Source organism: Peribacillus sp. NPDC097295 (assembly GCF_044761665.1).
Lineage (GTDB): Bacteria > Bacillota > Bacilli > Bacillales > DSM-1321 > Peribacillus.
This window is the reverse complement of record NZ_JBIWCW010000010.1, coordinates 1-57671: the sequence shown is the minus strand read 5'-3', so window position 1 is coordinate 57671 and position 57671 is coordinate 1. Positions and strand designations below refer to the sequence as shown.

Sequence of the window (57671 nt, the reverse complement as noted above, 5' to 3'; positions counted from 1 at the left end):
GGAACTTGCTTTCGTCGCAGCTGGTCGGCTGGATGCTTATATTACGATGCGTCTTATGCCATGGGACTTTGCAGGAGGCGTGTTGCTTATTGAAGAGGTTGGCGGGGAAGTGAGCGATATAAAAGGAGAGGAATTGGACTATTTATTAGGGGGTTCTCTTTTTGTATCCAAGCCGGGTCTTCATAAAGAGGTTTTTAAAAGGTATTTATCAGGAAATACAAAAAAATAACCTACTTGGAGAAAAATCGATGTACGATAAAACTATTTATTGGAAATGAAGTTTTTGAATATAATGTTATAAAAAAACTCGCTGCAGGCAGCGAGTTTTTTATTTATAACTTTCCTGCTTCACGCAGTTTTTTCTTTTGTGAGAAGCCAAACCCCATTATACCGCACAGTACCACGATTGCTGCAATAATTCCGAGTATACTCTTTTCAGCAATAAAGATGCCAATGGAGCCAATACAAATTGTCGCTAGTATCGCTAAAATTAAGAAATTCCATTTAATATTCATTAAAAATCACCCCTAATAATCCTATTGTACATAATTTCGTTATTTGTTTCTACCATGTTTGTGATATAATATGTAAGTTAATACTAGTGATACGTTAAACACCAAATTTTTTTAGGAGTGAATTTTTTGAAATTAAGAGAAAATATTCGTAATATAGCCATCATTGCCCACGTCGATCATGGTAAAACAACTTTAGTGGATCAGTTGCTTAAGCAATCTGGTACATTCCGTGAAAACGAACACGTTGAAGAACGTGCGATGGATTCTAATGCTATTGAAAAAGAACGCGGAATTACGATTCTTGCGAAAAATACAGCAGTACAATACCAAGACACAAGAATCAATATCTTGGATACACCTGGTCACGCCGATTTCGGTGGTGAAGTAGAACGGATCATGAAAATGGTTGACGGTGTTTTACTTGTTGTTGATGCTTATGAAGGTTGTATGCCACAAACACGTTTCGTGTTGAAAAAAGCGTTGGAACAAAAAATCACGCCTATCGTTGTCGTGAATAAAATTGACAAAGATTCTGCCCGTCCAGATGAAGTTGTTGACGAAGTAATCGACTTATTCATCGAGCTTGGTGCAGAAGAAGAGCAATTAGATTTCCCAGTTGTCTTTACTTCAGGTATTGCTGGAACAGCAAGCTTGGATTCAGATCCAACTAAACAAGAAAAAGACATGACTCCTTTATTCGAAACAATTGTCGAAACGATTCCTGCTCCAGTTGATAACTCAGAAGAACCACTTCAATTCCAAGTGGCTTTACTTGATTACAACGATTATGTAGGCCGTATCGGTGTTGGTCGCGTATTCCGTGGAAAAATGCACGTAGGTCAACAAGTTTCATTAATGAAGCTTGATGGATCTGTTAAGCAATTCCGTGTAACGAAAATCTTTGGTTATATCGGCTTGAAAAAAGTTGAAATCCAAGAAGCCGTTGCTGGTGACTTAATCGCTGTTTCAGGTATGGAAGATATCAACGTCGGGGAAACGGTTTGTCCTGTAGAACATCCTGATGCTCTTCCAATCTTACGTATCGATGAGCCAACATTACAAATGACTTTCCTTGTAAACAACAGCCCATTCGCAGGCCGTGAAGGTAAATTCGTAACAGCTCGTAAAATCGAAGAGCGTTTGAAAAGCCAATTACAAACAGATGTTAGCTTAAGAGTTGAAAACACTGATTCACCGGACGTATGGATCGTTTCAGGTCGTGGAGAGCTTCATCTTTCTATCCTGATTGAAAACATGAGACGTGAAGGATATGAACTTCAGGTATCTAAACCAGAAGTAATCGTTCGTTTAATTGATGGCGTACGTTGTGAACCAGTTGAACGTGTTCAAATTGATGTTCCAGAAGAACATACTGGTTCTATCATGGAATCCATGGGAGCACGTAAAGGTGAATTGCTAGATATGGTCAATAGCGGAAGCGGTCAAGTTCGTTTACTATTCACGATCCCTGCACGCGGACTTATCGGTTACTCTACTGAGTTCTTAACAATCACTCGTGGTTACGGAATCATGAACCATTCGTTCGACAGCTACCAACCAATGGCACAAGGTCAAGTCGGCGGAAGACGTCAAGGTGTATTGGTATCTATGGAATCAGGAAAAACAACACAATACGGTACAATGCAAGTAGAAGACCGTGGTGTCATCTTTGTTGAACCAGGTACTGATATTTATGAAGGTATGATTGTCGGTGAACATAACCGTGATTCAGATTTAACGGTTAACATCGTAAAAGCAAAACAAATGACAAACATGCGTTCAGCTAATAAAGACCAAACTTCTTCCATGAAGAAACCAAGAATCATGTCCCTTGAAGAAGCGCTTGAGTATTTGAATGATGATGAGTATTGTGAAGTAACTCCTGACTCAATCCGTCTTCGTAAGAAGATTCTTGATAAAAATGAACGTGAAAGAGCAGCGAAAAGGAAAAAAGTAGCTGTCGAAGAAAAATAATAAGCAATAGGAGGAGAAAAGAGTGGATATCCAAGAGCGATTATCATTTTTTGCAGCGTTGTACAGAGTGGATGAAAACCCTGAAGCGGGAATGTGGTATCTGTATTTAACAATCTTTGGATTATGCATCCTTGTCTATCAGCTAGGTTTCGCCAAAAAGCTACCTTTGCTCAAAAATGTGATTATTTATGTGGTAATGGCACTTGGATGTACCCTTCTTTCTTTCTTTGCTGTGTTTCTCCCAATGGGGGAAGCGTTAGTCATTGCGTCTCTCGTTCTTGGAATTTATAAGTTTCGGCTTCATAATTCAAAAAAAGAAGAACAGGCCTGAGTGGCGTCATGAAATCATTACAAGATGCTTTATACAATTGGCTGTCGATAAAAGTTGTATGTGTTGAAAGGCCTGATGATACAGCTGCACGGGATACAGAAATGTTTTTCATGCAAATGTTGCAAGATGACCACCAAGTGAGCATTAATTCCGTAACAAAAACAGAACCTTTTTATTTCGTTGAATATAAAGTAGGAGACGAAATGAAAAAGCAACGTTTCCCGATTGAATTAATTGACATCATGTTGGATCAAATACAACTTGAGCCTGATAAGTATAAAAATATCGAGTAATACAAAAATGACCGTGCGGTTTTCCGCACGGTCATTTTTGTATGGAAAGAGGAAGAAAAAGGGCGTAAACAAAATGAGAAAATGCCCATAACGAAAAAGCGAATAAATCGAAAGGGAGGGGTACCCCTGTTTTTGAAAGAAACGATAATGGAAAATAAAGCAGGACGGCTGGAATGATGAATAATAAAGCGAAGGATAATCGCCGGACAATCTTTCTTTTTCGTACCATGTAGACATAACTCCATGTAATGAAGAGAGATATAAATAAATGAAAAGAAAATAACCATGCCTCGTTCCAAGGTACTCCGCCTACCAGGGGAATGAAATCCACATTCAATAAAAGATGATACACTCCAATTCCTGAAAGCTCTTCGAACCATTTCGTTATAAAACCGAGCGACACCCCATTAAAGAGACCGAGCAGGAATATCCGTAACCGATTACCAGTCATCTTCTTTTTTTATGGTGCGATAGAGGTGGAAATTACCTGTAGCAATCCGTTCGTTCGTACGTTCTTCAATGCGTTGCTTACATGCATCGCACATATAAGTATGTATAGGACGGTTACGTAGTTTTTTAGCTTCAGGACTATCATCGGGTATATCTTCAATTTGGTCGCATATTACGCATTTTACCTTCATGTTTTTGAACCTCACTTCAATTTCAGTATGTTTATGTTTAAGTATACCAATAATTTCATGCTAAAACGAGGATAAAGTACAAGTCTCCCCTGATGAATTCCTTGTGGTCGTCAAAGCTGAAACTAAGAAAAACCCGTAGAAGTTCGACGGGTTCTATGGTTAGTCTTTATAATGGTTGGATTGTTCATTTTGTTTCTTGTCCAACTGTTTTCTTTCGTCTGATTCATCGAGTGAGTTCTTTTTATCTTCCATAACTTTGGTTGGAGTGGGTTTTAGAGTATCACTTGGGATTTCGGGGATGACTCTGCTTGTAATATCTGCCAACTCATTTAAAACCCCTCTTACTGGTTCTCCATTCCTAATGTCTGCTGCCACTTCTTTGATACGGGCATACAAGTCTGGATCGGCAACGACTATTGCATAAGCCCCGTAGGGATCGTTTTTTAATGTTTCGCCAACTGAGTATTTAACCGTTCCGACCTGAGAGCGTTCGATATCCGCATCGATATCGATTCCTACCAGTGCGTATTTTCCAAGTACAACAGCAGTGGCATCATTCACTTCTGGTACAGATTGAGCGAGTGCCGTAAGCCTTTTAGATGTATGTTGTCCAGTCCTGCGATCGCTTTCCTGAATGGTTGTGTTATGGACTTGAGTTAAGCTGTTTTTAGTTGAATCTGTTGATCCTTTGCTGTTATTGGCCATTGAACAGCCTGACATCAGTACAATCGCAGTAAATGAAAAAAATAGTTTGCGCAAGTGTCCAGCCTCCTTTTCATTGAATAGTAACTCTAAGTACATTTCATTTCTTTTATGGAAGTTTTCTTTATAGTCTTTAAATGTTCTTCTATCTTTATGCAAAGGGACATATATTTTATCAACAGTCTCGTCCGCTACATAACTGCTTTGTGCAGTCATTGGTAGGCTATATCCGATAAAGAGCAGGCAGGAGGCGTCAAATTGGACAAAATCTACGTTTTAGATACGAATGTCCTGTTGCAGGATCCGTATTCAATCTATTCATTTGGAGATAATGAAATCATCATTCCAGCAGTAGTACTAGAAGAATTGGATTCGAAAAAAAGGTATATGGACGAAATCGGAAGAAATGCAAGGCAGGTATCGAAATTAATTGATCAATTTCGTGAAAAAGGGAAACTTCACCAGAGTATCGCGCTTCATAATGGGGGCAGTTTACGAATAGAACTTAATCATCGGTCTTTTCATGAGTTACAGGAGATTTTTGTCGAGAAAACAAATGATAACCGAATATTAGCGGTTGCAAAGAATTTATCATTAGAGGAAGAGACGAAAGAGGATGGGAAGACGGTCATCCTAGTTAGCAAAGATACCTTAGTGCGAGTTAAGGCGGACGCAATCGGTCTTGAAGCGGAAGACTTTTTAAATGATCGGGTCGTTGAACTTGACCATGTGTATGGAGGGTACAAAGAGAAATTTATCTCGATTGACAATTTAAATAACTTTTATGAAAAAAGTTATTTAGATCTTAAAGAGTTAACGGACGATCAATACTATCCTAATCAATTTCTACTAATGAAGGACACTTTGGGAAGCTCAGCTTCAGCGATTGGAATTATTGATGAAAACTGTAAGAGAGTGAAGAAATTGATGTATGAAGGAGAACATATATGGGGAATTAAGCCAAGGAACGTTCAACAGACGATGGCTTTAGACTTATTGCTTCGTTCGGATGTTCAGCTTGTTACCCTTATCGGTAAGGCAGGTACGGGAAAGACGTTGCTCGCTTTAGCAACAGGTTTGCTACAGACAGAAGATCTGGCACATTATAAGAAACTTCTTGTCGCAAGGCCCATTGTACCAGTCGGTAAAGATATCGGGTATTTGCCGGGAGAAAAGGAGGAGAAATTGAAACCATGGATGCAGCCTATATTCGATAACCTGGAATATTTGTTCAATACGAAGAAACCAGGGGAATTGGATGCCATATTAGCGGGAATGAGTTCGATTGAGGTAGAAGCTTTAACGTATATTAGGGGGAGGAGTATACCCGATCAATTCATCATCATAGATGAAGCGCAGAATCTTACCAAACATGAAGTGAAGACGATCTTAACCAGGGTCGGGGAACGAAGTAAGATCGTTCTGATGGGAGATCCGGAGCAAATTGATCATCCGTATTTGGATGAATATAATAATGGCTTGACCTACGTTGTAGAAAAATTCAAGACAGAGAGGATTGCCGGGCATGTAAAGTTGATAAAAGGAGAAAGGTCTGTATTGGCACAGCTGGCTGCAACACTTTTATAACAAAAAAATGGCGCGGGAAAAATTTCCTTTGCCATTTTTGTCAGATATCGCAGGAGCCTTGCATCAAAAAAAAGGTTCCTATTATTTAACAGTGAAAGATGTGACATGCCTAATTGGATTATCGATATTCGATCCATCACCAAAATAAATTTCCATGGGGCCGCCTTCCGATACTTTAAGAGGTTGACCATCCTTGGAAAATCCGATGAAAAATTTCAGGGCATCTTCTAAAGGAAACGCTACTTCTTTTCCATCGGTTGAGACGATAACTTCGGTTGCATCGTCATCGGGTTCGGCATTTTTTATAAAAGGTTCAAATGGAATACCGAAAGAACCTTCAAGTAATCTTTGTTTCTCGAATTTTCGTTCAGTTTTTATGGTAGGAGGCAAAATGGCTCCTTCTTGAATTTCTTTTTGCCAATGTCTAGAAGCTTTTTTCGTATAATCTTCTAGTTCATTGATCTGTACTCTTTCAGCACTGAAATATGTATCAATCTCCACTTTACGATCATCAAAGATCCATACTCCAGGGTCTATTGTAATAGGATATTTCACTTTGCCGTTAATAAACACGATGGATTCCAAATATCTCATTCCTTCCTTTACTCACATACAGGTACAATTATAATCAATTACAAGTAAATTGTCACATTATCTAGTAGCATTGAAGACAATTGTTTCCTTAATTTCGTTATTCTTTTTGTTTGTCAATATCCTTGCTTTTTCAGACAACTAAAGGTAGAATTTAAAGATAAGATTTAATCGCTCTGAGCGGGGGGATTTAACATGGCATCTGATATGCTTGTCAATCATCGAGAAAAAGCTTATGCTTTATTAAAAGCAGATGCTGACAAGATTCTAAAATTGATAAAAGTTCAAATGGAGAATCTCACAATGCCTCAATGTCCTTTATATGAAGAGGTACTGGATACACAAATGTTTGGTTTATCACGGGAGATTGATTTTGCCGTACGTTTAGACCTAATAGAGGAACTGGAAGGCAAATCTCTTTTAGAGACACTTGAAAGAGAATTGTCAGTATTACATGAAGCATCATTAAAAAAATAATATACAAAACATACTAACTCAAACAAATCTCGATGATTGTTTGAGTTTTTTATTTATATACATCACCAAACAAAAGAGCTATACTATATATCGATAGTGTTATACTAATTGGACATAACAGTCGTTGTTAGTCCTTTTTTTATATGTAATGTGATTCACATTGTATTAGCAGGTTTATAAAGTATCCTTAAAAACTAGAGTAATCTTCTTTTCGAGACATTTGAATTATATATTAACAACTGAATCATTGGTACTACGACAAAGAGCGGGTTTTAAAATTCCTAGGATTTGAAATAAAAGAATTTTTTATTTTTTTATTGTATTCAGTTTATTTTAGTATTATGGTTATATTAATTGAATATTAAAGTGAAAAATGTGAAAAGTTGATATATCATAATAATAGTAATTATTTAAAAATTTAGTTTTATGTTGCTTTGAATTGTTATTTAAGGGAAATGAATTAATGTACAATAATGATTTGGGAATCATTTGGATAATTCCCGAGTGAATCGGAGATTTAAAAGTCGTGATATCACTCACGCTTTTATTCTATATATCTATTTAATAAAAAATACATATTGATTAGGGTGGTAGCAATGGGTAAACGTATAGAAAAGGTACTTGCGGCAAATCGTGGAGAGATTGCGATTCGGATTTTTCGGGCATGTACGGAATTAGACATTTGTACAGTTGCAATCTATTCCAAGGAAGATTACGGATCCTATCACCGTTATAAGGCAGATGAAGCATACCTAGTTGGTGAAGGTAAAAAACCAATTGACGCATATCTGGATATTGAAGGAATTATTGCAATCGCTAAGATGAGTGGAGTCGACGCCATTCATCCGGGTTATGGTTTCCTATCAGAAAACATAGATTTCGCTAAACGTTGTGAAGAAGAGGGAATTATCTTCATTGGACCTGAATCAAGGCACCTAGATATGTTTGGGGACAAAGTAAAGGCTAGAACCCAGGCTGAATTGGCAGGCATTCCGGTCATTCCAGGCAGTGATGGACCTGTCACAAGCGTGGAAGAAGTGAAAGAATTCGGTAAGAAGTACGGCTTCCCCATTATTATCAAAGCCTCACTTGGTGGAGGCGGACGCGGCATGCGTATTGTCGAAAAGATGGAAGAAACCGAAGAAGCATACAATCGCTGTAAATCGGAAGCGAAAGCAGCCTTTGGGAATGATGAAGTATACGTAGAGAGATACATTAAAAATCCAAAGCATATAGAAGTCCAAATATTGGCAGATTCTCATGGTAATACCGTTCACTTATATGAACGTGATTGCTCGGTGCAAAGACGTCATCAAAAAGTCGTGGAAGTTGCTCCTTCCGTATCGCTTACAGAGAACCTTAGAGAAGAGATTTGCGAAGCTGCAGTCAAATTGGCCCAAAATATTGACTATGTTAACGCGGGTACAGTTGAGTTCCTTGTAGCGGATGGAGAGTTTTACTTCATTGAAGTCAATCCAAGAGTACAGGTTGAGCACACGATTACAGAGATGATTACAGGGATCGATATTGTTCAATCACAAATCATGATTGCTGAAGGGCATGAACTACATGGCGAAAAGATTGGCATTCCCGAGCAAGCTGGGATCAGTACACATGGGTTTGCCATTCAGTCCCGGGTAACGACGGAAGATCCTTTGAATAACTTTATGCCTGATACGGGTAAAATGAATGTTTATCGTTCGGGAGGAGGGTTTGGCGTACGTTTGGATGCGGGTAACGGTTTTCAAGGGGCGGTGATTACTCCTTATTATGATTCCTTGCTGGTTAAGCTTTCAACACATGCACTGACGTTTGAGCAAGCTGCTTCCAAAATGGTGCGTAATCTGAAAGAATTCAGGATCCGTGGAATTAAAACAAACATCCCGTTCCTTGAAAATGTCGTCAAGCATAAAAATTTCCTGACGGGAGAGTATGATACTTCGTTTATCGACTCAACGCCCGAACTGTTCAATTTCCCAGTCAGAAAAGACCGTGGAACGAAAATGCTTTCCTATATCGGGAATGTCACGGTGAATGGTTTTCCTGGAGTGGAAACGAAGAAAAAACCAGTCTTTGATCCTGCACCAATTCCGAAGGTGAGTGATCTACCACTCATCCCAGGAACAAAGAATATTTTAGATGAACGGGGAGCGGAAGGGCTGGTAAACTGGATCAAGGAACAGAAAGAAGTGTTGGTGACCGACACGACCTTCCGTGATGCACATCAATCCTTGTTGGCTACAAGAATTAGATCTAAGGATATTTTAGACATTGCAGAGCCTACAGCAAAATTACTTCCAAACCTATTTTCCATGGAAATGTGGGGAGGGGCAACATTTGATGTGGCCTATCGTTTCTTGAAAGAAGATCCATGGGAGCGTTTGTTAAGTTTTAGGAGAAAGACACCTAATGTCCTTCTACAAATGCTTTTAAGAGCTTCCAATGCAGTGGGTTATAAAAATTATCCGGATAATGTCATTAAGGAATTCGTCGAGAAATCAGCACATGCTGGCATAGATGTCTTCCGTATCTTCGACAGCCTCAACTGGGTAAAAGGCATGGAAGTAGCTATTGATGCAGTTCGTCAATCCGGCAAAATTGCTGAAGCGGCCATTTGCTATACTGGTGATTTGAATGACCCTTCACGCAGTAAGTACAATATCGATTACTATAAAAATATGGCGAAGGAACTGGAACATGCAGGCGCTCATATTCTAGCTATCAAGGATATGGCAGGACTTTTGAAACCGGAAGCTGCTTACCGCCTTGTATCTGAATTGAAAGAAACGACGTCTCTTCCTATCCATTTGCATACTCATGATACGAGCGGAAATGGAATCTTTATGTACTCAAAAGCCATTGAAGCTGGAGTGGATATTGTTGATACGGCCATTGGTTCTCTTGCAGGTTTAACGTCCCAGCCAAGCATTCAAACCCTTCATTATGCATTAGAGGGCTCGGGAAGACAACCTAAATTGGAACTGGAGTCACTTGAACGTTTAGGGGAATATTGGGGAGAGGTACGGAAGTTCTATAAAGACTTCGAAAGCGGAATGAACGCTCCTCATACGGAAGTTTATAAGCATGAAATGCCAGGCGGACAGTATAGTAATTTACAACAACAGGCTAAAGCTGTAGGACTTGGAGATCGGTGGCATGAAGTGAAGGAAATGTATCAACGCGTCAATGTAATGTTCGGGGATATCGTTAAAGTTACGCCGTCTTCAAAAGTGGTGGGTGACATGGCCTTATTCATGGTGCAAAACAGCCTGTCGGAAGAAGATGTACTTACAAAAGGCCAAACTATCGATTTCCCTGATTCCGTAATTGAACTTTTCGAAGGATACTTGGGACAACCAGCGGGAGGATTCCCTCAGAAACTGCAGGAAGTTATTCTTAAAGGGAAAAAACCAATTACAGTAAGACCGGGTGAACTATTAGAAGAAGTAGATTTTGAAGCACTAAGAGAAGAATTGTTCAAAGAATTGGGTCGTCCAGTCACCGACTTTGATTTATTGGCATACGCTCTATATCCTAAAGTATTCTTGGATTATAATAAAACGATAGAGTTATTTGGTGATGTATCCAACTTAGACACTGCCACTTTCTTATATGGTATGAGATTAGGGGAAGAAATCGAAGTCGAGATAGAAAAAGGTAAAACCCTTATCGTAAAATTGGTATCAATCGGACAGCCTCTGGCTGATGGAACACGAGTGGTTTATTTTGAATTGAATGGTCAATCTCGTGAAGTAATCATCAAAGACGAAAACATTAAATCGTCCGTGCAAACCAAAATGAAGGCTGATACGAAAAATAAAGAACATATCGCAGCTACCATGCCTGGTACAGTCATCCGTGTAGTCGTAGAAAAAGGCGATCAAGTTAAGCAAGGGGATCACTTGATCATTACAGAAGCGATGAAAATGGAAACGACTGTTCAAGCGCCATTCTCTGGGACGATTAAAGATATCCATGTTAAAGATGGAGAACCGATAAGTACGGGAGATCTATTGATTGAAATCTCGAAGTAATAATAGTAAGAGAGCAAGAGAATAAGAGAATGACGAGGAGGTCTACAGGATTAGTAAGTCCCTGTAGGCCTATTCTCTGTCCAATGTTTAAAAGCCATGCAAAAGCCATCATTCAAATGAATGATGGCTTTTGCATTTGTTTGAAAAATCAGACCTTATCGAGCAGGTATGGTTGGGGATGACACGTTCACGTCTTGGTCATTAATCGTGGAAACTTTATTATCCTTTTCAATAAGTAAAGCGTTTTTCCTGCTTCTTGTAGTGAGGAGTAACAGATAACTCATGACCCCGAAAAAACAGGCAATAAATAAGGCGTGTGCCAAGGCGATATACAAATTCTGACGCGAGAAAATGATGAAAGCTCCGGCGGTCACTTGTAAAAAAACTAGGATGAATGCAACATTCCAACCACCGTATATGACTTTTTGATGCTTATAGTGTTTATGGGCCAAGAATGTGGCGTATGAAACCCAAAAGAAAATGATCCCGGCTATCGACCTATGCCCCATTTGAATCCATTCATAAATATTGGTTGGTAGAAACAAATTCCCGTTCCCACACAAAGGCCAATCTTTACAGATAAGGCTAGATTCGGTATGCCTAACAAGGGCGCCAGTATAAACGACTAGTAAACTAAAAATCAAAATGCCTGTAATGTGGAATCTCATTCTTTTGTCGACGATAAGTTTTTCAGCTTCGAATTTCTTGTCCACTTCGAAAATCAATAGTGTTAATAATAAGACAGATGCAAAGGATATCAGGGAAATACCGAAATGAAGAGCCAAGACAAAATCAGATTGTGACCAAATTACGGCTGCAGCTCCTATTAATCCTTGAAGAACGAGGAAGCCGAAAGAAATGATGGATAGAAAGCGGGCTTCCCGAATGTGGCCTATCTTTCGCCAAGACATAACAGATAATAGCAGGACCATAAGTCCGCCTGCACCTGATACAAGTCTATGCGAGAGTTCTATCACCAGTTCGAACGAAATTTCTTCGGGTATCAATTGGCCGTTACATAAAGGCCATGATCTTCCACACCCCATGCCGGAATTTGTCTTTGTGACTAAAGCTCCCCCTATTAGGATAAAGAGCATGACGATCGTTGTTAAAACACCCAACCATTTAAGAGACGATTTCACAAGTAGTCCCACCTTTTTCTTTGAGTCAAATCAGTTAGTTTTATAAAATTACTTACTATCATCATATCATAAAGCATTTGATAAATATTTGTAGAATCTCCTCGATATTACACAAATTAGAATGATTTTACAAGTTAGAAAAAAGTGTGTTTTTTATATGAGGGCAACAGTAACGGTTGAAAAATATGACGAAATTTGCTAAAAGTATAAGAAGGAGGAAATGTAAAAAAGAGTAAAGATGTGTAAAATGTAGGATACTGATATAATGAATGTTGAAAGTGTCTTCATATGAATTTCTTAATGCACTTGCACTTTTCGTTTAAAAGGCTCTCGACACAATTTGGTCAAGAATAATACGAAAAAATTTCACAAAAGCTTCCAAAAATGTGTTTTAATATATTGAAGAAATATTTTACTGATTTTTACTATTATCTAAGTATACCTATAAAGTATTTGGAATTGATGAACTTCCGAGGGCTCCCAATGATAAAGGGTATATGTAATTTTTTTACTTTTTGTTTGCGCTTCCTTGGTTACAAATATAGAAAAGTATGAAATAATGTTCTATAGGATGTACTAAGTTTAACCTTTTACTTTTGCATGTTTGTGAATGATTCAAAGGAGGAGAACAAATGTCAGAAACAAGGGGTATGTCCGAAGCTGTCTTGAAGGACAGTAAAGCCACCCTTCAATCGGATATACCAGAAACCACAGCCTGGAAGGACTTTCTGGCACTTATTAAAGTGGGGATTGTCAATTCAAACATAATCACAGCTTTTACTGGTGTGTGGTTAGCCATTCACTTTTCGGGACTTAGCTTTTTCGGTAACCTTAATGTAGTGTTTTATACTCTTGCAGGCTCGGCTCTAATCATGGCTGGATCTTGCAGTTTCAATAATTACTATGATCGAGATATCGATCATTTGATGGAAAGAACAAAAAACCGTCCAACTGTTACAGGAAAAGCACAACCTTCCAAGGTATTGTTTCTAAGTTTTGGATTGATTGCTGCAGGCCTTATTTTTCTTGCATTGACTAATATGACCACGCTATTGATCGGAACATTTGGCGTTTTTGCCTATGTAGTCCTCTACACAATGGTCTTTAAAAGAAGGTTTGTATCGAATACGATAATAGGTAGTATATCGGGTGCAGTACCACCTCTGATTGGATGGGCAGCCATTGACCCGAATCTTAATGTTATTGCGTGGGTATTATTCGCAATCATGTTCTTATGGCAGCCACCTCACTTTTATGCTCTTGCAATGAGGCGGGTCGAGGAATACCGTGCAGCGGGGATCCCAATGCTCCCTGTTGTAAAAGGTTTTAAAAGGACAAAAAAATCAATTATATTGTGGATTATTACTTTAATGTTCATTCCATTCTTTTTAACTCCATTAGGTATCCCATTAGTCGTTTTGGCAACATTATTAAGTAGCGGCTGGCTTATTTTGGGATTGAAGGGGTATAAAAAGAAAGATGACATTAAATGGGCCACTTCCATGTTTGTATATTCGCTTAATTATATGACTATATTATTTGTAGCGATGGTTATAGTTACACTTATTTAAAGTAGGTAAAACATATATGGTCGCAGCTTGTTATAGAATGAGCTGCACCTAACTCGATAATTAATTGTTCATTAATTTCATACATATTATCCAGAGAAAAACATCATGAGATTCCTTCATTAATAGAGCGGTTGGTTATTCAATAAAAAATCCTTAGTCTAGGGATTCTTTCTTTTATAGAAATTGACATAGAGAGAATATTCGCAATTGCGCCCATTTTTGTTTTTGTGAGAAAATTTTGATGAAAGAGGGGTTTCTAAAGCTATGAAAAAAAGGTTGCACAAATGGCGCCTGATTGCTTTGCTGGGTATAGTAGGACTTGTCCTTTCGGGCTGCGGTGAACCATTTCTATCCACGCTGAAGCCAGCTGGCGATGTTGCGCAAACACAGTTTGACTTACTGATGTTGAGTACATTAATCATGGTACTGGTAATTATTGTAGTAGTTATTTTGTTCGTTGTAGTTTTGCTGCGCTTCCGCCGAAAAAAGGGCGACGAGACAATACCGAAACAAATTGAAGGAAGTCACAAACTTGAAATTATCTGGACTGTTATTCCTATCCTTCTTTTAATTGTTCTAGCTGTTCCGACTGTTGTCACCACTTTTGACTTGGATGACACAAGCGCAATGGATAAAAAAGATAAGGATGGAAAAACGAAGGACGCTTTGGTAGTCAATGTTAGGGCGAACCTTTATTGGTGGGAGTTCGAGTATCCAGACCTTGGCGTGATAACAAGCCAGGATTTAGTCGTCCCAACTGATCAGAAAGTTTATTTCAACTTGACCGCTTCAGATGTCAAACATTCATTTTGGATTCCGGCTGCCGGAGGAAAGATGGATACAAACACTGAAGGAGTCAACTCGTTTTTCTTAGAATTCGATGGAAAAAAAGCTGAAAATTCAAAAGACTTGTTCTATGGGAAATGTGCTGAGCTTTGCGGACCTTCCCATGCATTAATGGATTTTAAAGTCGTTACGAAATCAAAGGCTGACTTTGAAACATGGACTAAAGACATGAAGACTGCAAAAGCACCTGTGGTAAGTGGGGATGTTGCTAAGCAGGGGGAAGAAGTCTTTAATAAAAGCTGTATCGGTTGTCATGCGGTTACACCTAATGACAGTAGACCCGAAGCGGCTCGTCAAGCTCCCAACTTGTCTACTTTTGGTGAACGTGAACGGGTAGCGGGAGTATTGGACCACACTGAAGAAAATGTGAAGAAATGGATCAAAGATCCTGAGAAGTATAAGCCGGGTAACACGATGACCGGTACTTACGGTGAGCTTTCTGATTCAGAAATTAATGCACTGACAGCTTATCTTTTAGAGCTTAAGGTGGAAGAAAAATAGAACATTGATTAAGGAGGTTAAATCGTGAGTACGCACGCTAATAAAAAAGGATTTGGCGCTACGATCTGGGATTACTTAACAACGGTAGACCATAAGAAAATCGCCATTTTATATCTAATTGCTGGCGGATTATTCTTTGTGATCGGCGGTTTGGAAGCGATGTTCATCCGTATCCAGCTGGCGATTCCGAATAATGATTTTGTAAGTGCCGGATTTTATAACGAAATATTGACCATGCACGGCACGACGATGATTTTCCTGGCGGCCATGCCGTTGGTATTTGCTGTAATGAATGCCGTTGTGCCTCTGCAAATAGGCGCACGCGACGTTGCTTTCCCATTTTTAAATTCATTAGGTTTTTGGTTATTTTTCTTTGGGGGTATCTTCCTGAACCTTTCATGGTTTTTAGGTGGAGCTCCTGATGCTGGATGGACTTCATATGCGTCATTATCCCTTCACTCTGAGGGGCATGGTATTGATTTTTATGTACTGGGATTACAGATATCAGGTTTGGGAACCTTAATTGCAGGGATTAACTTCCTTGTGACCATTATCAATATGCGTACGCCAGGAATGACATACATGCGTATGCCGCTATTTACATGGTCAACCTTCGTTGTTTCTGCTTTAATATTATTTGCGTTCCCTCCTCTTACTGTAGGGCTTGTATTAATGATGTTCGACCGGATGTTCGGAGCTAATTTCTTCGATGTAGCAGCCGGGGGTAATACGATTATTTGGGAGCATTTATTCTGGATATTCGGTCACCCGGAAGTATATATTTTAATTCTACCGGCTTTCGGTATTTTCTCGGAAGTTTTTGCAACATTTTCGAGAAAAAGATTATTCGGTTACTCTTCGATGGTATTTGCAACCGTGTTAATCGGATTCTTGGGCTTCATGGTATGGGCCCATCATATGTTTACAACTGGGTTAGGACCAATTGCCAATGCAATCTTTGCAGTTGCAACAATGGCGATTGCCGTTCCAACAGGTATTAAGATTTTTAACTGGATCTTCACGATGTGGGGCGGAAGTGTGAAATTCACGGTGCCGATGCTATATGCCGTTGCCTTCATTCCATCCTTCACGATGGGTGGCGTGACGGGTATCATGAATGCCGTCGCTCCTGCTGATTATCAGTTTCATGACAGCTATTTCGTTGTTGCCCATTTTCACTATGTAATTGTGGGTGGAGTGGTATTAGGTTTATTGGCCGGGATCACGTTCTATTGGCCGAAGATGTTTGGAACGATGTTAAATGAAGGATTAGGAAAAATCACTTTCTGGACTTTCTTGATTGGTTTCCATTTAACTTTCTTCATTCAACATTTCTTAGGATTGATGGGTATGCCGCGTCGGGTATTCACCTTCTTAGATAATCAAGGTCTCAATACAGGAAATATGATAAGTACAGTGGGGGCTTTCTTAATGGCGTTTGCTGTCATTATACTAGTCATCAACGTTATCATAACGTCTGTTAAAAATGTAAAAGTCGGCAATGATCCTTGGGGAGATGGCCGTACTCTTGAATGGTCCATTCCATCACCACCACCATTCTACAATTTCAAGCAACTTCCGCTTGTTCGCGGTTTGGACCCTTATTGGGTTGAGAAAATGGAAGGTAAAAAGGAAATGACGCCAGCAGAGCCACTTGGTGATATTCATATGCCTAATAATTCAATCCTTCCTGTAATTATTTCATTCGGTTTATTCGTAGCCGCATTCGGTGCTTTATATAATATGGATGATAAAAATTGGACACTTCCTGTAATTATTGTTGGCCTTTTGATTACATTTGGTTCCATGTTCATACGTTCTGTCAAAGACGACCATGGATATCATATTCATAAAGAAGACCTTATGGACGATGATGATAAGGAGGTTAAGGCATAATGCAAGCAGATGAAAAATTCACGGATGCTACTTGGCCTGCTTCTCCTGAGAAAGCGACTTTAGAAGGTAAAAATAAATATTTAGGATTCTGGTTGTTTCTTGGCGGAGAGACAGTATTATTCGCTTCACTATTTGCTACGTACCTAGCATTAAAGGATAAAGTTCCTAATGAAAATGCAGCCTTAGCAAAAGACTTATTCGAATTGCCTCTTACTTTTGTTGCTACCATGTTGTTACTGACCAGTTCATTAACAAGCGTGTATGCAATGTATCACATGAAAAATAACCATTTTAAACAAATGCAGGCATGGATTCTTATTACTGTATTCCTTGGTTTGGGTTTCCTAGGTCTGGAGATTTATGAATTTAACCATTATGTTCATGAATATAAGCACACATTTACTAGTAGTGCTTTCGGTTCGGCGTTCTATACGTTAGTCGGATTCCATGGAGGTCATGTTGCCTTCGGTTTGATGTGGTTCATATCACTGATGCTACGAAATGCGAAAAGGGGTTTGACTTTATATAACGCCCCTAAATTTTATGTAGCCAGTCTTTACTGGCATTTCATTGACGTAGTTTGGGTATTTATCTTTACAGTCGTATATTTAATGGGAATGGTGGGATAACTGATGGCGAATGAACAGTCAAATTCAGCAAACCCGAATGTCGATTTAAAATATCGTCGAAAGAAAAATGCTGAAGAGATGAAGCATCAAGTAATTACTTTTACACTTATGATTTTTCTAACCTTAGTAGCATTTGCCGCTGTAGGCATCGAAGGATTTTCACATTGGTTCATTAAACCAGTCATTTTGCTGCTAGCGGTCGTACAAGTCATTTTTCAACTTTATTATTTTATGCATATGAAGCATAAAGGCCATGGCACTGTCACATTGTTTCTCTTTTCTGGGCTTGCTGTCGGTTTGATCACAGTACTAGCTTTTATAACAATTGTCTGGATATGACCTGAAAGGAACCGGCTATTTTCATTAATAGCCGGTTTTTCTCTATGTAGCATTAGTATTTACTAATAAAAACCAACTTTATCTATATTTGTTACTATGTCTGATTTTAGGTATAATAGAAGGATAGGAATGGAATAAAAGTATGCGAACGAGGTGATTGTATGTCTATAGATATTTTTGGCTTTCGTGCTTTATGGAGTCCATTTTATTTTACTGCCCTTGTGCTTATAACCGTTGGATATTTCATGATGGTGACGAAGCTTAGGTATAAATTCAAGGATAGTTCACCAGTTTCCCTGAAACAGGTAATCTATTTTTTACTAGCGATGGCCCTTCTTTATGTCATTAAAGGTTCGCCAATTGATTTGTTAAGTCACATCATGTTCAGTGCACATATGTTTCAAATGGCTTTGCTTTACTTGGTGATACCCCCTTTATTTATCATTGCGATACCTAAATGGGTCTGGAGATTAGTATTGGATGTAAGGGGAGTGAAGTCACTGTTTCAATTCTTCACGAAGCCGCTCTTTGCGCTTATGCTATTTAATGTCCTTTTCTCGTTGTATCATATTCCCTTAGTTTTTGACTTTATTAAAACTGGCATGCTGGTCCACGCAGGCTATACGGTGATTTTATTCACGACAGCAGTTTTAATGTGGTTTCCTTTAGTTAATCAGCTTCCAGAACATGAAAGCCTTTCTGGTGTTAAAAAAGTAGCCTATATTTTCGGAAGTGGCATTTTAATGACTCCTGCATGTGCGTTGATCATTTTTGCGGATTCGCCAATGTATGATACATTTACCAATGCCGAATCTTGGGCTAGTGCTATGCAGCTTTGTGTACCTGCCACAGCTTTATCAGGATTGACGCTAAGTGGTCCGGAAATGTTTAATGGATTGCCTTTACTGGAAGACCAACAACTTGGCGGAGTACTTATGAAAGTCATTCAAGAAATTGTTTTAGGCTATGTTTTAGGCGTCATATTCTTTGCATGGTTCAAAAAGGAGAATGGCGGTGGAAGTGATATCGACCCTATTCCATCGGAATTACAGACCGTAAAATAGTCTTGCGTGAAAGGGTAAAAAGCTTGTCTAACAGTGGGCAAGTTTTTCCTAAGATTTGTTGAGTTCTTACCAATCCTTAAAAAATTCATGTACAAAACATGAATCGGCAGGAAAGGCTAGACATATGACTTGGCTTTTCGTTAAAAGTGAGCATTCTGTTACGTTTGCTTGCTTGTATTGTATTTTACGATTACCTCTTATAGAATAATAGTTGATTAATAAATATAGAGAGGACTACATCTTATGTCTTTACCAATTCTTCCAACAATAAGTACTGCATTCATTGTATTAAGTTCAATCACTGTTGCAATAGGCTGGTATCAAATTAAACAGCGCAGAACAGAGACCCATAAGAAGACCATGATAGTGGCAGCAATCTTTGCAATCATTTTCTTCACTATCTATCTTTCACGTACGGTTTTTGTAGGCAACACGTCTTTCGGAGGACCGAAGGATATTGAAATTTATTACACAATCTTTTTGATTTTCCATATCACGCTTGCCACTGTAGGAGCAGTAATGGGGATCATTATGTTGACGACTGGTTTAAAAGGTAAATATGCCATTCATAGAAAAATTGGCCCTACGACTAGTGTAATCTGGTTTTTCACAGGAATCACCGGTTTGGCTGTATATCTTCTACTTTATGTCATTTATCATGGTGGAGAGACGACATCGTTGATAAAAGCAATTCTTGGAACGTAATACTATAAAATAAAGCCTGATGTGAAAAGCATCAGGCTTTATTTTATACAAGAAAGAGGGGGGAGTATAGATAATTCCCCTTTTCTTATGCTCATTTTCAGTTTTACAGTCCGTTAAATTGCGTAAGTTCTTCTTTGACCTGGGAAAGGATTTTTTCACACTGTTTCACTAATGAAGGGGGGAAGAATTCTCCTTCTCCATATTCTATACCATGTGGGTAGTAGTGTTTTCCTAAAAGTGGGACCATCAGTTTCATAGTTGCCCTATGAGCACCAACATCCCCTTCAATTGCATATCCAAGTATACGCAGGTAATACGTGCCTTCTCTCAATTCGAATTTACGATCGTAACTAACTCTTTCGTAATCCCATTGTTCGGCACGTATTAAACCGTATTCTGGCATTAGGTCATCTAATCGGTTCAAGTCGGCTGTGATGTTCTCGATTCCAAAGCTTTCAAATTTCACGAGTAGTACCTCCTATTTTTGCATTTGAGAATGAAATGACATACAAGGAAAATAATATGTAGTATAGCTAAAGAAAATTCCCCAAGCATATTTATAATATACCATTTTATCCTATATTTTATAATAGTATGAAATGGTGGAAGTTGCAATGAGCTCACCATGGTATTTTCATGATTCGCAAAATTTCCATTTTTTAAAAATAAAACATGTTGTATTCACTTGTAAAAATAGAAAATTTTATTTGAACAATGATATAATCAGGAAAGAAAGCTAAAATGATACGATACATAAGCATAGAGAGAGGGTGTGTTCCTCTGCGCAGGTTAGGCAAGGTACTGCTGTTAATTGTTGTTTTTTTCATAATCGGCATTTATACGAATATCGGTCTGGAAGAAAAGTGGAACCCTCTCATAGATGGGAACAAGGAAGTTAATCCAAACGATACTATAAATGAAAGGAGTTCATCCTCAGCGAAAGATGAAATGATTGCAAAAGAAGGATTAGCGAATACGATTGGGAAGAATATGAAAGAGATCAAAAAGGAGTTTGGCGAGCCCAATCGAATCGATATGTCTGCCTACGGGTATGACTGGTGGATATATAATAAAGATTATAATGATTATTTTCAATTGGCGATGGAAAATGGTAAAGTCGTATCGGCATATGGCATTGGGGATAAAGTTAACGTAGCCCCATTTAAAATTGGACAATCTATTGATGCCATCTATTCTAGCCTGTATGTGGAGCCAACTGTTGATATAGAGGCTGGTGATAGTACCTATCGTTTCGAATTATCGGAAGAAGATATGAATATGAGACCATTAATAGAACTTGGGGACATTCATGTTCAATTATATTTAGATAAGTTTACAGGAACCGTTTCAAGTGTCCGGTTTTTGAATAATTCTACTCTTTTAAAACAGCAACCTTATGAGCTGACCTATCATGGTACACTGGTACCTGTTAAGAATCTTTCAGAAGAGGAATGGAACAAAGTGAGAGAAGGCAATGAGCAACAAATCTTCGATATCACGAATATCGTACGTAGCAGATTTGATTTGAAGCCATTAGGTTGGGATGATTCTACAGCTGAGGTTGCTTTTCTTAATAGCCAAAAGATGAAAGGCACACAGGAAGAAACTCAATTCTCTGAGACAAAAGGGGATTTAGATGACCGCTTAAAAGCCGGGAAAGTTCAGTATAGTGTTGCTGGTGAAAATATTGCAGCGAATTATGTAGATGCCGTAGCGGTGATGGAAGGCTGGCTGAACAGCGAAGGCCACCGGGAAACGATTTTAAGTGAAGAGTTTTCTGATTTAGGTGTAGGGGTGTATAAAAAGTTTTATACTCAGAACTTCATTCAGAAAAAATAAAACGGATCCTTTTGGGACTCCGTTTAATTTATATTCAGTTCATTTTTACTATGAAAAAGCTACCGGTGGACACAGCACAAAGTAATCCGTCATCTCGGTATACCTTTCCTTCAAGAATTATGGTCTTACTGCCTTTATGTATAAGGTTACATGTACATGTCAATTGTTCACCTATAGCAGGTTTAACATATCGCACCTGAATGTCAGTTGTCACTGTAGCATAGCCCTCTGGGACCGATGAACTGGCAAGGGTCCCCATAGCCGTGTCTATTAAAGTGGCAATTACTCCTCCATGGGTAATATTCAATTCATTATGCACTAAAGGCGTGATAGGCATCAACATCGAAAGGGTGGTGCCATCGGAGATAACTTGTTTATTTAGCTGCAGTAAATTTGAGATATAGGAATATCTTTTTTTCTTTCTTTTGGTCTGTAAGCTGGAAATAATTCCTGATAATACACGTAACTCTGATTCGTCTGCAGTAATAGCTAATTCTTGAAATTCACCGATAAGTTCTTCACTTTTCATTCAAAAACACCCCTTTTTCCAATATTATACTATAACAAACCATAATCGAATGATGAAAATTGAGCCATGCACTTTTTATTCCGTTGTGGCATATCGTAAAATAGGCGATGTCTTAGTGTGAGGTGAAGAGTAATGGCAAAAAAAAAACGCCCCTCCGTTGATAGATTTCGGGAGTTTGTCAAGATTCATCCTTATTTAGTAAATGAAGTGAGAAATAAGCAAGCAACATGGCAGGAACTTTTTGAAGAATGGTACCTACTCGGTGAAGATCATCCACGCTGGCAGGCTGATGACAGTGTGCAGGCTTCTGTTGGAAAGACTGAACCCGTGGTCGCTGTAACAGATAAAGGGGAACAAAACTCGGAGTTGCTTGGCACGGTGATGAGTGCCGTTAAAAATATGGATATCGGACAAATACAGCAGTATATTTCAAGTGCCAATCAGGCGATTGGAGCGATACAAGGGGTATTAGCTGCTTTCCAGGGAAATAAAACGGGTGGTGATTCCACTCCAGCTCCAAAAGTACAAGAGCAGAGAAGCAATCCATTTTTATTTAATAAGGATTAAATAGCACAGGGAGGAATCTTTATGCGTCATAATGTGTATGAATTCATACAAACTAATGAGGATATGAGAAAATATTTAAGGATACAACCTGCATGGTATAAAAGGTTGATGCGTAATCCTCATGAATTAGATAAATTCGAAACGGAAGCAAAGTACTTTTTTGAGAAATCGATTCCACATCGAGTCTCTAAATTTTCAGATAGCGTCCAGGTTGCCTCGATGATGCTTCATATGTTCCAAGCGATGAATGTACCAAGCGAATGAAGAAAAAAAGAGTAAATTACTCCTTTTGGCAGATAATATCGACAAAAGGGGGACGATGTCATGAAGAGAATGATGATAGTTCTGACAGTATTGTTGGCAGCTACAGGTTGTGGAAAGAAAATCCCTGAACCCGAAAACGTAACGGTCACTTCCACACAAAATGTCACTGACCTAAAGGCTGCCACCACTGTACAAAACGTCCACGATGAGGACTTCCGGGTAAAGACCTTTGTCAAAGGAAACTCAGTATTTGTGGAATGCTACCTGAACGGGTATAGTTTTTCAGGAGATGATTCAAAACGGCTGGCGACCGTTTCCGTACTCATAGATAATCAAAAGAAAATCGATATGCATACGGCCGCCTTTATCTTAAAAGATATTCCTCGTGGTTTGCATAAGATCAAGCTGGAGGTGTTGAAGGACTCCGGTCAAAAGACTGGGTTGAAAAAGGAGATTGAAGTACATATAACTACTTCTATGTAATCATAGAAATAGCATTTTGACAGGGAAAATGGTAAAATGGTGGAGGAGGTGAGCTTTTATGCTTGCTACTATGGAAATTGTCGATATTCTACAACAGGCAGATGGATTGGCAGAAACGATTCTTCATTCTGATATAGGAGAAAATTATCTTCTTAGTTTATATAAAGTAAAAAGCGATAAAGAGGCGCAAAGAAAAATTTCTAAGTTTACCTCTCTTAAGGATCTTTTTGAAGATGTACAAAGGTTCGGTAAGTATCATCCGGATTATAAGCGCATCAATTTGGAGACCAGAGAGGCAAAGCGAGATATGGATATGCACCCTACTGTTGCTGAGTTCAAGATGGCAGAGACGGAATTACAGAGTACTCTTGATGAAATTAGCGGCCTAATCGGTCATGCTGTTTCAGAACAGGTTAAAACACCTGCAGGGAATCCCTTTTTCGTGTCTTCAGGTGGCTGTTCTTCGGGAAGTTGCGGAACCGGGGGAAGCTGTGGTTGCTCTGCTTAAGATGGATGAAAGCCTGGTCACTTAACCAGGCTTTTTTTGTATCACCGTTTTAACTTCTTCACCCAAGCTCGGTTAGGACATATGTTCCTGCAACGGTTCGTCAGAAGAGGTGACAGCAGCCTATATATCCAAGTCTACTGCCATGCCAAAAATGTTTCAATGTAAGGTTGCGTTTTAAACGAAGAGTTATCAGTAAGGTCAGTACCTGGTTTCTTATCATATTCAAAATAGTGAGAGAATTTTGTGTATAATCATTTTTCTTGGTTGAAAGGAAGGATTCTGCTATGCTAAAATTAGTTAAAGCCTTTATAAAAGGGAGTTATTGATATGCTTGGAGCAAGACAAGGAATTATCGTCTATTTACATACATTAAAACAAGCTAAAATGCTTAGGAAATTCGGAAACATCCATTATGTATCGAAAAAATTGAAATATGTCGTCCTTTATACGAACATGGATGAAGTCGAACCATTGGTTGAAAAGCTGAATAATTATTCCTTTGTAAAAAAAGTGGATCTTTCTTATAAACCTTTCCTGAAAATGGAATTCGAAAATTCCAAACCAGATAAGGCGAAGGAATATGATTATAAAATGGGAATTTAAAAAATGCTGACTCACAGAGTCAGCATTTTTTCGTTGCACTTCAGCCCAATGGAGGCAGATACCTATTCATACGCAAGATACCTATCAAGTGTTGGTAGTACAATTCTATTTCCGCGAAAAGCTTGGAAGATTTCACATCTATTTCTATGATTGGTTTGTCCAATTCCTGAGCTAAATTTTCAAATAGTTCATATCGTTTGTTTGCGGTAAAATGAGGATTGGGTATTCCTTCGCGACAAATATAAAGTGGCTGGAATTTCCCTGGGTCTGTTGGGTTCATCACGATAACCAACGAGGTTACCTGTTTATCATTAAGCGTAGTATGCATCGCTAAAAGCCTAGCTACACGGTGTTTCTGATTACGCCCTACCTCGATCAGTTCATATATATCAGAATAGCCTTGTCCAAGTTCAATAAACCGTTGAATCAATTAAACCTCTCCTAACTAACTTATCTTTCATTACTTTATCATTTTATCCGATAAAAGAGAAGGGCCATTTCATGTCTGTGGGGATCCGTAAAGTTCTCCGATAAAGCTGCACAAAAAAATCCCTGCATATTACATGCAGGGTCCTTCTATGTCTAGTTATGGACCAGAAGGCAAAGGGAGAGGAGAAACCGGAGGAAGACTTATGGGGAAACGTAAGCCTTCTCCGCGGTTGGCAACAACACTTAATAAGTCATGTTGTTATTTTCATTATGACCAAAATCAGGTTATATATTCATTTTGTAAGAGATTTTAATGACGAGGACAATCATTTAATTTTAACGGAACTTTCATAAGCTTGAAAGTTCCGTTAGTTCAATTAGAACAGAGACGTTTATTCAACAATGGCCGTCGTCTATCCCATTTTTAAATCATTCAGCATGGTTATTTTTATCATATAAATCCTTTATAGGTATTACATCGGTTTTATCTTTATATTGTATAGTTACCTTATCTTCATCCGTTAGTTTTTTTTCCTTGCCATTGTACAGTAATAATGTGTTTTCATCTACAAATGTGAAGGTAATGCCACTTCCATTTTTTAAGAGTTTCGATGGGGAAGAGAAATCGTTTCTTTTTTCATATACAAATATATTATCTGTATATCCCTCATCTGTTTTTGCATCTGTTAAAATTATATAATGATTGTCCTTTTTTGCTTTGAATAAAAGTGTAGACATCGTTCCTTGAGTCTGAATGTTTGTTTCAACATCACTGGAATTTGCTTGCCACATATTTACGAACACAAAGTAATAAGCCGTTATCAGAACAAGAAACATTGCTAGTAGTGATGAGACGATAACTGTTATCTTTTTTCTATTTTTGGAGCGTACCTTTTTGAAATAATCAATGTTCCTTTTATCCTTTCTTCTCTCATTTTCATCTTCTGAAAATAAATCTCCCTTCATTTTGTTTAAATAATTTCGGCATTCTTCACATTGATCCATATGTTTTTCTATCTGTTCGTTTGTTTCTTCACTTGTTAATTTATCAATATAAGCAGGAGCCAAATCCTTAAATACATTATGTTTCATAACCTTACTCACCCTTTCTTAGTTCAAGTTTTGCCCTATAAAAAGTTACCCTTGCCCAGTTTTCCGACCTCTCAAATATCGAACCAATTTCTTTGAACGATAATTCACCCAACAATCTTAAGTAAAGTATTTCTCGTTTATCCTCACTGAGTTGATGAGTCTTTTTGAAAAACATGATTTTATCTTCGTTTTTTATATACTCATTTTCCAGGTCATAAAATATTGTATTTTCATTTTTTAATGAATCCTTCAATTGTTGGTTTTTATTTTTATGGTTTAATTCTTGTAACCAAACGTTTTTAGCAATTGCACAAAGCCACGTGGAAAACTTGGCTTTACCATTATCGTGAAAATTATTAATGGATTTAATCGCTTGATAAAATGTTTCTTGAGTTAGCTCCTCTGCTAAATCAAGGTTGTTTGTCAAAGTTAATAAATATTTAAAAATAAAATCCCCATAATCTTGATATATATTGTCCTTATCCACTGCCACCCTCCTTCTTCCATCTGGCCATTTATCTATGTATCACAAAATTATTGATTTCGTTACAACACTTTTAAAAAAACTGCATCATTATAACAGATATTGATATTCACTTATCCAATTAAACTGCCCCGTTAGTTGATTAAAGAGATAACCTTAAACAGTAAACTTAGACAATCTAAGTGTATCATACGTTTCTATATTTGGAATTAGTTACCTTTTGTTATCATATCGTTCACCGTAACTTCATTTCTCTGATGATGGATGCTTTCTAATACTTGAAACCACGCAAGGTAATTGTTCAGATATTTGGTCGCCACTCCGTTAAAACGTTGTATCCAACCTTACAGTCTTCGGTGATAGTTATTGACGTTCTGAATATGATACAGGCCCTTGGTGCGAGTTTTACCGTCAGACTTAAACTGGTAAATAGATATATCCTTTTCGGTAGCATAGGTTTTAAAAGCACGCCAAGCGTCGGTGCATAACACATTCTCGCTGGAAAGTTTATGACCGATGGCTTTGTCTAATTGCTCTTTGGTTAAACGTCCCATACCTAACGTCTGTGAGAAGGTCAACTTGTCACGGTCTCTTGTGACCAGGACGCATACATGTTCGTTACTTATGCCACGTTTCTTTGCGGAACCGCCTCGTTTGCGTGGCTTTCTATCCTTAATCTTTCTTTGCCCTTTTTCTGAGTAAAGGAAATAAGTCTCGTCCATTTCAACGATACCTTGGAAATTGGAAACCTCCATTTGTTTTAACGCTGTTAGGAACTTGTGCCTCCAATAAAATAATGTGACGTGAGTGATGTTACCAATCAACTCTGCTGATTTACGAAGCGAATAACCTTCTATCAAACATTCTATAAACTTTACCCAACGATTGAGATGACGGGTTCGATATAATGCCGTATTGGTGAGGTCAGTGAATGTTTTTTACAAGCCTTACAGCGATAACGTTGTTTCTTAATTTCTTCACCATCTACGATAGTAGAATATTTTCCAAATCGTACAATGTGTTCTGACTCACAATCGGGACACCGGTAGCCATTCCTATTTTTACGTTCTGAAATCTCTTCCAGTACAGTTCCTGTGGATGATGAGGCAGTAAGAGCATCAATTAAATATTCCCGTAATCGATGTTTTTCCGCTGGATTCAGTTTTTGAATGGCTTTAAGTATATCCCTTGCTTTCACAGTCATCACCAACTTATATTTGATGACTTCGTTATAGAACGTTTGTTCGTTATAAGTAAATATCAACAATGAACTTTAACAGAGCCAATTTTAAAATGGGATGTTTGATAATTGTCTTTCCTTAAACAAACGGATTTGGCTTTTGTTATTGGCTAGCAATTTCTAATATGTTAGGATAGGAAAGTAACAGAAATTTGTCATAAAATGTGGTGAGAAATATGAGGGTCGTTTCCGGCATATGCAAAGGAAGACCACTTAAGGCTGTACCGGGTACAGGAACCCGGCCGACTACGGATAAAGTCAAGGAATCCATTTTTAACATGATCGGTCCTTATTTTGAAGGCGGACTTGTATTGGACCTGTTTGCTGGAAGCGGTGGATTGGGAATTGAAGCTTTAAGCAGGGGAATGGATCGGGGCATCTTTGTAGACCGCGACTTCAAAGCTAACCAAACAGTCAAGGCAAACTTGGAGCTGTGTAAGTTTACGGATTGTGCAGAGGTTTACAAAAATGATTCAGAGCGTGCATTAAAGGCCTTGGTGAAAAGGGAAATAACGTTTGAATTGATCTTTCTTGATCCTCCTTATAAAAAGCAAAAACTAGTGGATTTATTAGAAGAGATACATAAAAACCGGCTGCTCAGCGATATGGGGTATATTGTTTGTGAGCATGGCGATGATGTTTCGTTGCCAGAACAAGTTGGCGACTTTACCATCAAAAGAAAAGAAGTGTATGGAAGTATTGCTGTTACGATTTACCAGTGGGGGAACGTACACGAATAGGGGGAACGAAGAATGTCGAAAATAGCGATTTGTCCGGGAAGTTTTGATCCGATTACATTTGGCCATCTTGATATCATTCAAAGGGGAGCGAACGTGTTTGATGAGGTCTATGTAGTCGTCGTGAACAATTCTGCAAAGCATTCTCTGTTTACTGTAGAGGAGAGACTGAAATTAATCACTGAAGCGACGGCCCATATGCCGAATGTGAAGGTGGATTCCTACCAGGGATTGACGGTCGACTATGCTGAAAGCGTTTCCGCCAATGCGATTATCAGGGGTTTGAGGGCAACATCGGATTTTGAATATGAGATGCAAGGAACATCGATGAATAGATTTTTAAACAGTAAAATCGAGTCATTCTTCATCATGACGAAAAATCAATATTCGTTCTTAAGTTCCAGTATCGTAAAGGAAGTCGCGAAATATGGCGGAGATATTTCAGAATTAGTGCCGCCTGTTGTGCAGAAGGCTTTGACACAGAAGTACGAGGAACATAAAGCATAAGAAAGAGAGCATGGTCCACATTATGGACTGTGCTCTTTTTTATGAAATGTCACTCACCAAACGTTTTGCGAATATGATGATGTAAATCATTAGACAAGCTAGAGTGACAAGTGGGCCGAAATCCAGCATGTTCTGATATAGCGAATGTGCATGATCACCTGTGAATCCATTGACCGGGAAATCATTAATTGCCTTTCCGTTGTCATCGGTACCCCTATAGAAAGGCTTCCATAGTAAAACGGTGAAAATGGCGGCAAGGAAACCATGTGCAATTCTGGCGAAGAAAAATGGCATAAATCGAATATCGGTTGTTGCTATGATACTTGCCACTTGAGCTTGGATGCTAAATCCATTGAAAGCAAGGATGAAACTTGTCATGATGGTTTGTTGTAGAAGCGTCGCATTTTCTATCGAGCTGGTTAATTTGGATCCAAGGGTCATTTCAAACATTCCTGAAATAAACGGAAGGCTCAATGAATTAGGGAAATGGATGATATGTAAAACCCCTCCGATTCCAGTGGCAAGCAAGCTGGTAATATTCATATGAAACAAAAGTCGATTCACCACTGAAAATAGAATGATGAATCCACCTATCATAAGAAGAGTTTGGATGGATGATAGCACGGCATCCCCTAGCAACGTCCCAAATGGCCTAGTTTCCTTTAATCGGTTGTGGTGCATTTGACTAAATGCTTGTCTGATGGAAGGCAGTCTTGAGGTTCTCTTTGTCTGGACTTTTCCCTTTTCCTCTTTTGTTCCGTAAAAGCGCATCAAGATTCCTACACAAAGGTTTCCTAAATAATGGGCAAGCGCAAGGATAATGCCTAAGTGAGGATCATGGAAAAATCCTACGGCAACGGCGACAAATAGGAACAAAGGATTGGACGAATTAGTAAAGCAAACGAGTCTTTCCGCTTCAATTTGGCTAACCTGTTTTTCTTGACGGAGCCTTACTGTGAATTTTGCACCGGCTGGAAATCCGGAAGCGAGTCCCATAGCCCAGACAAAGCCACCAACACCAGGTACTCGAAATAAAGGACGCATGAAAGGTTCGAGTATGACCCCAATGAACTTGACCACACCAAAGCTAATTAATAACTCCGAAAAAATCAAGAATGGGAGGAGGGAAGGGAAAACGATTGTCCACCACATGTTCAAGCCACCTTTTGAAGCATCAAAGGACTCCTGGGGAAAGATGATCAAGCCAACTGCCATCATGGTAACCGTGATGGCTAATGCTATTGTTTTGGATTTTGATTTAAGCAAAGTTAAGCCTCCTCCTAAAAGGGTTACAGATGCGCAGTAGGGTCCACTGGTTAAAACATGATAAAATGTAGATATTAGGTACAAGGAATGACTATATGTTTTGCACATGGCACTTAAGGAGTCTGAATTTTCGGCTACCCATGCTTGTTTTACTGTCAATATAAACAATATGCTTCTATAAAACTGTTTAAGACCATAACTTTGTATGAGTATGATTTTGATTAAAAATGAACTTTTTATAGTGAGGGGAGATTTCTATGCCGCATCCAAAGATCGGACTAGCGCTCGGGTCGGGAGGAGCGAGGGGATTTGCACATATAGGGGTAATCAAGGTGTTGCAACAAGAAGGCATTCCGATAGACATGATTGCGGGAAGCAGCATGGGAGCGATGGTCGCTACCTTTTATGGAGCTGGTTCCGATATTGAACGGCTATATACACTTTCGCGGGCATTTAAAAGGAAATATTACCTGGATTTTACGATACCTAAAATGGGCTTTATTTCAGGAAAACGAACAAAGGATTTAATCCGGGTTTTCACGTACGGTAAGAATCTTGAGGATTTGGATATACCAATAGCGGTGGTCGCTACTGATATTAGAACAGGGGAAAAAGTTATCTTTCGTGAAGGACCGCTAGCCCCTGCAGTCAGGGCAAGCATTTCGATACCAGGGATATTCGTTCCTGAGAAAATTGGAAATCGACTCCTTGTAGATGGAGGGGTCATTGACAGGGTTCCGGTTTCGGTCGTAAAGGATATGGGAGCGGATATCGTCATTGCTGTGGATGTCGCCCATGTAAAGCAGGACGTGGAGATAAATTCAATATACGACGTTATTATGCAAAGCCTAGATATCTTGCAAATGGAACTGGTTGAAAGTAGAGAGGTAGCCTCGGATGTCATGATCCGGCCAAGGGTGGAGAAATACAGTTCGAAAGCATTTACAAATATACAGGAAATAATTAGTATTGGAGAAGATGCTGCAAAAGATAAGGTAGACCAGATTAAGCAAAGTATCGTTGCTTGGAAGGAGTCAAATGAAGATGAATCGTAAAATGTTTATACGCACTGTCCTGGTGGCCGCTATACTCCTTATAGCATCAGCGCTATATACCCTCCCATATTATGTAACAAAACCAGGAATGGCTAAAGAATTAGAGCCGATCATTCAAGTTACAGGTGCGGACGAAGAGCAAGGGAGCTTTATGTTGACCACGGTGAGGATGGGAAAGGCGAATGTTTATTCCTACTTGTTGGCGAAATGGAGTAAGTACCAGGAAATATACCCGGAGACCTCTATCCGGAGTCAAGATGAAACAGATGAAGAATATAATGTAAGGCAGTTGCATTTAATGGACGGGTCTAAAAACAATGCAATCAAGATCGCTTATGATAAAGCCGGGAAAGAAGTGGCGTATCAATACTTAGGGGTTTATGTTTTGGATGTCCTCGAAGAAATGCCAGCAGCGAAGGATTTAAAGGCGGGCGACCAGATTGTTCAAGTCGATGATTTGAGATTCAAGTCGGCCCAGGAATTCATGGATTATATCAATGGAAAGAAAGCTGGCGACGTGATTGATTTGGTGTTCAAAAGGGAAGGGAAAGAGAACAAAGTTTCTATCCCCCTAAAGACATTTAAAGATGATTCCAGTAGGGTAGGAATTGGGATATCACTTGATGATTATCGAAAGGTAACTACGAACCCTAAAATTTCCATAGATACGGACCAGATTGGTGGACCTTCGGCAGGATTGATGTTCTCGTTGGAAATATATAACCAATTGACAGAAGGGGACATCACGAAAGGGTACGATATAGCGGGAACGGGAACCATAGCAGATGACGGGACGGTCGGTCCCATTGGCGGAATCCAACAGAAAATAGTCGCAGCGGATAATTCAGGTGCAGAAATTTTCTTTGCGCCCAATGAAAATGGAGCAGCGGGATCGAACTATGAAGAAGCGATGATTGCCGCAAAGGACATCAAAACGAAGATGAAAATCATCCCAGTGGATAGCTTTAATGATGCATTACAGTACTTATCCAAGATCAAAGGAACAAAAAAATGAAAAAAAGCGCAAGCAGTCTACCTGTTTTGCGCTTTTTAATATGATTTCATAAGGCGACAGGCTGTACCTTACGCCAATCCAATGCAATTATTTATCTTTTTATGATTGGAGCTTCAAATTCCCTCTTCATTAAGGCAGTTTGATAAGGTTCACGTAAACCCATTGCATACACCTGTGCAGCTCTTATGTCTGAATCGATGTGATGATCTTGATACGACGAAAGCTTGGAAACGAGTGGGACCGGCAATGTTTTTTTTACAGTCCGAAGGTAAGCCTGGCCTCGTTCGTTCATGCCCAGCAACCTGATATAAGATGGCAAATTGACATGAATCATATCTTCTTTTGATGTATGGGTCAAAATATGAACGCACATTCGTTGAATCCGCGTCCAGGTATAGCGTTTTGTTTTCATGGCGGTCATGAATCCATGAAAGTTCATTGATTGTTTCGCCATCTCCTTCATACGATATTCGATGCCTTCTTCGATATCATAGATTGTTGCCAATTCGGTCAGTGAGGCTGCGAGAATCCGATATTTCAGTAAGGGCCAATACAGTTCCCATTGATGTAAGGTTTGATAGGCGGCTACATAGTGTTGAAGCCCATGCAATGTTGAAGGTGGGATATATCTCTCCACTGCATTTAATTCTTGATTTTCTTCTAATATTGCCTTGCGGATTCCAGTTGCGCTGGCAATCGGCTCGGAAGATAGTTGAACATCATGATATCCAGCGGAAACGCGTTGTATCGTATATGGTTGAATCGAATACCCATTTGATAGAGCGGCACTCACATACTCTTTACCCAGGATATTATTCGGCTTCGTCAAATCCAACGTATCCTCATTATTGCTTATCGTTTGAAAAGCTTTTGAAGCGCTGGTTGGGTAACTGTAGCCCATCTTCATCAGAGATTTAATGGTTGCGTTATACGTATTCGCATTTTCATTTAGAATGTTATGGGCATTGATGAAAGGTTCGATTCGTCCATCTTCGCTACCGAAACAAAAGGTGTCGCAGCCTAAAGATTCCAGAAGGGATATGGAGCCTTTAGCGAATATTTCCGCTTTTTGAACTGCAAAGGGATAAGGTAGTTCAATAACCAGGTCAATGCCACCAAGGAGGGCCATTTCCGTTCTTGCCCACTTACTAACAAGTGCAGGTTCACCACGCTGTAAAAATGGTCCGCTCATCACAGCAACGATTACATCGGCCCCTGTTTTTTGCCTGCTTTCCCTGGCATGGAGGGCGTGGCCATTATGAAAAGGATTATATTCGACTACTAAACCGCAAGATTTCATACAATCACCTCAGAGAAAAACTTTGTATTTTTTCAACTTAGTGCTAAAATAGTATTTCAAGTAAGGAACTAGAATGATTCGTCTTAATTTTTTGTTTGAAATTAATTTTAAACTTCGCAAATCAGTTAGGATGACTACATTATAGTGTAAAGAAAAAATATTGACAAACTTATAATTGAAAGCTATAATTATTTTTGTTGCCTTGAGGTGATTTCATATGAAATGGACAATTAGTCAACTTCAAAAAATTCGGGACAAAAATTTACAGTTAGATGAATTAGTGGATGTCATAGACATTAAAGAAAGAGACAAGCAAATACGCGATGTTTCTCCAATTAGAGTAACAGGAAGAGCTGATATCAACTCTACCGAGATTACTTTTCACTTGCATCTTACAGGTGAATTGACATTACCTTGTTCCCGTACACTGGTAGACGTTAAATATCCGATTGATATTGATACAAAGGAAACCTTCCTTTTAAAAGCAGATGGCAATCATTTCTACGGAGAAGATGTTACTGTTGTGGAAGGCGATGTTGTAGATCTTATACCGGTAATTAAAGAAAATTTATTGCTAGAAATTCCGATGCAGGTTTTTTGTGAGGATGTCGATCCTAATGAAGCTGCTCCTCGATCCGGGAAAGACTGGGCTGTTATTTCTGAAGAAGAAACTAAACATAAGGTTGATCCTAGATTTGCAAAGCTTGCCGACTTTTTTGACAACAATAAAGAATCTTAATTGGAACGAAAAATCGCTAATCCGATTTTTCCAGCTTTTTTATATTTTTTAAGGAGGTGGGAATAATGGCTGTACCTTTTAGAAGAACGTCGAAAACTGCAAAAAGAAAACGTCGTACGCACTTCAAGCTTCAAGTACCTGGTATGGTAGAATGCCCGAGCTGTGGTGGAATGACTCTTTCACATCACGTGTGTAAAGAATGTGGAACATACAAAGGAAAAGAAGTTGTCGCAAAATAATTTCTTTACCTACTCGAGAGCATTGCTTTCTTGATATGTAACACGCTAAAAAAAGCACAGAGATTTATCTCTGTGCTTTTTTTACAGGTTTATTTGACTGAATATTAAGAAAAAAGATGGGGAGAAGGTGTTTTTATGTATAACACATTAATAGTGGAAAAGAATGATCATGGATATATGACGGTTTCATTTAATAGACCTGAGAAAAGAAATGCTGTGAATTTTCTATTGATGGAGGAACTTGAAACGGTTTTATCAAACGCAGCTGGTGATGATGAGGTCAAAGTGCTAGTCCTGACCGGAGAGGGTTCTCAGGCATTCTGCTCAGGTGGGGATTTAAGTGAATTTCAAAATCTCTATACGGAGGAAGAAGCTTACACCATGCTATCAAGGATGGGAGAGATTCTGTATAGACTGGCAACTTTTCCGAAACCGACCATCGCCATTCTTAATGGCAGTGCAATCGGGGGCGGGTGTGAAATAGCCACCGCTTGTGATTTCAGGCTGGCCAGACGGGGCATAAAAATAGGATTTGTACAGGGAACACTAGGAATTACAACAGGCTGGGGAGCTGCATCGCTTCTGCTTGAAAAGCTTCCGGTGCAAAATGCCATGAAGCTACTGCTTGATGCTAAAATACATAGCTCAGAAAATGCAAAGGAAATCGGTTTCATAGACGAAATAGTGGATTTAGAAGAATGGGGAGAATTCGCACAAGGTTTCCTGTGTCATGAACCAGGGGTTTTAATGGCTTATAAAAAAATATTGGTTAAGAAATGGCAAGATGGTGGTTTGAAAAGAAGAATGGAAGCGGAAATTCGCGAGTGTGCGAAATTATGGGCAACGGAAGCCCATCATGTCGCCGTTAGCCATTTTTTGAATAAAAAAAAATAAATGTTTAACCGTTCTATATTCCGTCTATCTTTCCTATCAAGTGCATATTATGAAGTAAAACTTACTTGGAGGTAGAGAGATGACGATTGCAAGACAAGATGCATGGACCCAGGACGAAGATTTATTATTGGCTGAAGTGGTGCTAAGGCATATTAGAGAAGGCAGTACGCAATTGAAAGCATTTGAAGAAGTGGGGAAACAATTATCAAGAACGTCTGCAGCTTGCGGTTTTCGGTGGAATTCCTTTGTCAGGAAACAATATAAATCAGGAGTGGAGCTGGCTAAAAAACAGAGAAAGGAACAGGGGGTCCGGGATACAAGCTTTAAGGCTGAAGTAAAGGAGGATGTAATGGAGTCGAATGAGCAAGAGATCGCTACGGAGTGGATAAGGGAAACTCCATCAACGCCCTCTACTACTCTCCAAGAGGTAATTTCATATTTAACGAAGATGGATGAATCCTTTAGACATGATAGGGAGGAAAAGGAAAGGAGTTCCCAGCGTTCTTATTATCTTGAACAGGAAAATGAAAGGCTCCGGGAAGAGAATGGCTTGTTACGGGATAACTTGAGAGTGGTGGAAGAGGATTACAGGGCACTAATGCAAATAATGGAGCGGGCTAGAAAGCTAAGTGTTTTAGAAGATGAAAAATTAAACCCGAAGGTGAGTTTCCAAATGGATAAGAACGGAAATTTGGAAAGGGTAAATAAATGAGAAATGCGGGTGGAAAAAATCCTCCCGCGTCTTTTATTTATTCTTTCGTTTCCATAATTTCATCTTGTTTTTCAAAGGGGGTCCAAATCATAGGATTTTCACCAAGGTCACGATCCATTTCGTAAGGTATGGTAGAAAAGCTCATTTTTTCCCAGAATGCTTGTGAGTGAACCCTGGAATTCGTCTTGATTGGCATATTAAAGCTCTTAGCGAAGTCGACCAAGGCTGTGCCATACCCTTTCTTTTGGTGGTTTGGAAGGACTTCGAGTTTCCAAAGAACAAGAAAGTCCTTTGTTTTATCAAAATACCGGTCAAACTTAGCATTTTTTTTGTATAAACTCATTCTAGCAATCAACATGTCACCATAAAAGATGCCATAGAAAGGAGATTGGCTGTCGTTCTCAATGATGTTACCCTCTAAATCATCGAGCATTGATAATTCCTGCATCCCATACTCTTTGAACTTTTTGAACTCCTCAAGCGTTTTGAAATTCACAAGTAATCGTTCCACCTTGTATTCCATAAATAGCTCCCCCTTATTCTGATCAAACTACTCCCATAATACCCTTTTAAATCTAATAATTATCCCAGTTACAGTCGCGATTAAAACATGTTCTCACTAAATTTAGTCCCTGTTATCGTTGTTTATACCTTTTTTATTCTATGCTCAGTTAATGAAAAGTATAGAGTCATCAATCATTTATAAAAGTCTATAGGTGTGCACGACTTTTCGTATCTAATATACCATTAATTTAGCCCCCAAAGAAGGAAATATACCCTGGTTTGGCGTATTTATACTTCTCTATGTTTTGTGCGGAGTGGAGAACGGAAAGATTTACAGCAAAAGCTATACAATGAGTTTTTTCATTCTCTGATGAAATCGAAATTGCCCCGTAGTGAAAAAAGAATATGTGTTAAAATAGGTAGTATATAACAAGAAGTTAGGAAGGGTATTATGAAAATCGGTGTCATTGGAGCCGGCTCCATTGGTTTGTTATTTGCCTCTTACCTAAGTGCAAGGCATGAAGTCACACTCTATACACGCAGAGAGGAGCAGGCCTCACTTATCAATAGAGAAGGTGTCTGTCTTGTCGTGAATGGATCGACCTGCAAAAGGGATATAGCTTCGAAAGTAGTGAAAGATGGTCTAAGGGAAGAAGAATTGCTCTTAGTAACCGTCAAACAATATCATCTTCCGCAAATTCTACCATTAATTGAGGGCTTACAAGTACCTTTATTGTTTTTACAGAATGGGTATGGGCACATTGCCCATTTAAAGCAGCTAAAATCTTCATCTATTTATGTGGGGGTTGTGGAACATGGGGCATTAAGGCTTGATGAGAATACGGTAGAACATACCGGGATGGGTCTGACAAGAGTTGCTTCTTACAAAGGGGATCTTGGTCGACTTCCTTTCCTGGATGAAGGGAAGGATCATTTTCCATTCGTTGAGAGCGAAGACCACCATACGATGCTGATAGATAAGTTGATTGTCAATGCTGTGATCAACCCGCTGACTGCGTTATTGGAGGTGGAGAATGGACGATTGATCACCAATCCGTTTTATTACCAACTATTTCAGGCATTATTTACCGAAATCTCGTCTGTACTGGATTTGCCAGATGCAGAGGAATCTTTTAGACATGTAAAATCCGTTTGTGTTAACACCTCAGAAAATAGATCTTCCATGCTGAAAGATATAGAAAATGGAAGAGAAACAGAAATTGACGCCATCTTAGGCTATATTATGTCGGAGGCGGTACGAAAAGAGAAAAAGGCATGCATGGCGTCTTCTCTTTATGCAATGATTAAAGGAAAAGAGTTCCAAGGGGGATGAGGGTGTGCCAAACGTTGTTTCAAGTGTTGCCGCGATTTTCATTACACTTCCATTTATAGGCTATATGATTTTTTTTATTAGCGCCAAGCAATTTACAAGGAACCATAAGCGTTCCGTTCAATTTGCAATGGATATGAGTACATTGTTTTTTGTTTTATCGGTCCATTATTTAATTGTGACCATTTGGGGTATACATATGTTTTGGGTGATAATGCTCATCATGATTGCCAATGCATTCGTTGTTGTTCTTGTCCATTACCAGGTTAAAGGAGAAATCATTTTTCAAAAAGTATTAAAAGGGTTTTGGAGAGTGAATTTCGCATTCTTTTTTTGTGCATACCTTCTTTTGTTTTCCATAGGGTTTATTACAAGAATCACTAGAATATTCACTGCATAATGAACGGCAAAAGCATCAATCTTCTGCTCTTGGGCAACATTTTTTGTTTTCTTAAAACAGAATGTTATACTCTAAAAAGAATTGTAGTTGCAGAGAAAGGGAGAACATAAATGGAGATGAAAGATCTCGCGTTACCATCATTAAACCGTTTCGCCTCGGACTATTTGCAGGGTGAGCTTGAAACGGAAGATTATTTTCACTATGACTTGTCCAATCCGGACATTTATCGCAATAGATACCAAGAATTGATGAACAGGACTTTTTCACGAGGGGAATTATCGGATTACATACAAGAGTATATGTCTCGTTTTTCCAGCAGTGAGGCTGTAAATGATAATATCGAGGGATTACGGCGTGATGATTCAGTCGTCGTTGTTGGTGGGCAGCAAGCGGGCTTGTTGTCTGGTCCCCTTTATACGATACATAAGGTAATCTCAATCATCAAGCTTGCACAAGAACAACGAAAAGCACTGGGGAAACCGGTCATTCCTGTATTTTGGATAGCTGGTGAAGATCATGACCTTGCAGAGGTCAACCATGTATATGTCATGAAAAACGGGAAACCGGATAAAAAATCTTATCCTTCTTATCAGCCTTTCAAAACCATGATTACAGATGTGGAAATTGATGAAATCAAGATGGATCAATGGTTCGAAGAAATCATTGAAACATATGGTGAAACCGGCTTTACGAATAAACTTCGTAAGGATATGAAGGAAACGATCAAGCTATCGAAAACATTCGTCGACTTCTTTGCTCGTTTGATTCACGAATGGTTCCATGAATATGGCCTCTTGCTTGTTGATGCTGGAGACCCGGCCTTAAGAAGATTAGAAACAGGGTTCTTTGAGTCGTTGATTGAAAAAAACGAAAAGATTGCCCAAGAGGTAGCACAGCAACAAGCCTTCATGCAAGCTAAAGGTTATTCCAAGATGATTGAAATGGGAGAAGAGCCAGCCAATCTTTTTTATTATGATACTAACAAAAAAGACCGATGTTTGCTGAAACGGTCAGAAGGCATGTTTACTGGCAGGAATGGAGAGGTCTCATTATCGGAGCAGGAACTTTTACAAATGGCCAAGGACCACCCGGAACAATTGAGCAATAATGTCGTTACGCGCCCGTTAATGCAGGAAATGCTGTTTCCCGTTTTAGCTTTCATTTCAGGTCCTGGGGAAATTGCCTATTGGGCCGAATTGAAACGCGCATTTGAACTATTTGCCATGAAGATGCCTCCAATTATTCCTAGATTGAATATTACCTTCATCGAGCGCGGCATCCAGACGGACCTTGAGGAAACTGAACTAACGTTGAAGACGGTTTTAACAGAAGGAACGGCGAATGCCGTACGGTGTTACCTTGATTCCGTGAAAGATGAGACGGTGGATCAATTATTCAGAGATATGAAATCACAACTTGAAGAGAACCATCAAAAGTTATCGATGCATGCCGTTTCCTTGGATAAGGGGCTTGAACCAATGTTGAATAAAAATATCGATTTCATCCAGAAACAATTGGCATTCATGTACGGTAAAATTGAAGAGCGGACAAAAGAACGTCATTCATTCGTCTTGAAAAAATACGAACGCATTGCCAATTCGCTGTATCCGATGGAATCCCCCCAGGAAAGAATATGGAATGTGTTTTATTACTTAAATCAATATGGCCCTGATTTTGTAAAGGAAATCATGAAATTGGACTATCATTTTAATAATGAGCATAAGCTGATTTACTTGTAAAAACTTCGCCGTGGAGAAAAGTGGAGATTATATAGAAATTTGAAGGCAGGTGGTTAACCTGTCTTCTTTTTGTGTGCGCCCGACTTGGGTGCAACCTATAGGGTGTGAGTCGCGAACTTCAGACTTAACCTGAACGACCGTATACCGAACGATACGTACGGTGGTGAGCGGTCGCAGGCTAGGTGCCTCCTCCTACTCGATTTTTCCAAAAACTTCGACAGTAAAAGAGCCACACTCTCTTGGTATGTGTCCATTCGGGAAAAAGTTAGGTATTCGATGAGAAAATTGGCTAAATAAACTTATATATAAAAGAAGGGGATTTTTACAACTAAGGCGAAAGTAAAAACAAGTGGAGAAAGGTGGGGGAATGTGGTACATTGAGATTAGAATGTGGGGGTAGTGGGTATGTTCATGGGAGAGTACCATCATAACATCGATATAAAAGGTCGTCTGATTGTCCCGGTGAAATTTAGGGACAACCTTGGGGAGCAATTTGTCCTTACCCGCGGACTCGATCAGTGTTTATTTGGTTACCCTATGGATGAGTGGAAGCTATTGGAAGAAAAACTGAAAGCCCTACCCATAACCAAAAAAGATGCTCGTGCCTTTACCCGTTTTTTCTTTTCCGCTGCAACAGAATGCGAAATAGACAAACAAGGGCGAATTAATATTCCCACGCCGCTTACTTCATATGGCCAATTGGAAAAAGAATGTGTAATTCTTGGTGTTACCAATCGAATTGAGATTTGGAGCAAATCCCTTTGGGAAAACTATTTTTCAGCTTCAGAGGATTCTTTCGCTGAGATAGCAGAAAATATGATTGGCTTTGAAATTTAAGGCTGCCCTCGAATAGCGTGACTCAATTACCGATTGGAAGGATGTCTAACATGTTTCAACATACAACAGTGTTATTAAAAGAGACGGTTGATGGCTTGAACATCAAACCTGATGGAATTTATGTCGATTGTACTCTAGGAGGAGCGGGTCATAGCGAATACTTACTATCACAGCTTTCTGATAAAGGTAGATTATATGCTTTTGATCAGGATGAGACGGCCATTAAGAATGCTAAGGCCAAATTAGAATGCTATGGCGACCGTGTCGTGCTCGTTCCTAATAATTTTAAATATTTACAAGAAGAGTTGAATGCTCGTGGAGTCGAAAAAGTGGATGGAATTCTTTATGATTTAGGTGTATCGTCTCCACAATTAGATACGCCGGAACGTGGATTCAGCTACAATCATGATGCTCCACTGGATATGAGGATGGATCAAAGTGCCGCCACATCTGCCTATGATGTTGTGAATTCATGGACATACCATGAATTGCTGAGAATCTTCTTCCAGTATGGAGAAGAGAAATTTTCGAAGCAAATTGCCCGAAAAATAGAAGCGGCCCGTGAAATAAAGCCGATTGAAACGACCTTTGAGTTGGTGGAATTAATTAAAGAGGGAATTCCCGCCCCGGCACGACGCAAAGGTGGACATCCCGCGAAACGGGTTTTCCAAGCTATCCGAATTGCTGTAAATGATGAACTGGGAGTATTTGAGGATTCTCTAGAACAAGCGATATCTCTGTTGAACCCTGAGGGAAGAATATCTGTAATTACCTTCCATTCATTGGAAGATCGCATTTGTAAAACCGTGTTTAAAAAAGCGAGTGCACTTCCGGATCTTCCACATGGACTTCCGATTATTCCTGAAGAGTTTAAACCGACTCTGAAATTGATTACGAGAAAACCGATACTACCTTCGGAAGAAGAGCTAGAAGGGAATAATCGTTCTCGTTCGGCCAAGTTAAGAATTGCCGAAAAACAATAAATATAGAAAAACAGAAAAGGGGGAGCATGAATGAGTGCCATAGCAAAAAAAGTACAAGAGCAGCAATTTGAACAACAACAGCAACAATCCCAACAAACTGTTGTCATCCGCAAAGCGAAAATATCAATTGGTGAAGTTGTCTTACTATGTGCCATTGCTATCATGATAACCTTTGCATGCGTGAAGATTGTCTCCAATCAAGCTGCTATTTATGAAACGAATAAAGAAATTCAGCAAGTCGAAGCTACCATTGAAGAACAAGGTAAATTGAATGATGATTTAAAGGTACAGGTCGACGAACTTAGTCGATATGAGCGGATTTGGGATATCGCTGCCAAAATGGGCTTAGGGCTGGATGATAATAACGTGAAGGTTGTGCAGAACTGATGCAGAAACAAAAAAATATGAAGCGTGGAGCAGCTGGATTATTCTTTGCATTCAGCCTGCTCTTCTTTGTATTAATCTGCCGCTTTTTATATATTGGTGTGACGGGGACAGCTGGAGGCGAGGTACTAGCTTCAAAAATCGACAAAAAATATGAAAAAGAACAAGTTATAGAAGCTAAACGGGGCAGTATCCTTGATACAAAGGGTGAAGTCATTGCAGTGGATACGTCCTCGTATATCCTGCGAGCCATCCTGAGCGAGAAAGAAACAGAGCATGTAAAAGACCCAGAGATGACTGCAAGTAAGCTCGCAAAATATATTGACATGGATGAACAGGCCATTTATGACCGTCTTATTAAAAAAGGGGCGTATCAGGTGGAGTTTGGGAGTGCTGGGAAAGATTTGACCCAGGATACCAAACAGAAAATCGAAAAGTTAGAACTTCCAGGCATTACATTTGGAAGGACCAATAAACGCTTCTATCCAAATGGGATCTTTGCTTCTCATTTGATTGGATACGTAGAAAAAGATGAAGAAACCGAAGAGATGACCGGGAAATTCGGTATTGAAAAGTACCTCAATAAGGAGCTGCAAGAAACGGACGGGAAACTGACGTACGAAAGTGACTTTTGGGGACTCATCTTGCCAGGTGCGGAGGAAAAGGTTTCGGCCCCGAAAAATGGGAATAACGTCTCGCTGACAATTGATAAAAAAATTCAAACTTTCTTGGAAGATTCCATGAATAAAGTCCAGAAAAAGTATGAACCACAACAAATCATTGCCATCGTTTCCAATCCTAAAACGGGGGAAATCTTGGCTATGGGACAAAGGCCAACTTTCCATCCGACGACGAAAGAGGGTCTTACGGATACTTGGCGCAACCTGGCGATTGAAGAAACGTATGAACCCGGTTCGACCTTTAAAACATTTACCCTTGCAGCGGCTGTTGAAGAAGGGGTCTTTAATCCTAATGATACGTTTACAACAGGTACATACAAAGCTGCTACAGGTTCCATAGGCGACCATACTGGAATCGAAAGAGGTAAGAGCATGACTTATCTTGAAGGAGTCCAACGATCCTCCAATGTGGCTTTCGCAACCCTTGCCATGGATAAAATTGGTGCGGATACCTACCGCGACTATTTGACGAAGTTCGGGTTTGATAAAAAGACAGGGATAGACCTGCCGAATGAGATTACAGGCAAGATACAATATAAGTACAAAATGGAAAAAGTCACTACCGCGTTCGGCCAAGGAACGACGGTCACGCCCATCCAACAGATTCAAGCAGCTTCAGCGGTGGCTAATGACGGAAAGATGATGCGGCCATATGTCATTAAAAGCACATCCGATCAAGATAACGGGAAACTGTTGAAAACGACAAAACCGCAAGTGGCCGGTGAACCGATTTCGGCAGAGACGGCGAAACAAGTTCGCGAGTATTTGGAAACGGTTGTTTCCGCAAAGAAAGGAACGGGTAAGAAATATGCTATCGATGGGTATGATGTAGCGGGGAAAACAGGAACTGCTCAAATTCCTGGTCCGACTGGTAGATATCTAGAAGGTAAGGAGAACTATTACTTTTCATTCTTAGGGATGGCTCCGGCTGATGATCCGCAACTCGTTGTATACGTGGCGGTCAAACAGCCGAAGTTAGGTGTCTCATATGTAGGGGCAGATCCGCTTTCTGAAATCTTTAATCCAGTGATGCAAAATAGCCTTATGTATTTAAACATAAAGCCTTCCGACCTAAAAAAACAGACAACTAACGAAATCGAAGACTATACGGATCAACCTATTCATTCATCCGTTAAGGAACTAGAGAAGTTAGGGTTTGAAGTGGAACAGATAGGAAGTGGAAGGAAAATTCTCGACCAATCTCCTAAAGCTGGAAGCACTCTTCTACAAGGAGAAAAGATCATCCTCCGAACTGAAGGAGTAATGAAAGTTCCAGATACGGCAGGGTGGTCATTACGAGATGTCATGAAAGTAGCCAGCATAGCTAAGCTTGATCTAAATACGTCTGGTACAGGGTATGTGAGCAAACAGAGTCCTAAAGGCGGAACAAAGGTTAAAGAAGGAGACTCATTCAAAGTCGAATTGCAGCAGCCTGAAAAGCCGTCTAAAGACTCAACGAAAAAAGAGACGAATGTAGAGTAAATAAGCTTGCACGAAAAAGGGAGACTCCAGGGTCTCCCTTTTTCGTGCATTTTTTAGTCTACCATCAAGTAGCCAAGCATATATATTGAGCATGTATGAAATGGAGGTGCCTGTTTTTTGCGTGTTTCTAATGTTACCGTCCGAAAACGGCTCGCAATCGCATTGGCAATAGGACTAGTCGTCTTTTTTATTATTGATATCCGCTTAGGAATCGTTCAGTTTTATTTAGGAGATAATTTGACAAGCCTGGCTAAGGATTCGTGGAGTAGGAACATCCCCTTTGAAGCCAAGCGTGGTGAAATCTTGGATCGGAATGGGGTGGAATTGGCAACGAATATATCAGCCCCGACGGTATATGTCATCCCGAGACAAATTGAGAATCCAAGTGATACTTCTGAACAGTTGGCTTCCATATTAAACATCACGAAGGAAAAAGCATATAAATGGTTAACGAAACAGTCGATGAGTGCCAGAATTCCTGAAGGAAGAAAGATATCCCATGAAAAGGCGAAGGAAATCAAGGCGCTAGGCATTAAAGGTGTCTATATTGCGGAGGATTCCAAACGCCATTATCCATTCGGTGAATATCTATCACATGTATTGGGATTTACGGGCTCGGACAACCAGGGATTGATGGGGATTGAATTATCCTATGATAAGGAGCTTAATGGCGAAAGAGGGTACGTAAAATTTTATTCGGATGCTAAAGGGAAAAGGCTCGAAAACATGGCGGATGATTTCAAGGCTCCCATGGATGGGGATAACCTGAAACTGACGATCGATAGCAGAATCCAGACCATAGTGGAACGGGAACTAGATAATGCGGAGGCCACCTATGATCCTGATGGGCTTATCGCCATTGCGATGGATCCAAAGACAGGAGAGATACTGGCAATGTCCAGTAGGCCAACTTTCGATCCTGCGAAATTTCAAGATGTACCTGCAGAAGTATATAATCGTAATTTACCGGTTTGGAGTATTTATGAGCCGGGTTCGACCTTTAAGATTATCACGCTTGCCGCTGCACTTGAGGAAGGAAAAGTGAATCTGCAGAATGACCATTTTTATGACTCCGGCCATGTGGAGGTGGCAGGGTCTACATTGCATTGCTGGAAAAGTGGTGGTCATGGAGATCAAACTTTCCTAGAGGTGGTTGAAAACTCATGTAACCCGGGTTTCGTCGAGCTTGGTAACCGACTGGGCAAAGATAAATTGTTCAAATATATCAACGACTTCGGTTTCGGTCAAAAAACGGGGATTGATTTATCGGGGGAAGGAAGGGGAATCATGTTCAATATGGATCGTGTCGGTCCCGTTGAACAGGCGACAACCGCTTTTGGACAAGGAGTTGCCGTCACGCCTATCCAGCAAGTCACGGCTGTTTCGGCCGCTGTGAACGGGGGGACACTGTATACCCCATATATTGCAAAAGAATTGGTCGACCCAAAAACGGGGGAAGTAGTAATGAGGAAGACCCCACAAGCCAAGAAAAAAGTGATTTCCGAAGAAACTTCAAAAAAAGTCCGGGAAGCACTTGAATCCGTTGTAGCACAAGGAAGCGGTAAGGGAGCATTCGTGGAGTCGTACCGAGTGGGTGGGAAAACGGGGACTGCCCAAAAAGCTGAAAACGGAAGATATTTAGATAACAATTATATTCTCTCATTTATCGGTGTCGCACCGGCGGATGATCCCCAGATCGTGGTCTATATCGCTGTAGACAACCCAAAAGGGACGGTTCAATTTGGTGGTGTGGTCGCTGCGCCAATCGTTGGGAACATCATGGAAGATTCACTAAGGGCAATGGGCGTCAAACCGAGAAAAAACCAGATTGAAAAGGAAAAGGTCTGGACTGATCCGGTGATGATCGAGGTTCCTAATGTTGTCGGAATGAGTAAAAAAGAGCTTCAGACTCAGCTTCTTGATCTTAAGATTGATTATGCAGGAAGTGGAAATAAAGTCATAAAACAGGCGCCCGATCCAGGGGTGAAATTAAAAGAAGGATCAACAATTAGAATTTATCTTGGCGAACAAACAGAATAAGTATAAAATAAGAATAGTGAAAAGCGGCTGAAAAAACATCAGCCGCTTTGTTTACGGAGTCGATTAAACCCCGTATAATAAAAACTGGTTTCTCGACAAGCCAAAGTTAATCACATATAATGAATCCTCAAATTAAGTTGAGAGGGATGGAAAAATGAAGCTTCACGCATTACTATCTTATTTACACTCCTTGGATACGCATGAAGGAGAAAATCCGGAGATCACCTCCATTGAAAATGATAACCGTAAAGTTAAAGATGGAAGTTTATTTGTATGTATAAAAGGTTATACAGTGGATGGTCATGATTTTGCTCAATCAGCCGTAGAGAATGGTGCTGCCGCCGTCATCGCTGAACGACCGTTGAACTTAAACGTACCTGTCATTGTAGTCCGTGATTCCAGTAGGGCCATGGCGGTTCTTGCAGATGCATTTTACGGTCATCCGACTCAAAAAATGCGCCTGATTGGTATCACTGGTACAAACGGAAAAACGACGACAAGCCATTTGCTTGAAAAGATTTTCGAAGATCAAAAGAAGAAAACGGGTTTGATCGGAACGATGTATACTAAAATCGTCGATAAAGTGTATGAAACGAAGAATACGACACCAGACAGTGTCACGCTTCAGAAAGCTTTCAATGATATGGCTGAAGCGGATGTCTCAGCGGCCATCATGGAGGTTTCTTCGCATGCGCTCGAACTTGGTCGTGTCCATGGATGTGATTACGATATTGCCGTATTTACGAACTTAACGCAAGATCATTTAGATTTCCATAAAACGATGGAGCGATACAAACATGCGAAGTCATTGTTTTTCTCCCAATTAGGCAATGCCTACTTGGAAAATCGCCCTAAATACGCTGTTCTTAACGCTGATGATGAAGCAACAGTTGATTTTATTAAAGCAACAGCCGCGACAGTCGTTACATACGGAATTGATAAGGATGCAGATATTAGAGCCAGTGATATACAGATTAACGCACAAGGCACTACTTTCACTCTTGCGGCAGGCAAAGAGAAACGTATAGTTAAGCTTCAGTTAATAGGGAAATTCAGTGTTTATAACGTCCTGGCCGCCATCAGTGCCGCTTTGTGTGCTGGTAGTGACCTAGATGAGACCATCAAATCCATTGAATCGATAAAAGGCGTTGCTGGTCGTTTTGAGCTTATCTTGGCGAATCAGGATTTTCCGGTCATCGTCGATTATGCACACACACCGGACAGTCTTGAAAATGTTTTGAGGACAGTCGGTGAGTTTGCTAAAAACAAGATTTTCGTGATTGTAGGTTGTGGCGGGGACCGGGATAAAACAAAACGGCCCATCATGGCAGCAATTGCCTGCAAATTGGCTACGGACGCGATCTTCACTTCTGATAACCCACGCAGTGAGGATGCTTTACAGATCCTTCGAGATATGGAAGCAGGGGTTGAAGGAGAAAGATATACGGTCATCGAAGACCGAAGAGAAGCAATTGAATATGCCGTTTCAAAAGCTGAAACAGGTGACGTGATTTTAATCGCCGGAAAAGGGCATGAAACTTACCAATTGGTTGGTGACGCTGTACTTCATTTTGATGATCGTGAAGAAGCGAAAAAAGCAATTCAAACTAAATTGGGTGCCGTTTAATTCGTTTAAAAGGACCCATCAAACAAAGAATAGCAACAAGGATAATGTATATTTGAATTGTGTTAGGAATGAGGGAGTAAGGAATGTTGGAACAAGTAGTATTTTATACAATTTTGATGGCGTTTTTAGTAACGGTTCTTCTATCGCCCATCTTCATCCCGTTTTTAAGAAGATTGAAATTCGGGCAAAGTATCAGGGAAGAAGGGCCACAATCGCATCTGAAGAAAACAGGAACACCTACAATGGGCGGGTTGGTGATATTATTATCCGTTACCATTGCTACATTAGTCATGACTTTGAAGTTTGCTGAACCATCTACTGAAACGTACTTATTATTATTTGTCACTTTAGGATTTGGTCTATTAGGATTCATGGATGATTTTATCAAGGTGGTTATGAAGCGAAACCTAGGCCTTACTTCAAAGCAAAAGCTTTTAGGTCAAATAGTGATTTCGGTCATTTTTTACTTCGTATTTAAACAGACTGACGTTTTCAACCCTGAATTGAGGATTCCAGGTACTGATTTTTCCGTTGATTTTGGTTGGGCTTACCTGATTATCGTTATTTTCTGGTTGGTAGGTTTCTCAAATGCGGTCAATTTGACGGATGGATTGGATGGACTTGTTTCTGGAACTTCCGCTATTGCTTTTGGGGCGTTTGCCATACTTGCATGGAGCCAGTCACAATACGATGTAGCGATATTTTCAGTGGCCGTCGTAGGTGCTGTCTTAGGTTTCCTTGTCTTCAATGCTCACCCTGCAAAGGTGTTCATGGGGGATACGGGATCTCTAGCCTTGGGAGGAGCAATTGCAACAATTGCCTTGCTAACGAAACTTGAATTGCTGCTAGTTATTATTGGTGGAGTTTTCGTCATTGAAACACTATCTGTCATTTTACAGGTAGGATCGTTTAAACTTAGAGGAAAGCGTATTTTTAAAATGAGTCCGCTTCATCACCATTATGAGCTTTCTGGCTGGTCGGAATGGCGTGTTGTCGTGACTTTTTGGACAGTAGGCTTACTGTGTGCGGTACTCGGAATCTATTTAGAGGTGTGGATATAAATTGAATGAGACAGAAAAATATACAGAGAAAAAAGTATTAGTATTAGGTTTGGCCAAAAGCGGAGTCACGGCAGCTTCGCTTCTACATAGACTAGGTGCGTTCGTAACTGTCAATGATATGAAGCCGTTAACGGAAAACCCGGAAGCACAGGGACTACTCGAACAAGGGATAAAAGTCATTTGTGGTAGCCATCCGATTGAATTATTGGATGAGGGATTCGAAGTGATTGTGAAGAACCCAGGTATACCTTATAGTAACCCGCTTGTAAAAGGGGCTTTGGAGAAAGGGATTCCGGTAATCACAGAGGTAGAACTCGCTTACCAAATCAGTGAAGCACCATTTTTGGGCATCACGGGTACCAATGGGAAGACTACAACCACTACTTTGATATTTGAAATGATGAAAGCCGGTGAAAAGTCCCCACTTATTGCCGGAAATATTGGAACAGTCGCATCAGGAGTTGCTGAGAAAGCAACTTCTAAAGACACAATTGTCATCGAGCTGTCATCATTCCAATTGATGGGCATTGAAGAATTCCGGCCGGAAATTTCGATTGTGACGAATTTGTATGATGCCCATTTGGATTATCATAGTTCAAAGCAAGAATATGCTGAAGCGAAAGCGGCGATAACGAGAAATCAAAGAGCTTCCGATTTCATGATTTTCAATGCTGACCAAGTAGACGTTTTAGCCATGACCAAGAAGACGAAGGCACAACTTGTACCATTTTCTACAGAAGTGAAGCATGAGAACGGGGCTTATGTGGAAGATGGGGCCGTGTATTTCCGCGGTGAAAAAGTGATTGATGTTACGGATATAGTTCTACCTGGAAAACACAACCTGGAAAATGTGCTTGCGGCTATTTCCGCAGTGAAACTGAAGGGTGTGACCAACGAAGCAATTCAAACCGTCTTAACTACTTTCGGTGGCGTTGAGCACCGGCTACAATTTGTAGCGTCGATTGAAAAACGCAAATTTTACAATGATTCTAAAGCGACGAATATCCTTGCCGCTTCGAAGGCATTGACTTCATTTACCGAGCCCGTTATCTTACTGGCTGGTGGATTGGACCGAGGAAATGAATTTGACGAGTTAAAACCGGCTATGAAACACGTCAAGGCGGTTATCACGTTTGGTGAAACAGCAGAAAAAATTGAACGGATAGCCAAAGAATTAGGAATAACGAATATAAAACGTGTCGATAATGTAGTAAAGGCCGTACCTGTTGCTTTTGATTTATCAGAAGAAGGCGACTGCATCCTCCTCTCTCCTGCTTGTGCAAGCTGGGATCAATATAAAACTTTTGAACAAAGAGGGGACATGTTTATGGGGGCTGTGCATAAACTTAAGTAAGAGCTTTCGCAGAAGGAAGTGAACTGCTTCTACGTTGACACCTTGGAAAAAGCGATAATGAGCCGTTATCGCTTTTTTTTTGACTAAAGTGCTGCTGAATGTGGCATCAGGTAGTGTTTTATATTCGTACAGGCTCGAAAAACTTCCCAGAGGTGGATGTCCGTGCCATTAAAAAAATCCAATCCTGATCTTATTCTTATTATCGTTACCTTAAGCCTTTTGACTATAGGTTTAATTATGGTTTACAGCGCCAGTGCAATTTGGGCAGATTATAAATTTGATGACTCCTTTTATTTTGCTAAAAGACAGTTGCTGTTTGCATGTGTAGGAGTCGTTGCCATGTTCTTCATCATGAATGTCGACTACTGGACATGGCGTACATGGGCCAAGTTGCTCATTATTATCTGCTTCATCTTACTGCTGGCTGTTCTGGTACCGGGTATCGGGATGGCGAGAAATGGTTCCCGTAGTTGGATCGGTGTAGGAGCTTTCTCAGTACAGCCGTCTGAATTCATGAAACTCGCGATGATTGCTTTTTTGGCCAAGTTTTTGTCTGAAAGGCAAAAACTGATCACTTCCTTTAAAAAAGGGATGATGCCGTCGTTGGGCATTGTATTTTTAGCGTTTGGGCTTATCATGTTACAACCGGATTTAGGGACAGGGACGGTGATGATAGGAACGTGCATCGTGATGATTTTCATTTCAGGTGCACGTATCAGCCACTTTGTTGGACTGGGGCTAATCGGGGTTGCCGGTTTTGTAGGCCTCATTTTATCGGCTCCATATAGGATAAAGCGCATCACCTCCTTTCTTGATCCTTGGGAAGACCCACTTGGAAGCGGGTTTCAAATGATTCAATCGTTTTATGCAATTGGACCAGGTGGATTGTTCGGACTAGGTTTAGGACAAAGTCGACAGAAGTTTTTCTATTTACCAGAACCGCAAACCGACTTTATTTTCGCGATACTATCCGAAGAATTAGGTTTCATTGGTGGGTCACTCGTTATTTTGCTATTCGCTCTCATGCTTTGGCGTGGAATTAGAATCGCACTTGGTGCACCTGACTTATATGGGAGCCTGGTGGCAGTGGGAATCATCGCCATGGTAGCCATTCAAGTTATGATAAATATTGGCGTTGTCACTGGTTTGATGCCGGTTACGGGGATTACCCTGCCCCTTTTAAGTTATGGTGGATCTTCCCTGACACTCATGTTGATGGCGATAGGGGTACTGTTGAATATCAGCCGCTATTCAAGATTTTAAAAGCAGAACGACAATCACCTGCAAAAAAGGAAGCCCGGAGTAATTCCCGTGCTTCCTTTTTTGATATTATCGTTTAAATGGAACGCTTCTGGTTCTCATATGTATACCTATCATGCCAATTTGAAAAAAATGAAACGGTACTTAAATATTACCATGTATGAATGTGAGGATATCTACAATAAATATTGGCAATAGGGCCTTGTTTAGACTATAGTATAAGAGGGTTAGACCGAAGAGGCACTTACTCTTGCTCATTTTCAAGCCTTATTATGATAGTTATCGATATTGCCTAATTAGAGGCCTCATTTGGGTGAGGATATGAAACTTATAATGAGATCTAGGAACAGCAAGGAGGTTTATCGTGGATAAAGTGATAAAACAATTATCAGACATGCAAATCGGCAAGCTGCTCGAACAGGAGCCACTTGCTAATCATACAACAATGAAGATTGGCGGGCCGGCAGATTTATTCATCGAGCCATCCTCTGTTGAAAACCTTGAAAAAGCATTGAAGGTCATCAAGGAGAATGATTTACCATGGAGAGCAATTGGAAGAGGTTCGAATCTCCTTGTCAGCGATGAAGGTATTGCTGGTGTGGTACTGAAATTAGGCAAAGGGCTGGATCATCTTGAAATCAATGGAACGGAAGTGATGGCTGGCGCGGGTGTTTCCCTTGTGAATTTGTCGGTGCAGATTAGTAAAAAGGGGTATGCTGGTTTAGAGTTTGCCAGTGGAATTCCAGGTTCCGTTGGTGGATCGGTCTATATGAATGCAGGCGCACACGGCTCCGATATGAGTGCGGTTCTTAAGGAAGCTCATGTTTTATTTGAAGATGGAACATTGGCTTGGCTTTCCAAGGAGGAAATGGAGTTTTCGTATCGAACTTCTTTACTTCAAAAGAAAAAACCAGGAATCGTACTGGAAGCCATTTTCCAATTAAAAGAAGGCGATAGAAGTGAGATCGTCGAAAGAATGCAAAATAACAAAAACTACCGTAAAGATACCCAGCCATACAATTTACCTTGTGCAGGAAGTATCTTTCGAAATCCACTGCCGAATCATGCAGGAGAGTTAGTGGAAGAGGCTGGTCTAAAGGGACATTCAATCGGAGGGGCTCAAATTTCTCCGATGCATGGGAACTTCATTGTCAACACTGGTCATGGATGTGCGGCAGATGTTCAAGCTTTGATACAACATGTCAAAGATACGGTATATAGTAAGTTCAAAATTGAATTAGAAACAGAAGTAGAAATCATTGGGAGACAACTATAGGATTTTTATTTTTTATATCCAAATATTGTGGTATAATGTGTTGCCTGAAAAATTTCACTTCATTACTTTGTGAGTGTCACGAATCATCCACTTTTTTTAGGGAGAGGTGAAAAAGATGGAAAAGGGGAAAATCGTTTCCATTGAGGACCGCATTCCTAAGTTAAAACAAATAAGAAAGAGCAAAGCAAATAAAAGGCTTGTTCTTTTGCTTTCCCTTTTCTTCATCCTGGTTGCTTGTGTGTTATATTTTTTATCCCCACTAAGCTATGTGAATTCCATAAAAGTGGAGGGGAATCAATATATCACTTCCAAGCAGATTATTAAATTGAGCAATATAAAGAAAGACCGAAGTATCTGGAAAGTCGACACGGGAGAGACTGCCGCTAACATTAAAAGGATTCCTGATATAAAAAGTGCCAGTGTTGTACCTATTTTCCCTAATTCCGTTAAAATAACGGTTTCTGAGCATACTAGAATTGCCTATTTATCCATTGATGGGAAGTTTGCCCCGATTTTGGAAAATGGAGATATTTTAAAAGAGTTAGAGAGTGGAGAAAATCCAGTATTTGCCCCTGTTTTAATTGGTTTCAAAGAGGGTAAAGCATTAAAGTTGCTTTTGGATGAATTGGACAAGCTTCCTGTGGAAATACAGAATGCTATATCGGAAATACATCATGATCCTACTAAAACGGATAATTACCATATTGTTATGTATATGAATGATGGATATGAGGTAAGTGCCACAAGTCGTACCTTATCTGAAAAAATGATACATTATCCTTCCATTGTTAGCCAATTGGATCCAGATGTTAAGGGAGTCATTGACTTAGAGGTCGGTTCTTATTTTAAAGCCTTTAATGGGCCGGAAGAAAAGGAAGAGAAAATGGAAACCGAGACCGAGTAAACCAAAACGCTGGTAGAACAAAAGAACGATGCAGTACAGGTACGATTGAAGGAACTGGATGCAATGTAATGACTAACATAGAAAAAGACAAGAACAGTTATATCGGATGTACCACTGTATTAGCGGAAAATCAGGAGAATTTGGATGTATATCCAGAATGGTATGTATATGGTCTGCCAAAATGATTTTGCTTTGTTATTACAGTGCAGCAAAATGTAACTTAACAATACATAAGCGGGCCGTAGTAACTAAGATAGGGTTAGTAGATCCACCTCCAAATGTCCAATTTTACTGGAAAATGGATTGAAACCCACCTATTTTCTGTAGTCTTTTCTTCATGCATTATATTGTGGACTGCAGGTTCTCCTCCATTCTTCCCTTGGTGAAGCAGCATTGGTAACGATATCTTAGTTTTATCTGTAAGTTTGACTTTTCTAGGTGTACAACTTGGTGTAGACTTGTATTTAGTTGGAATCTCTGTATATTACGTGAGAAACATCAAAATACCTTAAAATTCGGATGAGTCGTTTGATAAATGATTTTTTCTGGAAAAAACAGAAAATATCTTTATTATTAGAGGGAATTGCAGGATAAATGCCGAATAGGTTAAGTCAGTATTAAGTTTTTCACGAATGACATCTAGATACCAAGAGACGAACGATGACTATTATAAAGATTGTAAATCTACGAGTTTTCTCTTAATAATATGAGATGACACTTTATTATAATATTAGCGAGTTGTAATTAGGTCTGCTATTCTAAAATGAATAGGTATTTTGATATGATAATTCTATTCTACTAATATATGTATAAAACTGAAGGAGGTGCCATGGAATGAACAGCAACGAAATTTACGTAAGTCTTGACATCGGTACATCCAGTGTAAAAGTTATCATTGGGGAAATGGTCAATGACACATTAAATATCATCGGCGTAGGAAATGTAAAATCTGAAGGGCTTAAAAAAGGCTCCATTGTCGACATAGATGAAACTGTACAGTCCATTCAAAAGGCTGTAGAGCAAGCTGAACGAATGATTGGAATGGAAATCAAAAAAGTAATCGTCGGTATCAGTGGTAATCATGTTACGCTTCAACCTTGCCATGGAGTGGTAGCAGTATCTAGTGAAAATAAAGAGATTATCGAACATGATGTATTTCGTGTTAGAGAAGCAGCGGAGCTAGTTACGATACCATCAGATCGGGAAATTATCGATGTTGTTCCAATTCATTACAAAGTTGATGAGTTGGATGAGATTAGCGATCCACGGGGCATGATTGGCGTACGTTTAGAAATGAGAGGAATTTTAATTACAGGTCTACGGACAGTATTACATAATACCCTTCGGTGTGTGGAAAGGGCAGGATTAGAAATAACGGATATTGCTCTTCAGCCATTAGCAGCAGGTGGGCTTGTTTTATCCAAGGATGAAAAGGAACTGGGGGTAGCGCTTGTCGATATTGGGGGCGGTTCCACGACTCTAGCGATTTTCGAGCAAGGCTATCTACAATACACTTCCGTGATCCCTATAGGCGGGGAGACACTTACAAAGGATCTCTCCATAGTTCTTAGGACCACTATGGAGGATGCAGAAAAAATCAAGATTAAACATGGGCATGCCTTTTATGATGATGCTTCAGAAGACGAAGTATTCCAAATACCAATCATCGGTAGCGACCAACAACAAACGTGTAACCAGCTAATGCTCTCAGATATTATTGAGGCGAGGTTAACCGAAATTTTCGAGTTAATCCAAGATGATTTGAGGAGACTCGGTTTTCAGGAAGTACCGGGAGGGTTCGTATTGACCGGTGGTGTCGTTAAGATGCCAGGAGTTCTGGAGCTTGCTCAATATGTCTTCCAAAACCGCGTAAGGACGGCTGAACCAAATTATATTGGTGTCAGAGAACCCCAATATACGACAGCGGTTGGTCTAATTAAACACGCATGTAAGAAAGAGAGAATGCAAAAAAACACCACTAATAAAACTCCTGTAACAGCTGGCCAGGTAACAGAAAATAATGATCAGCGGAGCCAAAAGTCCTCTCAGAAACATAAAGAGACTACGGCTAAAAAACAAGGTGAAAAAGGTGAATCGAAATTCAAAAAAATCTTGGGTTACTTTTTTGAATAATAACAAAAAATCGGGAATTTCGTCAAAATAGGAGGATTGTCATGTTGGAGTTTGATTCTAATTTAGAACAATTAGCAACGATAAAGGTTATAGGTGTTGGCGGCGGCGGTAACAATGCGGTGAACAGAATGATAGAACATGGCGTACAAGGTGTAGAATTCATTTCAGTCAATACCGATGCGCAGGCTCTTAACCTATCAAAAGCAGAAGTTAAAATGCAAATCGGAGGCAAACTAACAAGAGGGTTGGGTGCTGGTGCAAACCCTGAGGTTGGTAAAAAAGCGGCAGAAGAAAGCAAAGAGCAAATCGAAGAAGCGCTAAAAGGTGCTGATATGGTTTTCGTAACGGCTGGAATGGGTGGCGGAACTGGTACCGGTGCTGCTCCTGTCATCGCTGGTATTGCTAAAGATTTAGGTGCACTGACAGTCGGTGTCGTTACACGTCCTTTCACGTTCGAAGGGCGTAAACGCGCAACACAGGCGCAAGGTGGCATAGCTTCCATGAAAGAATCGGTCGATACGCTTATCGTTATTCCAAACGACCGACTACTTGAAATTGTTGATAAAAGTACACCTATGCTTGAAGCATTCCGCGAAGCAGATAATGTTCTTCGTCAAGGGGTACAGGGGATTTCAGATTTAATCGCTGTCCCTGGTCTTATTAACTTGGATTTTGCCGATGTTAAGACCATCATGTCTAACCGTGGATCAGCTCTTATGGGTATCGGGATTTCCTCTGGGGAAAACCGAGCAGCAGAAGCAGCTAAAAAAGCGATTTCCAGTCCATTACTTGAAACCTCCATCGATGGGGCTCAAGGTGTGCTGTTGAACATTACCGGTGGAACTAACCTAAGTCTCTTCGAAGTACAGGAGGCGGCGGATATCGTGGCTACCGCTTCGGATCAAGAGGTAAACATGATTTTCGGTTCGGTCATCAACGAAAACTTAAAAGACGAAATCGTCGTTACAGTTATTGCAACAGGCTTTACTGAAGCTGAAACTTCCATGCGAGCTCCGGGCCGTTCAACACTTGGACAACAACAACAGCAAACTAGACCTCAAACACAAGCGCCTACACCTAGTGTAAATCGTGAAGTGAAGAGAGAAGAAGTGAATGAACAGCCTGCTAGAAATAATAATCAAGGCCAAGGTGAAGAGGCGTTGGATATTCCAACCTTCCTTCGCAACCGTAATAGAAGGCGATGATTTCAAGAAAAAGACCGTTCCCCTATGGGAGCGGTCTTTTTTTGGTGTGCCCGGCATGGGTGCAATCTATAGGGTGTGAGTCCCGAACCATGAAGGCAGTAGTAGTGGTTAGCTTAATGCAAGGGTGTCCAC

58 protein-coding genes and 1 pseudogene (1 of these 59 running past the window's edge) are annotated in these 57671 nt (G+C 39.9%); 44 read left to right on the top strand and 15 right to left on the bottom strand.

Going from position 1 to position 57671, the window contains the following annotated elements; translation table 11 throughout:
• A protein-coding gene (locus tag ACIQXN_RS15760; RefSeq protein WP_402968449.1) for an inositol monophosphatase family protein crosses the window boundary here: on the top strand, positions 1-229 show its final stretch. The gene continues 578 nt to the left of window position 1, outside the view; 229 of the gene's 807 nt are visible here — the last part of the coding sequence; the start codon falls outside the window, past its left edge; it ends in the stop codon at positions 227-229.
• Between the two features lie 103 nt (positions 230-332).
• On the opposite strand, the gene ACIQXN_RS15755 is transcribed toward ACIQXN_RS15760, so the two are convergent.
• Entirely contained in the window at positions 333-515 is a 183-nt protein-coding gene (locus ACIQXN_RS15755; RefSeq protein WP_402968446.1) for a YlaF family protein, read from the bottom strand.
• 126 nt (positions 516-641) lie between these two features.
• On the opposite strand from ACIQXN_RS15755, the gene typA reads away from it, so the two are divergent.
• The 3 genes from typA to ACIQXN_RS15740 are packed head-to-tail and all read left to right on the top strand — an operon-like array spanning position 642 to position 3113.
• Positions 642-2489, top strand: a complete 1848-nt coding sequence (typA, locus tag ACIQXN_RS15750) for a translational GTPase TypA (RefSeq protein WP_402968443.1) — start codon at positions 642-644, stop codon at positions 2487-2489.
• A gap of 22 nt (positions 2490-2511) precedes the next feature.
• Positions 2512-2820 carry a YlaH-like family protein gene (locus ACIQXN_RS15745; protein WP_402968440.1) on the top strand — a complete coding sequence of 103 codons (309 nt, stop codon included), beginning with the start codon at positions 2512-2514 and terminating at the stop codon, positions 2818-2820.
• Between the two features lie 8 nt (positions 2821-2828).
• Positions 2829-3113: a hypothetical protein gene (locus ACIQXN_RS15740; RefSeq protein ID WP_402968437.1), complete on the top strand. Its 285-nt coding sequence runs from the start codon at positions 2829-2831 to the stop codon at positions 3111-3113.
• A gap of 31 nt (positions 3114-3144) precedes the next feature.
• Here ACIQXN_RS15740 and ACIQXN_RS15735 read toward each other — a convergent pair whose 3' ends face one another.
• The 3 genes from ACIQXN_RS15735 to ACIQXN_RS15725 all read right to left on the bottom strand — a co-directional run bounded on the left by ACIQXN_RS15735 (position 3145) and on the right by ACIQXN_RS15725 (position 4513).
• Positions 3145-3564 carry a hypothetical protein gene (locus ACIQXN_RS15735; RefSeq protein WP_402968434.1) on the bottom strand — a complete coding sequence of 140 codons (420 nt, stop codon included), beginning with the start codon at positions 3562-3564 and terminating at the stop codon, positions 3145-3147.
• Positions 3554-3754 carry a YlaI family protein gene (locus tag ACIQXN_RS15730; RefSeq protein ID WP_402968431.1) on the bottom strand — a complete coding sequence of 67 codons (201 nt, stop codon included), beginning with the start codon at positions 3752-3754 and terminating at the stop codon, positions 3554-3556. Before ACIQXN_RS15730 ends, ACIQXN_RS15735 begins: the two co-directional genes overlap by 11 nt.
• Before the next feature lie 159 nt (positions 3755-3913).
• A complete protein-coding gene (locus ACIQXN_RS15725) occupies positions 3914-4513 on the bottom strand; it encodes a YhcN/YlaJ family sporulation lipoprotein (protein ID WP_402968428.1) in 600 nt (199 codons plus the stop codon).
• 201 nt (positions 4514-4714) lie between these two features.
• On the opposite strand from ACIQXN_RS15725, the gene ACIQXN_RS15720 reads away from it, so the two are divergent.
• On the top strand, positions 4715-6043 hold the full coding sequence (locus ACIQXN_RS15720) for a PhoH family protein (protein WP_402968425.1): 1329 nt from the start codon (positions 4715-4717) through the stop codon (positions 6041-6043).
• 81 nt (positions 6044-6124) lie between these two features.
• On the opposite strand, the gene ACIQXN_RS15715 is transcribed toward ACIQXN_RS15720, so the two are convergent.
• Positions 6125-6628 (bottom strand): molybdopterin-binding protein, encoded by a 504-nt coding sequence (locus ACIQXN_RS15715; RefSeq protein WP_402968566.1) that lies wholly within the window; start codon positions 6626-6628, stop codon positions 6125-6127.
• Between the two features lie 201 nt (positions 6629-6829).
• Here ACIQXN_RS15715 and ACIQXN_RS15710 point away from each other — a divergent pair, with 201 nt between their 5' ends.
• Positions 6830-7111 carry an Fpa/YlaN family protein gene (locus ACIQXN_RS15710; protein WP_402968422.1) on the top strand — a complete coding sequence of 94 codons (282 nt, stop codon included), beginning with the start codon at positions 6830-6832 and terminating at the stop codon, positions 7109-7111.
• Positions 7112-7707: 596 nt separating this feature from the next.
• Positions 7708-11145, top strand: coding sequence for a pyruvate carboxylase (gene pyc, locus ACIQXN_RS15705; protein WP_402968419.1), 3438 nt, complete (start codon positions 7708-7710; stop codon positions 11143-11145).
• Between the two features lie 155 nt (positions 11146-11300).
• Here the strand turns inward: pyc and ACIQXN_RS15700 are convergent, their stop codons facing one another.
• Positions 11301-12287, bottom strand: a complete 987-nt coding sequence (locus tag ACIQXN_RS15700; protein WP_402968416.1) for a COX15/CtaA family protein — start codon at positions 12285-12287, stop codon at positions 11301-11303.
• A gap of 632 nt (positions 12288-12919) precedes the next feature.
• Between ACIQXN_RS15700 and cyoE the strand changes: the two genes are divergently transcribed.
• The 7 genes from cyoE (at position 12920) to ACIQXN_RS15665 (ending at position 19838) form a co-directional block, all read left to right on the top strand.
• The gene (cyoE, locus tag ACIQXN_RS15695; protein ID WP_402968413.1) at positions 12920-13858 is read left to right on the top strand and encodes a heme o synthase; all 939 of its coding nucleotides are present in this window, start codon (positions 12920-12922) and stop codon (positions 13856-13858) included.
• Positions 13859-14122: 264 nt separating this feature from the next.
• The gene (coxB, locus tag ACIQXN_RS15690; RefSeq protein WP_402968410.1) at positions 14123-15205 is read left to right on the top strand and encodes a cytochrome c oxidase subunit II; all 1083 of its coding nucleotides are present in this window, start codon (positions 14123-14125) and stop codon (positions 15203-15205) included.
• 24 nt (positions 15206-15229) lie between these two features.
• The gene (gene ctaD, locus ACIQXN_RS15685; protein ID WP_402968407.1) at positions 15230-17101 is read left to right on the top strand and encodes a cytochrome c oxidase subunit I; all 1872 of its coding nucleotides are present in this window, start codon (positions 15230-15232) and stop codon (positions 17099-17101) included.
• On the top strand, positions 17101-17730 hold the full coding sequence (locus ACIQXN_RS15680; RefSeq protein ID WP_402968404.1) for a cytochrome (ubi)quinol oxidase subunit III: 630 nt from the start codon (positions 17101-17103) through the stop codon (positions 17728-17730). Before ctaD ends, ACIQXN_RS15680 begins: the two co-directional genes overlap by 1 nt.
• A gap of 3 nt (positions 17731-17733) precedes the next feature.
• A complete protein-coding gene (gene ctaF / locus ACIQXN_RS15675; RefSeq protein ID WP_402968401.1) occupies positions 17734-18069 on the top strand; it encodes a cytochrome c oxidase subunit IVB in 336 nt (111 codons plus the stop codon).
• A gap of 161 nt (positions 18070-18230) precedes the next feature.
• On the top strand, positions 18231-19133 hold the full coding sequence (ctaG, locus tag ACIQXN_RS15670) for a cytochrome c oxidase assembly factor CtaG (protein WP_402968398.1): 903 nt from the start codon (positions 18231-18233) through the stop codon (positions 19131-19133).
• 243 nt (positions 19134-19376) lie between these two features.
• Positions 19377-19838, top strand: a complete 462-nt coding sequence (locus ACIQXN_RS15665) for a DUF420 domain-containing protein (protein WP_402968395.1) — start codon at positions 19377-19379, stop codon at positions 19836-19838.
• A gap of 103 nt (positions 19839-19941) precedes the next feature.
• Here ACIQXN_RS15665 and ACIQXN_RS15660 read toward each other — a convergent pair whose 3' ends face one another.
• The gene (locus ACIQXN_RS15660; RefSeq protein WP_402968393.1) at positions 19942-20304 is read right to left on the bottom strand and encodes a YugN family protein; all 363 of its coding nucleotides are present in this window, start codon (positions 20302-20304) and stop codon (positions 19942-19944) included.
• Between the two features lie 275 nt (positions 20305-20579).
• Between ACIQXN_RS15660 and ACIQXN_RS15655 the strand changes: the two genes are divergently transcribed.
• Positions 20580-21677, top strand: coding sequence for a CAP domain-containing protein (locus ACIQXN_RS15655; protein ID WP_402968390.1), 1098 nt, complete (start codon positions 20580-20582; stop codon positions 21675-21677).
• A 34-nt stretch (positions 21678-21711) separates the two neighbouring features.
• Here ACIQXN_RS15655 and ACIQXN_RS15650 read toward each other — a convergent pair whose 3' ends face one another.
• Positions 21712-22206 carry a PaaI family thioesterase gene (locus ACIQXN_RS15650; RefSeq protein ID WP_402968387.1) on the bottom strand — a complete coding sequence of 165 codons (495 nt, stop codon included), beginning with the start codon at positions 22204-22206 and terminating at the stop codon, positions 21712-21714.
• A gap of 132 nt (positions 22207-22338) precedes the next feature.
• Here ACIQXN_RS15650 and ACIQXN_RS15645 point away from each other — a divergent pair, with 132 nt between their 5' ends.
• The 5 genes from ACIQXN_RS15645 (at position 22339) to ACIQXN_RS15625 (ending at position 24631) form a co-directional block, all read left to right on the top strand.
• Positions 22339-22773, top strand: coding sequence for a YlbD family protein (locus ACIQXN_RS15645; protein WP_402968384.1), 435 nt, complete (start codon positions 22339-22341; stop codon positions 22771-22773).
• Positions 22774-22794: 21 nt separating this feature from the next.
• A complete protein-coding gene (locus tag ACIQXN_RS15640) occupies positions 22795-23037 on the top strand; it encodes a YlbE-like family protein (protein ID WP_402968381.1) in 243 nt (80 codons plus the stop codon).
• A 60-nt stretch (positions 23038-23097) separates the two neighbouring features.
• Positions 23098-23520 (top strand): hypothetical protein, encoded by a 423-nt coding sequence (locus tag ACIQXN_RS15635; protein ID WP_402968378.1) that lies wholly within the window; start codon positions 23098-23100, stop codon positions 23518-23520.
• A 58-nt stretch (positions 23521-23578) separates the two neighbouring features.
• Complete coding sequence (locus ACIQXN_RS15630; protein ID WP_402968375.1) at positions 23579-24028, top strand: YlbF/YmcA family competence regulator; 450 nt, start codon at positions 23579-23581, stop codon at positions 24026-24028.
• A gap of 327 nt (positions 24029-24355) precedes the next feature.
• A complete protein-coding gene (locus ACIQXN_RS15625; protein ID WP_402868136.1) occupies positions 24356-24631 on the top strand; it encodes a YlbG family protein in 276 nt (91 codons plus the stop codon).
• Between the two features lie 40 nt (positions 24632-24671).
• Here ACIQXN_RS15625 and ACIQXN_RS15620 read toward each other — a convergent pair whose 3' ends face one another.
• The 4 genes and pseudogenes from ACIQXN_RS15620 to ACIQXN_RS15605 form a co-directional block, all read right to left on the bottom strand.
• Positions 24672-25061 carry a DUF7147 family protein gene (locus ACIQXN_RS15620; RefSeq protein ID WP_402968372.1) on the bottom strand — a complete coding sequence of 130 codons (390 nt, stop codon included), beginning with the start codon at positions 25059-25061 and terminating at the stop codon, positions 24672-24674.
• A 428-nt stretch (positions 25062-25489) separates the two neighbouring features.
• Positions 25490-26152, bottom strand: coding sequence for a zf-HC2 domain-containing protein (locus tag ACIQXN_RS15615; RefSeq protein WP_402968369.1), 663 nt, complete (start codon positions 26150-26152; stop codon positions 25490-25492).
• A gap of 4 nt (positions 26153-26156) precedes the next feature.
• Positions 26157-26639 carry an RNA polymerase sigma factor gene (locus ACIQXN_RS15610; protein ID WP_402968366.1) on the bottom strand — a complete coding sequence of 161 codons (483 nt, stop codon included), beginning with the start codon at positions 26637-26639 and terminating at the stop codon, positions 26157-26159.
• 153 nt (positions 26640-26792) lie between these two features.
• A pseudogene (locus ACIQXN_RS15605) lies at positions 26793-27840 on the bottom strand (IS1595 family transposase).
• Between the two features lie 212 nt (positions 27841-28052).
• On the opposite strand from ACIQXN_RS15605, the gene rsmD reads away from it, so the two are divergent.
• On the top strand, positions 28053-28616 hold the full coding sequence (gene rsmD / locus ACIQXN_RS15600; RefSeq protein ID WP_402968363.1) for a 16S rRNA (guanine(966)-N(2))-methyltransferase RsmD: 564 nt from the start codon (positions 28053-28055) through the stop codon (positions 28614-28616).
• 12 nt (positions 28617-28628) lie between these two features.
• On the top strand, positions 28629-29120 hold the full coding sequence (gene coaD / locus ACIQXN_RS15595; protein ID WP_402968360.1) for a pantetheine-phosphate adenylyltransferase: 492 nt from the start codon (positions 28629-28631) through the stop codon (positions 29118-29120).
• Between the two features lie 39 nt (positions 29121-29159).
• Here coaD and ylbJ read toward each other — a convergent pair whose 3' ends face one another.
• Positions 29160-30386: a sporulation integral membrane protein YlbJ gene (gene ylbJ, locus ACIQXN_RS15590; RefSeq protein WP_402968357.1), complete on the bottom strand. Its 1227-nt coding sequence runs from the start codon at positions 30384-30386 to the stop codon at positions 29160-29162.
• 257 nt (positions 30387-30643) lie between these two features.
• Between ylbJ and ACIQXN_RS15585 the strand changes: the two genes are divergently transcribed.
• Positions 30644-31441, top strand: coding sequence for a patatin-like phospholipase family protein (locus ACIQXN_RS15585; protein WP_402968354.1), 798 nt, complete (start codon positions 30644-30646; stop codon positions 31439-31441).
• Positions 31431-32456, top strand: coding sequence for a SepM family pheromone-processing serine protease (locus tag ACIQXN_RS15580; protein WP_402968351.1), 1026 nt, complete (start codon positions 31431-31433; stop codon positions 32454-32456). Before ACIQXN_RS15585 ends, ACIQXN_RS15580 begins: the two co-directional genes overlap by 11 nt.
• Positions 32457-32547: 91 nt before the next feature.
• On the opposite strand, the gene ACIQXN_RS15575 is transcribed toward ACIQXN_RS15580, so the two are convergent.
• Positions 32548-33756 (bottom strand): nucleotidyltransferase, encoded by a 1209-nt coding sequence (locus tag ACIQXN_RS15575; protein ID WP_402968348.1) that lies wholly within the window; start codon positions 33754-33756, stop codon positions 32548-32550.
• Positions 33757-33973: 217 nt separating this feature from the next.
• On the opposite strand from ACIQXN_RS15575, the gene ACIQXN_RS15570 reads away from it, so the two are divergent.
• The 4 genes from ACIQXN_RS15570 (at position 33974) to ACIQXN_RS15555 (ending at position 36340) form a co-directional block, all read left to right on the top strand.
• Positions 33974-34495: a YceD family protein gene (locus ACIQXN_RS15570; protein WP_402968345.1), complete on the top strand. Its 522-nt coding sequence runs from the start codon at positions 33974-33976 to the stop codon at positions 34493-34495.
• Positions 34496-34560: 65 nt separating this feature from the next.
• Complete coding sequence (gene rpmF, locus ACIQXN_RS15565; RefSeq protein ID WP_402868151.1) at positions 34561-34734, top strand: 50S ribosomal protein L32; 174 nt, start codon at positions 34561-34563, stop codon at positions 34732-34734.
• A gap of 135 nt (positions 34735-34869) precedes the next feature.
• The gene (locus tag ACIQXN_RS15560) at positions 34870-35628 is read left to right on the top strand and encodes an enoyl-CoA hydratase/isomerase family protein (RefSeq protein WP_402968342.1); all 759 of its coding nucleotides are present in this window, start codon (positions 34870-34872) and stop codon (positions 35626-35628) included.
• 79 nt (positions 35629-35707) lie between these two features.
• Positions 35708-36340 carry an RsfA family transcriptional regulator gene (locus ACIQXN_RS15555; protein WP_402968339.1) on the top strand — a complete coding sequence of 211 codons (633 nt, stop codon included), beginning with the start codon at positions 35708-35710 and terminating at the stop codon, positions 36338-36340.
• Between the two features lie 37 nt (positions 36341-36377).
• On the opposite strand, the gene ACIQXN_RS15550 is transcribed toward ACIQXN_RS15555, so the two are convergent.
• Positions 36378-36863: an N-acetyltransferase gene (locus ACIQXN_RS15550; protein WP_402968336.1), complete on the bottom strand. Its 486-nt coding sequence runs from the start codon at positions 36861-36863 to the stop codon at positions 36378-36380.
• 432 nt (positions 36864-37295) lie between these two features.
• Here ACIQXN_RS15550 and ACIQXN_RS15545 point away from each other — a divergent pair, with 432 nt between their 5' ends.
• The 16 genes from ACIQXN_RS15545 to ftsZ all read left to right on the top strand — a co-directional run bounded on the left by ACIQXN_RS15545 (position 37296) and on the right by ftsZ (position 57539).
• Entirely contained in the window at positions 37296-38177 is an 882-nt protein-coding gene (locus ACIQXN_RS15545) for a 2-dehydropantoate 2-reductase (protein WP_402968333.1), read from the top strand.
• Positions 38178-38181: 4 nt separating this feature from the next.
• Positions 38182-38574, top strand: coding sequence for a DUF3397 domain-containing protein (locus ACIQXN_RS15540; RefSeq protein ID WP_402968330.1), 393 nt, complete (start codon positions 38182-38184; stop codon positions 38572-38574).
• A gap of 110 nt (positions 38575-38684) precedes the next feature.
• Complete coding sequence (bshC, locus tag ACIQXN_RS15535; protein WP_402968327.1) at positions 38685-40313, top strand: bacillithiol biosynthesis cysteine-adding enzyme BshC; 1629 nt, start codon at positions 38685-38687, stop codon at positions 40311-40313.
• A 405-nt stretch (positions 40314-40718) separates the two neighbouring features.
• Positions 40719-41150 carry a division/cell wall cluster transcriptional repressor MraZ gene (gene mraZ / locus ACIQXN_RS15530; protein WP_402968324.1) on the top strand — a complete coding sequence of 144 codons (432 nt, stop codon included), beginning with the start codon at positions 40719-40721 and terminating at the stop codon, positions 41148-41150.
• 50 nt (positions 41151-41200) lie between these two features.
• Positions 41201-42133: a 16S rRNA (cytosine(1402)-N(4))-methyltransferase RsmH gene (rsmH, locus tag ACIQXN_RS15525; RefSeq protein ID WP_402968321.1), complete on the top strand. Its 933-nt coding sequence runs from the start codon at positions 41201-41203 to the stop codon at positions 42131-42133.
• 30 nt (positions 42134-42163) lie between these two features.
• Positions 42164-42520, top strand: coding sequence for a cell division protein FtsL (gene ftsL / locus ACIQXN_RS15520; RefSeq protein WP_402968318.1), 357 nt, complete (start codon positions 42164-42166; stop codon positions 42518-42520).
• Positions 42520-44679, top strand: coding sequence for a penicillin-binding protein (locus tag ACIQXN_RS15515; RefSeq protein ID WP_402968316.1), 2160 nt, complete (start codon positions 42520-42522; stop codon positions 44677-44679). Before ftsL ends, ACIQXN_RS15515 begins: the two co-directional genes overlap by 1 nt.
• 117 nt (positions 44680-44796) lie before the next feature.
• Positions 44797-46719 carry a stage V sporulation protein D gene (locus tag ACIQXN_RS15510; RefSeq protein ID WP_402968313.1) on the top strand — a complete coding sequence of 641 codons (1923 nt, stop codon included), beginning with the start codon at positions 44797-44799 and terminating at the stop codon, positions 46717-46719.
• Positions 46720-46873: 154 nt separating this feature from the next.
• Positions 46874-48346: a UDP-N-acetylmuramoyl-L-alanyl-D-glutamate--2,6-diaminopimelate ligase gene (locus ACIQXN_RS15505; RefSeq protein ID WP_402968310.1), complete on the top strand. Its 1473-nt coding sequence runs from the start codon at positions 46874-46876 to the stop codon at positions 48344-48346.
• An 83-nt stretch (positions 48347-48429) separates the two neighbouring features.
• Positions 48430-49407 (top strand): phospho-N-acetylmuramoyl-pentapeptide-transferase, encoded by a 978-nt coding sequence (gene mraY / locus ACIQXN_RS15500; protein WP_402968307.1) that lies wholly within the window; start codon positions 48430-48432, stop codon positions 49405-49407.
• A gap of 1 nt (position 49408) precedes the next feature.
• Positions 49409-50761: a UDP-N-acetylmuramoyl-L-alanine--D-glutamate ligase gene (murD, locus tag ACIQXN_RS15495; RefSeq protein ID WP_402968304.1), complete on the top strand. Its 1353-nt coding sequence runs from the start codon at positions 49409-49411 to the stop codon at positions 50759-50761.
• A 162-nt stretch (positions 50762-50923) separates the two neighbouring features.
• Positions 50924-52024, top strand: a complete 1101-nt coding sequence (gene spoVE, locus ACIQXN_RS15490) for a stage V sporulation protein E (RefSeq protein ID WP_402968301.1) — start codon at positions 50924-50926, stop codon at positions 52022-52024.
• A gap of 361 nt (positions 52025-52385) precedes the next feature.
• A complete protein-coding gene (murB, locus tag ACIQXN_RS15485) occupies positions 52386-53297 on the top strand; it encodes a UDP-N-acetylmuramate dehydrogenase (RefSeq protein WP_402968298.1) in 912 nt (303 codons plus the stop codon).
• Positions 53298-53412: 115 nt separating this feature from the next.
• Positions 53413-54201: a cell division protein FtsQ/DivIB gene (locus ACIQXN_RS15480; protein ID WP_402968295.1), complete on the top strand. Its 789-nt coding sequence runs from the start codon at positions 53413-53415 to the stop codon at positions 54199-54201.
• 834 nt (positions 54202-55035) lie between these two features.
• A complete protein-coding gene (gene ftsA, locus ACIQXN_RS15475; protein ID WP_402968292.1) occupies positions 55036-56334 on the top strand; it encodes a cell division protein FtsA in 1299 nt (432 codons plus the stop codon).
• Positions 56335-56375: 41 nt separating this feature from the next.
• Positions 56376-57539: a cell division protein FtsZ gene (gene ftsZ, locus ACIQXN_RS15470; RefSeq protein WP_402968289.1), complete on the top strand. Its 1164-nt coding sequence runs from the start codon at positions 56376-56378 to the stop codon at positions 57537-57539.
• Positions 57540-57671: the final 132 nt, after the last annotated feature.

Excerpts from the sequence above, each read along its gene's own strand:
- ACIQXN_RS15740 (WP_402968437.1), top strand. The coding sequence starts at position 2,829 with ATGAAATCATTACAAGATGCTTTATACAATTGGCTGTCGATAAAAGTT.
- bshC (WP_402968327.1), top strand. The coding sequence starts at position 38,685 with ATGGAGATGAAAGATCTCGCGTTACCATCATTAAACCGTTTCGCCTCG.
- ACIQXN_RS15655 (WP_402968390.1), top strand. The coding sequence starts at position 20,580 with ATGATACGATACATAAGCATAGAGAGAGGGTGTGTTCCTCTGCGCAGG.
- ACIQXN_RS15550 (WP_402968336.1), bottom strand. The coding sequence starts at position 36,863 with ATGGAATACAAGGTGGAACGATTACTTGTGAATTTCAAAACGCTTGAG.
- ACIQXN_RS15615 (WP_402968369.1), bottom strand. The coding sequence starts at position 26,152 with ATGAAACATAATGTATTTAAGGATTTGGCTCCTGCTTATATTGATAAA.
- ACIQXN_RS15585 (WP_402968354.1), top strand. The coding sequence starts at position 30,644 with ATGCCGCATCCAAAGATCGGACTAGCGCTCGGGTCGGGAGGAGCGAGG.
- coaD (WP_402968360.1), top strand. The coding sequence starts at position 28,629 with ATGTCGAAAATAGCGATTTGTCCGGGAAGTTTTGATCCGATTACATTT.
- ACIQXN_RS15580 (WP_402968351.1), top strand. The coding sequence starts at position 31,431 with ATGAATCGTAAAATGTTTATACGCACTGTCCTGGTGGCCGCTATACTC.
- ACIQXN_RS15650 (WP_402968387.1), bottom strand. The coding sequence starts at position 22,206 with ATGAAAAGTGAAGAACTTATCGGTGAATTTCAAGAATTAGCTATTACT.
- ACIQXN_RS15505 (WP_402968310.1), top strand. The coding sequence starts at position 46,874 with ATGAAGCTTCACGCATTACTATCTTATTTACACTCCTTGGATACGCAT.
- ACIQXN_RS15635 (WP_402968378.1), top strand. The coding sequence starts at position 23,098 with ATGAAGAGAATGATGATAGTTCTGACAGTATTGTTGGCAGCTACAGGT.
- rsmH (WP_402968321.1), top strand. The coding sequence starts at position 41,201 with ATGTTTCAACATACAACAGTGTTATTAAAAGAGACGGTTGATGGCTTG.
- ctaF (WP_402968401.1), top strand. The coding sequence starts at position 17,734 with ATGGCGAATGAACAGTCAAATTCAGCAAACCCGAATGTCGATTTAAAA.
- cyoE (WP_402968413.1), top strand. The coding sequence starts at position 12,920 with ATGTCAGAAACAAGGGGTATGTCCGAAGCTGTCTTGAAGGACAGTAAA.
- ACIQXN_RS15735 (WP_402968434.1), bottom strand. The coding sequence starts at position 3,564 with ATGACTGGTAATCGGTTACGGATATTCCTGCTCGGTCTCTTTAATGGG.
- ACIQXN_RS15640 (WP_402968381.1), top strand. The coding sequence starts at position 22,795 with ATGCGTCATAATGTGTATGAATTCATACAAACTAATGAGGATATGAGA.
- pyc (WP_402968419.1), top strand. The coding sequence starts at position 7,708 with ATGGGTAAACGTATAGAAAAGGTACTTGCGGCAAATCGTGGAGAGATT.
- ACIQXN_RS15755 (WP_402968446.1), bottom strand. The coding sequence starts at position 515 with ATGAATATTAAATGGAATTTCTTAATTTTAGCGATACTAGCGACAATT.
- ACIQXN_RS15555 (WP_402968339.1), top strand. The coding sequence starts at position 35,708 with ATGACGATTGCAAGACAAGATGCATGGACCCAGGACGAAGATTTATTA.
- ACIQXN_RS15480 (WP_402968295.1), top strand. The coding sequence starts at position 53,413 with ATGGAAAAGGGGAAAATCGTTTCCATTGAGGACCGCATTCCTAAGTTA.
- ctaG (WP_402968398.1), top strand. The coding sequence starts at position 18,231 with ATGTCTATAGATATTTTTGGCTTTCGTGCTTTATGGAGTCCATTTTAT.
- ACIQXN_RS15730 (WP_402968431.1), bottom strand. The coding sequence starts at position 3,754 with ATGAAGGTAAAATGCGTAATATGCGACCAAATTGAAGATATACCCGAT.
- ACIQXN_RS15645 (WP_402968384.1), top strand. The coding sequence starts at position 22,339 with ATGGCAAAAAAAAAACGCCCCTCCGTTGATAGATTTCGGGAGTTTGTC.
- ACIQXN_RS15515 (WP_402968316.1), top strand. The coding sequence starts at position 42,520 with ATGCAGAAACAAAAAAATATGAAGCGTGGAGCAGCTGGATTATTCTTT.
- rsmD (WP_402968363.1), top strand. The coding sequence starts at position 28,053 with ATGAGGGTCGTTTCCGGCATATGCAAAGGAAGACCACTTAAGGCTGTA.
- ACIQXN_RS15630 (WP_402968375.1), top strand. The coding sequence starts at position 23,579 with ATGCTTGCTACTATGGAAATTGTCGATATTCTACAACAGGCAGATGGA.
- ACIQXN_RS15560 (WP_402968342.1), top strand. The coding sequence starts at position 34,870 with ATGTATAACACATTAATAGTGGAAAAGAATGATCATGGATATATGACG.
- ACIQXN_RS15680 (WP_402968404.1), top strand. The coding sequence starts at position 17,101 with ATGCAAGCAGATGAAAAATTCACGGATGCTACTTGGCCTGCTTCTCCT.
- ftsL (WP_402968318.1), top strand. The coding sequence starts at position 42,164 with ATGAGTGCCATAGCAAAAAAAGTACAAGAGCAGCAATTTGAACAACAA.
- ACIQXN_RS15625 (WP_402868136.1), top strand. The coding sequence starts at position 24,356 with ATGCTTGGAGCAAGACAAGGAATTATCGTCTATTTACATACATTAAAA.
- ACIQXN_RS15710 (WP_402968422.1), top strand. The coding sequence starts at position 6,830 with ATGGCATCTGATATGCTTGTCAATCATCGAGAAAAAGCTTATGCTTTA.
- mraZ (WP_402968324.1), top strand. The coding sequence starts at position 40,719 with ATGTTCATGGGAGAGTACCATCATAACATCGATATAAAAGGTCGTCTG.
- rpmF (WP_402868151.1), top strand. The coding sequence starts at position 34,561 with ATGGCTGTACCTTTTAGAAGAACGTCGAAAACTGCAAAAAGAAAACGT.
- mraY (WP_402968307.1), top strand. The coding sequence starts at position 48,430 with ATGTTGGAACAAGTAGTATTTTATACAATTTTGATGGCGTTTTTAGTA.
- ACIQXN_RS15575 (WP_402968348.1), bottom strand. The coding sequence starts at position 33,756 with ATGAAATCTTGCGGTTTAGTAGTCGAATATAATCCTTTTCATAATGGC.
- coxB (WP_402968410.1), top strand. The coding sequence starts at position 14,123 with ATGAAAAAAAGGTTGCACAAATGGCGCCTGATTGCTTTGCTGGGTATA.
- ftsA (WP_402968292.1), top strand. The coding sequence starts at position 55,036 with ATGAACAGCAACGAAATTTACGTAAGTCTTGACATCGGTACATCCAGT.
- ACIQXN_RS15665 (WP_402968395.1), top strand. The coding sequence starts at position 19,377 with ATGTCTTTACCAATTCTTCCAACAATAAGTACTGCATTCATTGTATTA.
- ACIQXN_RS15570 (WP_402968345.1), top strand. The coding sequence starts at position 33,974 with ATGAAATGGACAATTAGTCAACTTCAAAAAATTCGGGACAAAAATTTA.
- ACIQXN_RS15545 (WP_402968333.1), top strand. The coding sequence starts at position 37,296 with ATGAAAATCGGTGTCATTGGAGCCGGCTCCATTGGTTTGTTATTTGCC.
- ftsZ (WP_402968289.1), top strand. The coding sequence starts at position 56,376 with ATGTTGGAGTTTGATTCTAATTTAGAACAATTAGCAACGATAAAGGTT.